The organism is Agromyces seonyuensis (genome assembly GCF_009789225.1).
In the GTDB taxonomy this organism is placed as follows: domain Bacteria; phylum Actinomycetota; class Actinomycetes; order Actinomycetales; family Microbacteriaceae; genus Agromyces; species Agromyces seonyuensis.
In genome coordinates, this window is the sequence record NZ_WSTA01000014.1 from 1 (window position 1) to 56412 (window position 56412).

At 70.7% G+C, this 56412-nt stretch carries 49 protein-coding genes and 3 tRNA genes; 29 read left to right on the plus strand and 23 right to left on the minus strand.

The genetic code is table 11. The annotated features are described in order from the left end of the window. On the plus strand, positions 1–1920 hold a 1920-nt coding region (recQ, locus tag GB864_RS04745; RefSeq protein WP_236778890.1), incomplete at its 5' end, for a DNA helicase RecQ. On the opposite strand, the gene GB864_RS04750 is transcribed toward recQ, so the two are convergent. Then, positions 1907–3175: a TetR/AcrR family transcriptional regulator gene (locus tag GB864_RS04750; protein ID WP_160423203.1), complete on the minus strand. Its 1269-nt coding sequence runs from the start codon at positions 3173–3175 to the stop codon at positions 1907–1909. The two genes, recQ and GB864_RS04750, sit on opposite strands and share 14 nt — an antisense overlap. Positions 3176–3422: 247 nt before the next feature. Here GB864_RS04750 and GB864_RS04755 point away from each other — a divergent pair, with 247 nt between their 5' ends. Together GB864_RS04755 and GB864_RS04760 are read left to right on the plus strand one after the other, a co-directional pair. After that, positions 3423–3854, plus strand: a complete 432-nt coding sequence (locus GB864_RS04755) for a hypothetical protein (protein ID WP_160423204.1) — start codon at positions 3423–3425, stop codon at positions 3852–3854. Positions 3855–4080: 226 nt separating this feature from the next. Next, positions 4081–6210, plus strand: a complete 2130-nt coding sequence (locus GB864_RS04760) for an acyl-CoA dehydrogenase family protein (protein WP_160423205.1) — start codon at positions 4081–4083, stop codon at positions 6208–6210. 140 nt (positions 6211–6350) lie between these two features. On the opposite strand, the gene GB864_RS04765 is transcribed toward GB864_RS04760, so the two are convergent. The 3 genes from GB864_RS04765 to GB864_RS04775 form a co-directional block, all read right to left on the minus strand. Then, positions 6351–6557, minus strand: a complete 207-nt coding sequence (locus GB864_RS04765) for an adenosylcobinamide-GDP ribazoletransferase (protein ID WP_160423206.1) — start codon at positions 6555–6557, stop codon at positions 6351–6353. A gap of 61 nt (positions 6558–6618) precedes the next feature. Next, positions 6619–8232: a sugar transferase gene (locus GB864_RS04770; protein ID WP_160423207.1), complete on the minus strand. Its 1614-nt coding sequence runs from the start codon at positions 8230–8232 to the stop codon at positions 6619–6621. Positions 8233–8607: 375 nt separating this feature from the next. Then, complete coding sequence (locus GB864_RS04775) at positions 8608–9618, minus strand: malate dehydrogenase (RefSeq protein WP_160423208.1); 1011 nt, start codon at positions 9616–9618, stop codon at positions 8608–8610. Positions 9619–9744: 126 nt separating this feature from the next. Between GB864_RS04775 and pip the strand changes: the two genes are divergently transcribed. Further along, positions 9745–10839 carry a prolyl aminopeptidase gene (pip, locus tag GB864_RS04780; protein WP_160423209.1) on the plus strand — a complete coding sequence of 365 codons (1095 nt, stop codon included), beginning with the start codon at positions 9745–9747 and terminating at the stop codon, positions 10837–10839. Between the two features lie 194 nt (positions 10840–11033). On the opposite strand, the gene GB864_RS04785 is transcribed toward pip, so the two are convergent. Beyond that, entirely contained in the window at positions 11034–11750 is a 717-nt protein-coding gene (locus GB864_RS04785; protein ID WP_160423210.1) for an alpha/beta fold hydrolase, read from the minus strand. Positions 11751–11817: 67 nt separating this feature from the next. Next, positions 11818–12774 (minus strand): DMT family transporter, encoded by a 957-nt coding sequence (locus GB864_RS04790; RefSeq protein WP_160423211.1) that lies wholly within the window; start codon positions 12772–12774, stop codon positions 11818–11820. A gap of 198 nt (positions 12775–12972) precedes the next feature. On the opposite strand from GB864_RS04790, the gene GB864_RS04795 reads away from it, so the two are divergent. The 5 genes from GB864_RS04795 (at position 12973) to GB864_RS04815 (ending at position 18762) form a co-directional block, all read left to right on the plus strand. Beyond that, a complete protein-coding gene (locus GB864_RS04795) occupies positions 12973–15387 on the plus strand; it encodes an HAD-IC family P-type ATPase (RefSeq protein WP_336603879.1) in 2415 nt (804 codons plus the stop codon). A 146-nt stretch (positions 15388–15533) separates the two neighbouring features. Continuing rightward, positions 15534–16568 carry an alcohol dehydrogenase catalytic domain-containing protein gene (locus tag GB864_RS04800; RefSeq protein ID WP_336603880.1) on the plus strand — a complete coding sequence of 345 codons (1035 nt, stop codon included), beginning with the start codon at positions 15534–15536 and terminating at the stop codon, positions 16566–16568. Between the two features lie 125 nt (positions 16569–16693). Then, positions 16694–17164, plus strand: a complete 471-nt coding sequence (gene rraA, locus GB864_RS04805) for a ribonuclease E activity regulator RraA (RefSeq protein ID WP_160423214.1) — start codon at positions 16694–16696, stop codon at positions 17162–17164. A gap of 66 nt (positions 17165–17230) precedes the next feature. Next, positions 17231–18130, plus strand: coding sequence for a KPN_02809 family neutral zinc metallopeptidase (gene ypfJ, locus GB864_RS04810; protein WP_160423215.1), 900 nt, complete (start codon positions 17231–17233; stop codon positions 18128–18130). A 26-nt stretch (positions 18131–18156) separates the two neighbouring features. Beyond that, positions 18157–18762, plus strand: a complete 606-nt coding sequence (locus GB864_RS04815; RefSeq protein ID WP_160423216.1) for a GNAT family N-acetyltransferase — start codon at positions 18157–18159, stop codon at positions 18760–18762. A 6-nt stretch (positions 18763–18768) separates the two neighbouring features. Here the strand turns inward: GB864_RS04815 and GB864_RS04820 are convergent, their stop codons facing one another. Beyond that, positions 18769–19404 (minus strand): DJ-1/PfpI family protein, encoded by a 636-nt coding sequence (locus GB864_RS04820; RefSeq protein WP_160423217.1) that lies wholly within the window; start codon positions 19402–19404, stop codon positions 18769–18771. Positions 19405–19569: 165 nt separating this feature from the next. On the opposite strand from GB864_RS04820, the gene GB864_RS04825 reads away from it, so the two are divergent. From GB864_RS04825 to GB864_RS04900, 16 genes are all read left to right on the plus strand, one after another. After that, positions 19570–20277, plus strand: coding sequence for a hypothetical protein (locus GB864_RS04825; protein ID WP_160423218.1), 708 nt, complete (start codon positions 19570–19572; stop codon positions 20275–20277). Between the two features lie 177 nt (positions 20278–20454). After that, on the plus strand, positions 20455–21510 hold the full coding sequence (locus GB864_RS18920; RefSeq protein WP_160423219.1) for a ThuA domain-containing protein: 1056 nt from the start codon (positions 20455–20457) through the stop codon (positions 21508–21510). A 235-nt stretch (positions 21511–21745) separates the two neighbouring features. Next, positions 21746–24490, plus strand: coding sequence for an outer membrane protein assembly factor BamB family protein (locus tag GB864_RS04835; RefSeq protein ID WP_160423220.1), 2745 nt, complete (start codon positions 21746–21748; stop codon positions 24488–24490). A gap of 236 nt (positions 24491–24726) precedes the next feature. After that, complete coding sequence (locus tag GB864_RS04840; protein WP_160423221.1) at positions 24727–25200, plus strand: hypothetical protein; 474 nt, start codon at positions 24727–24729, stop codon at positions 25198–25200. Between the two features lie 4 nt (positions 25201–25204). Next, positions 25205–26980, plus strand: a complete 1776-nt coding sequence (locus GB864_RS04845; protein WP_160423222.1) for a protein kinase domain-containing protein — start codon at positions 25205–25207, stop codon at positions 26978–26980. Positions 26981–27142: 162 nt separating this feature from the next. Then, on the plus strand, positions 27143–28255 hold the full coding sequence (pstC, locus tag GB864_RS04850; protein WP_202106987.1) for a phosphate ABC transporter permease subunit PstC: 1113 nt from the start codon (positions 27143–27145) through the stop codon (positions 28253–28255). Further along, positions 28255–29784, plus strand: a complete 1530-nt coding sequence (gene pstA, locus GB864_RS04855) for a phosphate ABC transporter permease PstA (protein ID WP_160423223.1) — start codon at positions 28255–28257, stop codon at positions 29782–29784. Before pstC ends, pstA begins: the two co-directional genes overlap by 1 nt. Continuing rightward, positions 29781–31403, plus strand: a complete 1623-nt coding sequence (pstS, locus tag GB864_RS04860; RefSeq protein WP_160423224.1) for a phosphate ABC transporter substrate-binding protein PstS — start codon at positions 29781–29783, stop codon at positions 31401–31403. The genes pstA and pstS overlap by 4 nt, the downstream gene beginning before the upstream one ends. A gap of 223 nt (positions 31404–31626) precedes the next feature. Then, complete coding sequence (locus tag GB864_RS04865) at positions 31627–34194, plus strand: hypothetical protein (RefSeq protein WP_160423225.1); 2568 nt, start codon at positions 31627–31629, stop codon at positions 34192–34194. A 55-nt stretch (positions 34195–34249) separates the two neighbouring features. Next, positions 34250–35401: a hypothetical protein gene (locus tag GB864_RS04870; RefSeq protein WP_160423226.1), complete on the plus strand. Its 1152-nt coding sequence runs from the start codon at positions 34250–34252 to the stop codon at positions 35399–35401. A 32-nt stretch (positions 35402–35433) separates the two neighbouring features. Further along, entirely contained in the window at positions 35434–37053 is a 1620-nt protein-coding gene (locus GB864_RS04875) for an immunoglobulin domain-containing protein (protein ID WP_160423227.1), read from the plus strand. Between the two features lie 182 nt (positions 37054–37235). Then, positions 37236–38354, plus strand: a complete 1119-nt coding sequence (locus GB864_RS04880; RefSeq protein WP_202106988.1) for a COG1470 family protein — start codon at positions 37236–37238, stop codon at positions 38352–38354. Next, positions 38351–39151, plus strand: coding sequence for a hypothetical protein (locus tag GB864_RS04885; RefSeq protein ID WP_160423228.1), 801 nt, complete (start codon positions 38351–38353; stop codon positions 39149–39151). The genes GB864_RS04880 and GB864_RS04885 overlap by 4 nt, the downstream gene beginning before the upstream one ends. Beyond that, positions 39148–39819, plus strand: coding sequence for a hypothetical protein (locus GB864_RS04890; protein WP_160423229.1), 672 nt, complete (start codon positions 39148–39150; stop codon positions 39817–39819). The genes GB864_RS04885 and GB864_RS04890 overlap by 4 nt, the downstream gene beginning before the upstream one ends. Before the next feature lie 38 nt (positions 39820–39857). Beyond that, positions 39858–40814, plus strand: a complete 957-nt coding sequence (locus GB864_RS04895; protein WP_160423230.1) for a sortase — start codon at positions 39858–39860, stop codon at positions 40812–40814. A 50-nt stretch (positions 40815–40864) separates the two neighbouring features. Further along, positions 40865–41767, plus strand: a complete 903-nt coding sequence (locus GB864_RS04900) for a phosphate ABC transporter ATP-binding protein (protein WP_160423231.1) — start codon at positions 40865–40867, stop codon at positions 41765–41767. Positions 41768–41818: 51 nt separating this feature from the next. Here GB864_RS04900 and GB864_RS04905 read toward each other — a convergent pair whose 3' ends face one another. From GB864_RS04905 to GB864_RS18405, 9 genes are all read right to left on the minus strand, one after another. Beyond that, positions 41819–42076 carry a DUF1653 domain-containing protein gene (locus tag GB864_RS04905; RefSeq protein ID WP_160423232.1) on the minus strand — a complete coding sequence of 86 codons (258 nt, stop codon included), beginning with the start codon at positions 42074–42076 and terminating at the stop codon, positions 41819–41821. A 120-nt stretch (positions 42077–42196) separates the two neighbouring features. Then, positions 42197–42487, minus strand: coding sequence for a DUF1330 domain-containing protein (locus GB864_RS04910; RefSeq protein ID WP_160423233.1), 291 nt, complete (start codon positions 42485–42487; stop codon positions 42197–42199). Positions 42488–42753: 266 nt separating this feature from the next. After that, positions 42754–43362: a GNAT family N-acetyltransferase gene (locus GB864_RS04915; RefSeq protein WP_160423234.1), complete on the minus strand. Its 609-nt coding sequence runs from the start codon at positions 43360–43362 to the stop codon at positions 42754–42756. Between the two features lie 40 nt (positions 43363–43402). Then, on the minus strand, positions 43403–43954 hold the full coding sequence (locus tag GB864_RS04920; RefSeq protein ID WP_160423235.1) for a GIY-YIG nuclease family protein: 552 nt from the start codon (positions 43952–43954) through the stop codon (positions 43403–43405). Between the two features lie 106 nt (positions 43955–44060). Then, the gene (locus GB864_RS04925) at positions 44061–45311 is read right to left on the minus strand and encodes a type II toxin-antitoxin system HipA family toxin (protein ID WP_160423236.1); all 1251 of its coding nucleotides are present in this window, start codon (positions 45309–45311) and stop codon (positions 44061–44063) included. Continuing rightward, the gene (locus tag GB864_RS04930; RefSeq protein ID WP_160423237.1) at positions 45308–45604 is read right to left on the minus strand and encodes a helix-turn-helix domain-containing protein; all 297 of its coding nucleotides are present in this window, start codon (positions 45602–45604) and stop codon (positions 45308–45310) included. Before GB864_RS04930 ends, GB864_RS04925 begins: the two co-directional genes overlap by 4 nt. A 67-nt stretch (positions 45605–45671) precedes the next feature. Then, on the minus strand, positions 45672–46187 hold the full coding sequence (locus tag GB864_RS18395) for a hypothetical protein (RefSeq protein WP_236778891.1): 516 nt from the start codon (positions 46185–46187) through the stop codon (positions 45672–45674). Between the two features lie 57 nt (positions 46188–46244). Further along, a complete protein-coding gene (locus GB864_RS18400) occupies positions 46245–46748 on the minus strand; it encodes a relaxase domain-containing protein (protein ID WP_236778892.1) in 504 nt (167 codons plus the stop codon). Then, positions 46739–47035, minus strand: coding sequence for a relaxase domain-containing protein (locus tag GB864_RS18405; RefSeq protein WP_236778893.1), 297 nt, complete (start codon positions 47033–47035; stop codon positions 46739–46741). The genes GB864_RS18400 and GB864_RS18405 overlap by 10 nt, the downstream gene beginning before the upstream one ends. Positions 47036–47295: 260 nt before the next feature. On the opposite strand from GB864_RS18405, the gene GB864_RS04940 reads away from it, so the two are divergent. Next, entirely contained in the window at positions 47296–48138 is an 843-nt protein-coding gene (locus tag GB864_RS04940) for a hypothetical protein (protein ID WP_160423238.1), read from the plus strand. Between the two features lie 111 nt (positions 48139–48249). Here GB864_RS04940 and GB864_RS04945 read toward each other — a convergent pair whose 3' ends face one another. The 4 genes from GB864_RS04945 to GB864_RS04960 form a co-directional block, all read right to left on the minus strand. Continuing rightward, positions 48250–50772 carry a toll/interleukin-1 receptor domain-containing protein gene (locus tag GB864_RS04945; RefSeq protein WP_160423239.1) on the minus strand — a complete coding sequence of 841 codons (2523 nt, stop codon included), beginning with the start codon at positions 50770–50772 and terminating at the stop codon, positions 48250–48252. Positions 50773–50915: 143 nt separating this feature from the next. Further along, positions 50916–51815, minus strand: coding sequence for a DUF4231 domain-containing protein (locus GB864_RS04950; protein ID WP_160423240.1), 900 nt, complete (start codon positions 51813–51815; stop codon positions 50916–50918). A gap of 1 nt (position 51816) precedes the next feature. Beyond that, complete coding sequence (locus GB864_RS04955; RefSeq protein ID WP_160423241.1) at positions 51817–52368, minus strand: TIR domain-containing protein; 552 nt, start codon at positions 52366–52368, stop codon at positions 51817–51819. Between the two features lie 314 nt (positions 52369–52682). Next, positions 52683–53396, minus strand: coding sequence for a hypothetical protein (locus GB864_RS04960; protein WP_160423242.1), 714 nt, complete (start codon positions 53394–53396; stop codon positions 52683–52685). A gap of 141 nt (positions 53397–53537) precedes the next feature. Between GB864_RS04960 and GB864_RS04965 the strand changes: the two genes are divergently transcribed. Both GB864_RS04965 and GB864_RS04970 read left to right on the plus strand, forming a co-directional pair. After that, complete coding sequence (locus GB864_RS04965) at positions 53538–53735, plus strand: helix-turn-helix domain-containing protein (protein WP_136710117.1); 198 nt, start codon at positions 53538–53540, stop codon at positions 53733–53735. 227 nt (positions 53736–53962) lie between these two features. Then, the gene (locus tag GB864_RS04970) at positions 53963–54742 is read left to right on the plus strand and encodes a tyrosine-type recombinase/integrase (RefSeq protein ID WP_160423243.1); all 780 of its coding nucleotides are present in this window, start codon (positions 53963–53965) and stop codon (positions 54740–54742) included. Between the two features lie 86 nt (positions 54743–54828). On the opposite strand, the gene GB864_RS04975 is transcribed toward GB864_RS04970, so the two are convergent. The 3 genes from GB864_RS04975 to GB864_RS04985 all read right to left on the minus strand — a co-directional run bounded on the left by GB864_RS04975 (position 54829) and on the right by GB864_RS04985 (position 55149). Continuing rightward, positions 54829–54904, minus strand: a tRNA-Phe gene (locus tag GB864_RS04975). A gap of 65 nt (positions 54905–54969) precedes the next feature. Next, positions 54970–55043 (minus strand) — tRNA-Asp (locus GB864_RS04980). A 33-nt stretch (positions 55044–55076) separates the two neighbouring features. Continuing rightward, a tRNA-Glu gene (locus GB864_RS04985) sits at positions 55077–55149 on the minus strand. A 266-nt stretch (positions 55150–55415) separates the two neighbouring features. Here GB864_RS04985 and GB864_RS04990 point away from each other — a divergent pair. Then, positions 55416–56412, plus strand: a 997-nt coding sequence (locus GB864_RS04990) for a coiled-coil domain-containing protein (protein ID WP_473808261.1), incomplete at its 3' end; no start/stop codon positions are given.

Here is a 56412-nt window from a genome sequence, read left to right on the forward strand (position 1 = left end):
GCCGGGCGCGCTCCGGCATCCTCGGCGCCGAGCCGGGCATCCGCCCCCGCCCCCGCCCGGGCGGCGCGCCGGGCCGCACCCGCCCGTTTCGAGACCGCCCTCGAGGCGCTGCACTCGGTCTACGGGTACGACGCGTTCCGCGGGCACCAGGCGGCCGCCATCGAGCAGGTCGCGGGCGGCGGCGACGCCGTCGTGCTCATGCCCACCGGCGGCGGCAAGAGCCTCTGCTACCAGATCCCCGCGCTCCTGCGCGAGGGCACGGGCGTCGTCGTCTCGCCGCTCATCGCGCTCATGCACGACCAGGTCGACGCCCTCGTGCGCAATGGCGTGCGCGCCGCGTACCTGAACTCCGGGCAGCAGCCGCACGAGCGCGCCGACGTCGAACGCGCGTACCTCGCGGGCGAGCTCGACCTGCTCTACATCGCGCCCGAGCGGCTCTCGAACCCCGCCGTGCAGCGCTTCCTCGAGGGCGGCACGGTCGCGCTCTTCGCGATCGACGAAGCCCACTGCGTCGCCCAGTGGGGCCACGACTTCCGACCCGACTACCTCGCGCTCGGCGACCTCGCCGAGCGCTGGCCCGACGTGCCGCGCATCGCGCTCACCGCGACGGCGACCGAGGCCACCCACCGCGAGATCACAGAGCGGCTGCACCTCGGCGGCGCCGAGCACTACGTCTCGAGCTTCGACCGCCCGAACATCCAGTACCGCATCTCGCCGAAGGCGGAAGTGCGCCGCCAGCTCCTCGAGTTCGTGCGCAGCGAGGGGCGCGACGCCGAGGGCAACCCCGTGCCGGGCATCGTCTACGCGCTCTCGCGGGCGAGCACCGAGAAGTACGCGGCCTACCTCGCCGAGCACGGCATCGACGCGGTGCCGTACCACGCGGGTCTGCCGCCCGAGGTGCGCCGGCGCACGCAGGACCGCTTCCTCCGCGAGGAGGGCGTCGTCGTCGTCGCGACCATCGCGTTCGGCATGGGCATCGACAAGCCCGACGTGCGCTTCGTCGCCCACGTCGACCTGCCCAAGTCCGTCGAGGGCTACTACCAGGAGACGGGGCGTGCGGGCCGCGACGGGCTGCCCGCCACCGCCTGGCTCGCGTACGGGCTGCAGGACGTCGTGCAGCAGCGCCGCATGATCGACGAGTCGCCGGGCGATCTCGCGCACCGGCGCCGGATGCAGTCCCACCTGGATGCCATGCTCGCGCTGTGCGAGACGGTCGACTGCCGTCGGCAGAACCTGCTCGGCTACTTCGGGGAGCGCTCGACGCCGTGCGGCAACTGCGACACGTGCCTCGTGCCGCCGGCGTCGTGGGACGGCACGGTGCCCTCGCAGAAGCTCCTCTCGACGATCGTGCGGCTCCAGCGCGAGCGCGGTCAGCGCTTCGGCGCCGGGCACCTCGTCGACATCCTGCGGGGCAAGCAGACGGCGCGCATGACGCAGTACGGCCACGACCGGCTCGCGACGTTCGGCCTCGGCGCCGACCTGAGCGACGCGCAGTGGCGGGGCGTCGTGCGGCAGCTGCTCGCCCAGGGCATCCTGCAGACGGTCGGCGAGTACGGCGTGATCACGCTCACCGACGAGGCGGCGGCGGTGCTCTCCGGCGACCGCACGGTCTCGTTCCGCGTCGACGCCGATCGACCGGCCCGTTCGCGCGGGTCTTCCAGGTCGGGCAGCGCGGCGACCGCCGGTGCCGACCTCGACCCGGCCGCCGAGGAGCTGTTCCAGGCGCTGCGCGCGTGGCGCGCCGCGGAGGCCAAGGAGCAGGGCGTGCCGGCCTACATCGTCTTCGGCGACGCGACGCTGCGTGCGGTCGCACTGGAACGGCCCGCCTCGCTCGACGCCCTCGCCGGCATCACCGGCATCGGCGAGAAGAAGCGCGACGCCTACGGCGCCAAGCTCATCGAGGTCGTCACGTCGAACTGAGGATGCCCGCTGCGCCCGGCGCCCCGAGCACGACGCCGAGGTGCAGTTCGAGGAGCGCGCCGACGTCGAGGGCGGGGTCGTAGCACCACTGGAGCTGCAGACCCTCCCAGAGCGCGACGAGGCGCAGCGCCTCGAAGTCCGAGTCGAGGTCGAGCCCGTCCTCGGCCGCGACGCGATCGAAGAGGGAGCCGAAGAAGTCGAGGCTGCTCGCGAATCGTCGCTCGAAGTAGGCGTGCGCCGGATGCTCCGCGGAGGTCGACTCCGCGGCCATCAGCACGTAGAGCCGGATGAGACCGCCGCGCTCCTGCTGCGCGTGCTCGGCGCTCGGCCGGATGCGGGCGAACGCCTCGCGCGCCGTCGCCGTCTCGGAACCGGCGTCCTCGACGATGTCGCGGTCGCGGCTCTCGAGCACGGCCGTGAGCAGGGCTTCCTTGCTGCGGAAGTGATGCAGCAGGGTCGACTTCGGGATGCCCGCGTCGGCGGCGAGCTCCCGCAGCGAGGCGCCGTAGTAGCCGGTCCGTGCGAAGCGCGCGGCCGCGTCGGCGACGATCCTCGCCCGCTGCGCGCGGCCCGGTGCGTAGCCGGCGTCGGGCACGAGGATGCTCCGCAGCGGCACGAGCTCGCGCGGGAGACGCGGTGCCGCCGCGGGTGCCGGGCCGTCGAGCGAGGCGACGTGCCGAGCGATCGCCCGCGGGACGTCGAGGCGGCCGGGAGCATGGAGCGCGAGCAGCTGGAATCCGTCCCACACCGCGACCTGGCGTCGCGCCTCGGCGACGGGCTCGAGCCCGGCGGGTGCGTCGGATCGGGCGTAGACCGTCGCGAACACGTCGACGATGCCGCGATACCGTGCGGCGAAGCGCTCGTGCGCGGGGTGGTTCGGGCTCGTGCCCGCGCCGGCGAGGCGGGTGAAGAGCTCGAGATAGCCGGGGACCGCCGCGTTCCGTTCGGCCTGAGCGACGAGGCGCGCGGGGTCGAACCGGCCGACGTCGCCGTCGAAGCGGCTCTCGGCCTCGATGCGATCGACCAGGGCGTCGAGCACGGCGTCCTTGGAGGCGAAATGGCGTTGGAGGCCCGGATGCGAGAGTCCCGCCCGCGCGGCGATGTCGCGGAGGGCGACCGGGCCGACGCCGTGCTGCACGAAGAGCTCATGGGCCGCGTCGAGGATGCGGGCTCGCGTCCGCTCACCGCGGACGCGGCGCAGATCGATCGCCGCGGTGGCCGGCCGACCCGCGGGGGCAGACGTCGCTCCAGGCATTCCGATTCCACTTCCTTCGATCGGGGAGGGAAAGTCACGGCCGCATTCGGGTCCTTGCGGAGAGCCACGTCTGCGCCCGCGTCGGCGCCGCAGACAATGTTACCGAGCGGTCCGCATTGGGCCGCCGATTTCCTGCCGATCGTCCGGCCCGCCCGTCGCGATGCCGCGGGAAGCGGCTTCCGGACCCGATCGCGCACCCGGGCGACCGGGGACGCTAGCATGCGAGGACGCGCGTGAGGGGGAACGCATGACCGATCAGCTCCGACCCGTCCGACCCTTCGGGGTGACGCTCGTCGCGGCGTTCACCTGGCTCACGGCGGCGATGGACATCGTCGCCGCCATCCTGCTGTTCGCCCTGCTCGGGGTCGACTCCGTCGTGGAGGGGTTCGGCGGGGCGGGCACGATCGTCGCGCTCGCCGTCGTGACGCTGCTGGTCGGCATCCTCGCGTTCGTCTTCGCCTTCGGGCTCGTGCGCGGCAACCCGGTCGCCCGACTCGCCGTCACCGCGATCCAGGTGCTCGCCATCGGCGCGTCGATCTGGCGCATCGCCGTCGACCCCGCCGCGATCTGGAGCGAGGGGCTCAGCATCCTGCTCGGCATCGCGATCATCCTGCTGCTCTGGATGGGCGAGGCGAGCCGCTGGTTCGCCGGACTCTCGCCGAACGAGCCCAGTCGCTGACGCCGTGACGCGCGGATGAGCCGACGCACGGACGCGCTGCGGCTTGTGCGGAACCCAACGTCGTCGCACCCCTGAATTGTGCGGCGCCCACAATGGCGATCGGGACGGTCCGAGCGCCCTTTGGAGGGTCGGAACCGACCGTTCCCGCGGGTTCGCACGGCGGACGTAGCGTGCAAGGAGGACTTCACCCCCTTTTCCACCCGCTACGGAAGGCGGATCACCGACGATGGTCGACACTGCTGCACGTCCCGACACCGCGAGCGCCCCCACCCCGGCGGCCCGCCCTGCGATCTCCCACGTCAACCATCCCCGGGCGAGCGGCCCGCGGGTCGACACCGCGTCGCTCGGACGCCAGCTGCTCGGCACCTGGGCCGACCTGCGGCTCGAGGCCCGCGCCCGTGCCGCGCGGCCCGACCTGCAGCGCATCGAGGGTCAGTCGATGGCGGAGCACCGCGAGCGCGTGCTCGGCCAGCTCAAGATCCTCGTCGACGAGGGCGCCGTGCAGCGGGCCTTCCCCGTCGCGCTCGGCGGCAAGGACGACCACGGCGGCAACATCGCCTCCTTCGAGGAGCTCGTCGTCGCCGACCCGAGCCTGCAGATCAAGTCGGGCGTGCAGTGGGGCCTCTTCGGCGCCGCAGTGCTCCACCTCGGCACCGAGAAGCACCACGAGCAGTTCCTGCCCTCGATCATGACGCTCGAGACGCCCGGTGCGTTCGCCATGACCGAGACGGGCCACGGCTCCGACGTCGCCGCCATCGGCACCACCGCGACCTACGACCCCGCGACCGACGAGTTCGTCATCGACACCCCGTTCCGCGGCGCCTGGAAGGACTACCTCGGCAACGCCGCGCTGCACGGCAAGGATGCGACGGTCTTCGCCCAGCTCATCACCAAGGGCGTCAACCACGGCGTGCACTGCTTCTACGTGCCGCTCCGCGACGAGCACGGCGACTTCCTCCCCGGCGTCGGCGGCGAGGACGACGGCCTCAAGGGCGGCCTCAACGGCATCGACAACGGCCGCCTCCACTTCTCGGGCGTCCGCATCCCGCGCGACAACCTCCTCAACCGCTACGGCGACGTCGACGCGAACGGCGACTACACGAGCCCCATCGCGAGCCCCGGCCGTCGCTTCTTCACGATGCTCGGCACGCTCGTGCAGGGCCGCGTCTCCCTCGACGGCGCCTCGACCATGGCCTCGGCGATGGCGCTCGCGATCGCGGTGACCTACGGCAACCAGCGCCGGCAGTTCAACGCGGCGAGCGAGACCGACGAGGAGGTGCTGCTCGACTACGGCCGCCACCAGCGCCGCCTCATCCCGCGGATCGCGACGACGTACGCGCAGATCTTCGCCCACGACGAGTTCCTCGTGAAGTTCGACGGCGTCTTCTCGGGCAAGACCGACACCGAGGCCGACCGCGAGCACCTCGAGACGATCGCCGCGGCACTCAAGCCGCTCTCGACGTGGTTCGCGCTCGACACGCTGCAGGAGGCCCGCGAGGCCCTCGGCGGCTCGGGCTTCCTCGCCGAGAATCGGCTCGTGGGACTCCGGCAGGACCTCGACGTCTACGTCACCTTCGAGGGCGACAACAACGTGCTGCTCCAGCTCGTCGGCAAGCGCCTGCTCACCGACTACGCGAAGCGCTTCAAGTCCGAGGGGCCCGCGAAGATCATCGCCGGGCAGATCGGCTCGAACCTCGTCAACGGCTCGGGCCTCAAGCGTCTCGGCCAGAACGCCGCGGACCTCGGCTCATCGACCCGTGCCGCGTCCTCGTTCGACGCCGCGGCGATCCGCTCGCTCCTCGCCGACCGCGTCGACACCATGGTCGAGGGCATCGCTGGCCGCCTCAACAAGGTGCGCCGGGAGTCGAAGGCCGTGCAGTCCGCCGAGTTCAGCCGCAACCAGAACGAGCTCATCGCCGCCGGTCGCGCCTACGCCGAACTGCTGCAGTTCGACGCGTTCACACGCGGCCTCGCGAACGTGACGGATGCCGGCACGAAGCAGATCGTGGGTCGCCTGCACCGCCTCTTCGGCCTCGGCCTCATCGAGTCGCACCTGGCCTGGTACGCCGTCAACGGCCGACTGTCGACCCGTCGCGGCCGCGCCGTGACCGCCGAGGTCGACCGTCTCATCGCCGGCCTCCGCCCGCACGCCCAGGACCTCGTCGACGCGTTCGGCTACGGCCCCGAGCACCTGCGAGCGGCGAACGCCTCCGGCAACGAGGCCGCCCGCCAGGACGAGGCGCGCGCGTACTACGCCGCGCTCCGCTCCTCGGGCGACGCGCCCCTCGACGAGAAGGTGCTCGTCAAGCAGCGCAAGGCCGCCGAGCGGGCCGCGGCGAAGGCCGCCGGCAAGTAAGCGCGCTCACTCGAACGGGCCCGTCGCCTCGGCGACGGGCCCGTTCGGCGTTCCGGGGGCCGCCGCCGGGGTCGCCGGAGGCGCCGCGATCGTGGTCGGCGGCAGCGCGGCATCCGGAACCGGGCGGATGCCTCGCGGGATCACTCGTCGTCGTCGGGGCGCTTCTTGGCCTCGGCGCGGCCGGTGATGATGCCGTAGGCGACGCCGAGCACGATGCCCGCGACGAACCAGGGCCAGAAGCCGGTCCAGAGCCAGACGCCGGCGCCGACGATGATGCCGACCACGAGGCCGGCGATGAGCTGGCTCCGTACGGGGTTCGGCTGGGAATCGGGGTAACGCGCGGGCATGGGCACAGCCTAGGCCGGACGGCCTTCGAGTCGGCCGAGTGCGCCGCTCGGGCCGTGCGACTCAGTACGCGCCGTCGGCGTCGACCACGACGCGGACGGTGCGCAGCAGCAGCCCGAGGTCGTAGCGGAGCGTCCAGTTCTCGACGTAGTAGAGGTCGAGGGCGATGCTCTCGTCCCAGCCGAGGTCGCTGCGGCCGGAGACCTGCCAGAGGCCGGTCATGCCGGGTCGCACGAGCAGGCGGCGTCGATCCCGGTCGCTGTAGTGGACTGCCTCGTCGGGCAGCGGCGGGCGCGGGCCGACGAGGCTCATGTCGCCGCGCACGACGTTCCAGAGCTGAGGGAGCTCGTCGAGCGAGTGCCGGCGGAGGAACTTGCCGACGCGGGTCACCCGCGGGTCGTCCTTGACCTTGAAGAGCAGACCGGCGGCGTCGTTGCGCTCGACGAGCTCGTGCTTGCGGAGGTGGGCGTCCGGCACCATGGAGCGGAACTTCAGCATGTCGAAGCCGCGGCCGTCGCGGCCGATGCGGTGCTGCCGGTAGAGCACCGGACCGCCGTCGGCGGCGACGAACATCGCGACCGCGACGAGCACCGGAGCGGCGAGGAGGAGCAGGACCGAGGCCGCCATGAGGTCGAGCGTGCGCTTGACGACGTGGAGCGCCCCGCGGTGCTCGGCGACGTCGACGTGCAGCAGGTCGAGGCCCTCGGGGCCGCCGAGGGGGCGCATCCGGATGCGGTGCGGTGCGATCCCGTCGACGCCGCCGACGAGCGCGAAGCGCAGCCCGCTGCCCTCGAGCTGCCACGCCAGCGACCGTGCGTCGGCGAGCCGGGCACCGCCGACCGCGAGGACGGTGTCGGCGCCGATCGATCGGGCCGCGGAGACCAGGCCGGAGGAGCCGCACACGACGGGGACGGTGAGCCCGTCGACCCGGAGTCCGGCGCGGTCGTCGCCGTCGTCGAGCACCGCGCCGAGGACGCGGAAGGCGCCGTGGTCCGCGAGGAGTCGACCGGCGGTCGCGAGGACGTCCGCGCGGTCGCCGACGAGGAGCGCACCGGCGCGGACCGCGCCCGCGTGCGTGCGCCGGAACCAGCTCGCCCAGGCCAAGCGGCCGGTCAGCACCCCGCCGATCGCGAGCGTCGCGGAGACGCCGACGAGCAGACGAGGCGGATCGGCGGGCGTCAGGACGACGACGAACGCCGTGATGCCGAACGCGAGGCCGAGGGCGAGGGCGGCGCCGCGGTACTCGGCGGCGTCGCCGGCCTGCGTGCCACGACGTCCCTGTCGCACCCCGTCGACCGCGAGTGCGGACATCGAGACGACGACGAGGAGCGCGCCGACCTCGATCGAGAGCGGCGTGGTCGCCGCCCCGAACGCGAGTTCGACGAGGATGCCCGCCGCGACCGCCCCCACGATCGCGACGAAGTCGGTGAGCGCGGTGCGCACGCGGTAACCGCGGCGGGTGCGCTGGAGCGCGGAGACGGCGTGCCGGCCGTGTCCGCCGGCGCGCCCGGAACGCGCGGGCTGGTCGAAGGGGATGACCGGCGCGAGGGGCGCCTCGACGGCGGGCTCGGCCACCGGGGCGGCGGCGCTCCTCGGGGGCGCGGCGACGAAGGGCGGCGCGGCGACGAGCGGCGCCACCATGGAGGGTGCGCCGGCGAGGGATTCCGCAGTGCTCATTCCCGACCCTTCCAAGCCCGTACGGCAGCTCGGCCCGGGGCCGCCGGGCAGGCAGCCTGAGCGTCGCCGAGGGCGGCGCGAGGGGTGGGGTGGGGGAGCATGCGTGGTCCAGTCTTCGGAGCGACCTCTGGTCGGCGGAGTCGAAGGCGACTTCGCCGAAGTCGAGGGGTCGACTCCATGCGTGAAACGGTACCGTCGGGTTTCATCCCGGTCTTCCCCCAGAGCGGGGGGCAGCACCGGGCAACCCATGAGCATATCGGTTCGCGGAGGAGCGTCGGGACACGCCCGTCGGTGCCGGTCGGCCGCGCTCGGACGGGGTCCGATTCGCGCCGTTCGTCGCGGATCGCCGCGGCCCGGCGGTCCGCGACCCGCGGCTCAGAGCAGGCCGAGGGCGCGCACTGCGTCGCGTTCGGCGACGAGTTCCGCCGCGGAGGCGTCGATGCGATCGCGCGCGAAGGCGTCCGGCTCGAACCCCTCCTGGACGACCCACTCGCCGTCGATCGCGTGCACCGGGAACGATGCGAACACGCCGGCGGGGATCCCGTAAGCGCCGTCGGAGCGGACGGCCGCGGAGGTCGTGCCCGTGCTCCCGAGGCTCCAGTCGCGGACGTGGTCGATCGTCGCGTTCGCGGCGGAGGCCGCGGACGAGGATCCGCGCGCCTCGATGATCTCGGCGCCGCGGTTCGCGACGCGGGGGATGAACGTGTCGACGAGCCACTCCCGAACGCCGTCCGGTCCGCCGAGCCGAGCGCCGAGGATGCCCGTGACCCGGTCGCCGCGTGCGGTCGTACGGGAGACGTCGGGGAACATCGAGGCGGAGTGATTGCCCCAGACGGCGAACCCGTCGAGCTCGTCGACGCGGGCGTCCACGGCGTTGGCGAGTTGGGCGAGGCCGCGGTTGTGGTCGAGCCGGGTGAGCGCGCTGAAGCGCGAGGCGGGGATGTCGGGGGCGTGGGCGCTCGCGATGAGGGCGTTGGTGTTGGCGGGGTTGCCGACGACGGTGATGCGCACCGCGTCGTCGGCCGCGGCGTTGAGCGCGGCGCCCTGGGCGACGAAGATCGCGGCGTTGTCGCCGAGCAGGTCGGCGCGCGTCATCCCCGGGCCGCGCGGCTTCGCGCCGACGAGCAGGGCGTGCTCGACGCCGTCGAACCCCCGCTCGGCGTCGGTCGTGACGTCGACCGCCTCGAGGAGGGGGAAGGCCCCGTCCTCCAACTCGAGCGCCGTGCCCTCCGCGGCGCGGACGCCCTGCGGGATCTCGAGGAGCCGCAGGCGCACCCGCGTCTCGGGGCCGAGGAGGTCGCCGGCGGCGATGCGGAACGCGAGCGCGTACCCGATCTGTCCGCCGGCACCGGTGATCGCGATGGTGACCGGACGCGTGGCTGCCATGGGCCGAGCCTACGCGTCGGAATCCCGGATCGAGCGGTGTTGCGGGATCCGGTCGACCGGCACATCCGGTTACACGGGTCGGCGCGGCACTCGGAGGCGCGCGCGGCGCGCGGCTAGCGTTCCCCCATGCGAGAGCTGTATCCGGAGATCGAGCCGTTGGAGACGGGAATGCTCGACGTGGGGGACGGACAGCACATCTACTGGGAAGTGTCCGGCAACCGCGAGGGCAAGCCCGTCGTCTTCCTGCACGGCGGCCCCGGGGCGGGCACGAGCCCGGCCCACCGTCGGCTGTTCGACCCCGAGCGGTATCGGATCGTGCTCTTCGACCAGCGCGGGTGCGGCCTCAGCATCCCGCACGCGAGCGAGCCCGAAGCCGACCTCTCGAGCAACACGACGTGGCACCTCATCGCCGACCTCGAGCGGCTGCGCGCGCACCTCGGCATCCACCGATGGCAGGTCTTCGGCGGGTCGTGGGGCTCCGCGCTCGCCCTCGCGTACGCCGAGACGCATCCCGAGCGGGTGACCGAGCTCGTGCTCCGCGGCATCTTCACGCTGCGCCGGGCCGAGCTCGATTGGTTCTACGAGGGCGGAGCCTCGGCGATCTACCCGGATCTCTGGGAGGACTTCCTCGATCCGATCCCGTACGGCGACCGCGCCCACCTCATCGAGGCGTACGGGCGGCTGCTCGACGACCCGAACCCGTCGGTGCACCAGCCCGCGGCGATCGCGTGGTCGCGCTGGGAGTCCTCGACGATCACCCTGCTGCCGCAGGCCGAGACGATCGCGCGGTTCACCTCGCCGGAGTACGCGACGGCGTTCGCCCGCATCGAGAACCACTACTTCCGGCACGGCGGCTGGTGGGACGAGGGGCAGCTCATCCGCGATGCGGATCGCCTGCGCGCGATCCCGGCGGTGATCGTGCAGGGGCGCTACGACCTCTGCACGCCGATGATGACGGCCTGGGACCTGCACACCGCCTGGCCCGAAGCCCAGTTCATCGCCGTGCCCGACGCCGGGCACGCGTTCGACGAGCCGGGCATCCTCGATGCGCTCATCACGGCCACGGATCGGTTCGCGGAGTTCGGTCCGGACCCCGCCGACGCGGGCGGTCCGAAGGCCGCCGGCCCGGCGACGGTCGCGCCGGCGCCGGATTCACGGCATGATCAGGGAACCCCGTCGGTCGAGGCCGACGGTGCGGACGGCACGTCGGAGCAGGCGTGACGACCGGGAACAGCGCGGTGCCCGTTCGCCGGCGGGTGTCGCAGCTCCCCGGAACGATCGGGTCGCTCCGGAGCAGCAGCGGGGCGGCCCGATCGCCGGGGGTCGGCTGACGGGAAGCGATTCGGCCTGACGGCTCGGCGGCTCGGCATTCCAGCCGCAGGCGTCGCGGGCCGGACGGCTCGGATCCGGGCGGCTCAGGCCTGCACGCCGGCGGGGCGGCTCGCCTCCTCGCCGATGATCGCGCCGAGTTCCGCGGGCCGGGTGAACTGCGGCCAGTGCCCCGTGGGCAGGTCGCGGTAGGCGACGTCGCGGAGGTTCGCGAGCTCGGCCGTGAACGGCACGCCCGCCTCGAGCCACTCGAGCAGCTGCGACGTCGGGAACTCGCACGCGATCACCGTCGCCGGCACGTCGAACCGGCGCGCGTCGCGCAGCACGAGCGGGTCGATCGCGACATGCAGCGGCTCGGGGATCGCACGGGCGGCGAACTCGGCGCGGAGGCCCTCGTCGAGGTCGACGAGGTCGTCGTCGAGGAAGAGCGACCAGTCGGGCAGCGGCACCGCGTCGCCGACGACCGGCAGTTCGTCGTTGATGACGCCGCCGTCGACGAGCGGACCGGAGTCGACGAAGATCAGCCGGGCGACGCGGTCGGGCCGGGCATCGGCGACGCCCTGGGCGATCGGTCCGCCGCCGGAGTGGCCGACGAGCACGACCGGGACGTCGAAGCCGTCGACGAGGTCGACGATCGACGCGATCGTCGACGCGAGCGTGACCCCGCTGCGGTCGGCGTCGACCGACTCGAGCCCGGGTCGCGTCACGGGGTGCGCGCGATGCCCGGCTGCCTCGATCGCGGGCACGACCGCGCTCCACGAGTCGCCGTCGAGCCAGAAGCCGGGGATGAGGATGACGTCCATGCGGCGAAGCTAGCGGGGAGCGCCGACATCGCCGCGGGTGCGGCGCCGGTCCACGCCCGGCGGGTCCTCAGAGCGGGTCGGCGATCGCGGTCCGCTCGGCCTCGCTCGGACGCGGCGGTCGCGAGGAGGCGGCCAGGGCGAGCACGACGAGGCCCGCGGCGATCGTCGCGAGGCCCGCCCACTCGAGCGCCGTGAGCTGCTCGTGCAGCAGGAGGAGGCCGAGGAGCGAGGCGGTGAGCGGCTCCGAGAGGGTGAGCGTGGAGACGGTCGCGGGAGCGAGTCCCTTGAGCCCGGCGCCGAACAGCACGTACGCGAGCGTCGTTGTGACGAGCCCGAGCCAGAGGGCGACGGTGAGGCCGTCGGGGGTCGCCAGCCACGAGGCATCCGTCGCGAGGAGGATCGGGAGCGAGCCCGCCGCGGCGAGGCCGAACATGCCGCCCATCGCGCCGTTCGGGCTCCAGCCGCGCTCGATGAGCTCCTTGCTCGCGATCGTGTAGACGGCGTACGAGGCGCCCGCGCCGAGCGAGGCGAGGATGCCGAGCGGGTCGCCGCCCGCGCTGCTGCCGCCCGCGGCGGCGAGCATCCCGACCCCGAGCGTCGCGACGACGGTGGCGATCGCCCACGCCCCGCCGGGCCGCCGGCCGGCGACCGCCCAGTCGAGCAGGCCGGTGATGACGGGCGCGGAACCGAGCGCGATGACCGTGCCGATCGCGACGCCGTTGATCGAGGTGCCGGCGAAGAACGTCGGCTGGTAGGCGATGACGCCGGCGGCGCCGGCGACGAGCAGGAGCCACGTCGGCAACGCCCGGAGGCGGTGCGCCGGGCGGCCGACCCCCGGTGCCGCCTCGCCGCGGCCGCGACGACGGGCGAGGCCGATGCCGGCGATCGCCGCGAGCGCCGCACCGCCGATGAGGATGCGCGCGGCGCCGATCGAGATCGCTCCGGCATCGGGTCCGAGGGCCTGGGCGGTGCCCGTGGTGCCGAAGCAGACGGCGGCGAGGAGCACGGCGAGGATCGAGCGCATGCGCACATCGTTACACAATCTGCACCCCGTCCGTCACTCCGTGACGGACGGCCGCCGCCGTCCGCCGACCCTCGACCGGACGGACGGTCGCATGACAGACTCGGGATCCGAATGCTCCGGGGGGTCGGAGCGGAACGTGGGGGACCGATGGCCGATCGCCTGGCTGAACGCCGAGCGACCGAAGCGCCCGATCCGATCGTGCCGTCGCGGGACGGCCTCGACGACGCCCAGGTCGCCGAGCGCGTGCGACTCGGACTCGTCAACCGCGTCGACGACGCCTCCAGCCGCAGCTTCGGTTCGATCCTGCGGGCGAACGTGCTCACGCTCTTCAACGGCATCGTGCTCGGCGCGTTCGGGCTGCTGCTCGTGCTCGGCCACTGGCAGGACGCGCTGTTCGGCTTCGCCGCCATCTCGAACGCGATCATCGGCGTCGTGCAGGAGTACCACGCGAAGCGCCAGCTCGATCGGCTCGCCCTCATGCACGCGCCGAAGGCGCGGGTGCGCCGGGGCGGCAGACTGCTCGAGCTCGCCACCGCCGACGTCGTACGCGACGACCGGCTCGTGCTGCGCGCCGGCGACCAGGTCACGGCGGACGGCGTCGTGCTGGAGTGCGTGCGGCTCGAGGCCGACGAGTCGCTGCTGACGGGGGAGTCCGACCCGGTCGCCAAGCACGTCGGCGACGGGGTGCTGTCGGGCTCGATCATCGTCGGCGGCGAAGCCGAGATCGTCGTGACGGCCGTCGGCGCCGACGCCTTCGCGAGCAAGCTGTCGGCCGAGGCCAAGCGCTTCTCGCTCGTCTCGAGCGAGCTGCGCAACTCGATCAACCGGATCCTCAAGTGGATCACCTGGATGATCTTCCCGATCATGCTGCTCGTCATCAACTCGAACATGCAGGCCGCCGGCGGCTGGGTCGAGGCGATCGAATCCGGGGCGTGGAACTCCGCGGCCGTCGCCTCGATCGCCGCCGTCATCGCGATGATCCCGCTCGGGCTCGTGCTCATGACGAGCATCGCCTTCGCCGTCGGCGCCATCAAGCTCGGCAGCCACAACGTGCTCGTGCAGGAGCTCGCCGGGGTCGAAGGCCTCGCGCGCGTCGACCTCATCTGCCTCGACAAGACGGGCACCATCACGACGGGCGAGATCGTCTTCGACGCCGCGCACCCCGTCGGCGAACCGCCCGCCGGCTGGGAGGCCGTGCTCGCCAGGCTCGGCGCCGACCCCGCCGCGAACAACACGGCGAAGAGCCTCGCGACGCGATTCACGGATGCCTCGGGGCTCGAGCCTCTCGCCGAGATCGAGTTCTCCTCGGCCCGCAAGTGGTCGGCGCTCACCTTCGGCTCCGGCTCCGCCGCGCCCGGCACCTGGGTGCTCGGCGCGGCCGAGTACGTGCTCGCGCTCGCCGAGGACGGTCGGCCCGGCGGCGACCCGGCACTCGCGGAACTGGGCGAGCGCGCCCAGGCCCTCGCGGCATCCGGCCTGCGGACCCTGCTGCTCTCACGGTCGGCAGAGGTCCTCGACGCGGCGGCCGTGCGCGACGCCCGGCTCCCCGGCGGCGTCGAACCCGTCGCCCTGCTCACGTTGAAGGAGCAGGTGCGCGACGACGCCGCCGAGACCCTCCGCTACTTCGCCGCCGAAGGCGTCGCGGTGCGCATCATCTCGGGCGACAACCCCGCGACCGTCGCCGCGGTGGCCCGCGAGGTCGGCCTCGAGGCGGGCGACGGCGTGGATGCGCGCGACCTGCCCGACGAGCTCTTCGCGCTCGGCGGCATCCTCGAGGAGCAGCTCGTCTTCGGGCGCGTCTCGCCGACGCAGAAGCGCTCGATGGTGCACGCGCTCCAGGCCCGCGGGCGCACCGTCGCGATGACGGGCGACGGCGTCAACGACGCGCTCGCGATCAAGGACGCCGACATCGGCATCGCCATGGAGTCCGGCTCCGACGCGACGAAGGCCGTCGCCCGGCTCGTGCTGCTCGACTCGAAGTTCTCGCACCTGCCCGCGGTCGTGGCCGAAGGACGGCGGGTCATCGCGAACATCGAGCGGGTCTCGATGCTCTTCCTCTCGAAGACGTCCTACGCGATCACGATGGGCATCGTCTTCGGCCTCCTGCTCTGGCCGTTCCCGTTCCTGCCCCGCCAGCTCTCGATCACCGACGGCCTCACGATCGGCCTGCCCGCGTTCCTGCTCGCGCTGCTGCCGAACTCGCGTCGCTACGTGCCGGGATTCCTCAAGCGCTCGCTGTCCTTCGCCATCCCGGCCGGGCTCGTCGTCGCCACCGGGATCGTCGTCGCCTCCGGGCGGGCCCGAGCCGCGGGGGAGAGCGAGGACATCGTGCGCTCGCTCTGCGTCGTCCTCCTCAGCATCCTCGGCCTCTGGATCCTCGTCGTGCTCTCGCGGCCCTTCAGCTGGGTGAAGGCCGGGGTCGTCGCGCTCATGGTGCTCGGCCTCGTCGCCGTCTACACGGTGCCCGCGCTCGTCTGGTTCTTCGAGCTCGTCGCCCTCACCCCGCGCGACTTCCTCGACCTCGCGGTCATCGCACCCATCGGCATCCTGCTGATCGAGCTCATCGCCCTCTGGCATCGTCGCCGCTTCGGCGTGCGCGGCACGAGCACCTGAACCGAGGATGCCTCGGAGCCGCGTCCCTCGGTGCGGCGGAACGCCCGGCCGTGCGCGCCGGCCCTGCCGGAGGCGGCAGAATAGGCGCGGCCCGAAACCCCCACGGGCACCCCGACGCCCGAGGAAGGGAGACGCGTTTGCGCGCCGTGCTGTTCGAGGAGTTCGGGGCCGCGCCCCGCGTCACCGACGTGCCGAAGCCCGCCTGCCCGCCCCGCGGCGCCCTCGTGCGCGTGCGGGCGACCGGGCTCTGCCGCTCCGACTGGCACGCTTGGAGCGGCCACGACGACTCGGTGCGGCTGCCGCACGTGCCCGGCCACGAATTCGCGGGCGACCTCGTCGAGCTCGGCTCCGAGGTGCCGGAGGACGCCGGCTGGAGCGTCGGCGACCGGGTCACCGCCCCCTTCATCTACGCGTGCGGCCGCTGCGACGAGTGCGCCGCCGGCGACAGCCAGGTGTGCCGCAACCAGCGCCAGCCCGGCTTCACCCAGTGGGGCTCCTTCGCCGAGTACGTCGTCGTCGAGGAGGCCTCCCGCAACCTCCTGCGCCTGCCGGAGGGGCTCGACTACGTCGAAGCGGCCTCCCTCGGCTGCCGCTTCGCCACCGCGTACCGCGCGATCGTCACTCGCGGCCGCCTCGAGACCGGCGAGCGCATCGCCGTGCACGGCTGCGGCGGCGTCGGCCTCTCGGCCGTCATGATCGCCGTCGCCGCGGGCGTCGAGGTCTACGCCGTCGACGTCAGCGACGCCGCGCTCGCCGCGGCCGCCGCCCTCGGCGCGATCCCGATCGCCGGCGGCGAGGGCGCGGCCGAACGGGTGCGCGAGGCGTCCGGCGGCGGGGTCGAGCTCTCGGTCGACGCCTTCGGCAGCCCGCAGACGGCCGTCGCGTCCCTGCGCAGCCTCAAGCCGAAGGGGCGCCACGTGCAGATCGGCCTGCTGCTCGGCGACCAGGCATCCGCGGCCCTGCCGATGGACGAGGTCATCGCGCGCGAGCTCGAGGTGCTCGGCTCCCACGGCATGTCGACGGGCGAGTACCCCGTGCTGCTCGGCGCCGTCGCCGACGAGGCGTTCCGCCCGATCGAGCTCGTCGGCCGCACCATCGGCCTCGACGACGTGCCCGACGCGCTCGCGGCGATGGGCACGCCCGGCGCCTCGGGCTCGGGGATGACGGTCGTCGCGCTCTAGCGACCGCGGCGGTTCTTGCCGGGGGCGGAAGACCTCGCCGTCTTCTGCCGACGGCGGCCCCGGGTCCAACCCGATCGCTCGATAGCCTGGGCGGACCCGCACCGCCGTCCCGAAGGGCTTCCCGCATGAGCGCCACCGCCACCGCCGACCTGTACGACGAGCGCCGCGAGGCGGTGCAGACGACCCCGTTGCAGTTCATCTCGGTCGGCGGGCACGTCCGCTTCGACGGCCCGATCCGCACGGTGGCCTGCTTCGAGGACAACGCGCTGCTCAAGGCGACGCTCGGCACCCCGGGCGGGGGCGCCGTGCTCGTCGTCGACGGCGGCGGCTCGCTCGGCACGGCCCTCGTGGGCGACATCATCGGCGGCCTGGCCGTCGAGAACGGCTGGGCGGGAATCGTCGTGCACGGCGCGATCCGCGACCGCGTCGCGCTCGGCGGGCTGTCCATCGGCATCCTCGCGCTCGGCACGAACCCGCGCGGCGGGGCGAAGTCGGGCGAGGGCGAGCTCGACGCGACGCTCGAGTTCGGCGACGTCGTCTTCCGCCCCGGCGCGCACCTCTGGGCCGACGAGGACGGCATCCTCGTCGAGCGCTGACCCCTGTGCGCGGTCGGGCCCCGACGGCCGTCCGCGGCCGTCCGCCGTGGTCGCTAGCGTGAGCGCATGACCTTCGACCCGAACGCCGACATCTCCGGCGGGCGCGCGTCCAAACGCGGGCGCAACATCGGCATCGGTGCGGGCGTCGGCGGCCTCGGCGTCCTCGCGATCATCCTGCTCGGCTCGTTCCTCGGCGTCGACCTCTCGGGCATCGCGGGCGGGATCGGCATCGGGCCCGGCGGGTCGAGCGAGTCCGTGACGTCCGACGAATCGCTCGAGCGCTGCCGGACGGGCGCCGACGCGAACGCCGACGTGACGTGCCGCATGGTCGGCGCGTCCGCGGCGCTCGAGACGTACTGGGCCGAGGCGGCTCCGGCGATCGGCGTCGGCTACCGCCCGCCCGCCGATCTCGTCATGTTCGACGGCGCGACGAGCACGGGCTGCGGGTCGGCGACGAGCGCGACCGGGCCGTTCTACTGCCCGAGCGACGAGACGATCTCCCTCGACACCGCCTTCTACGACGACCTGCGCACGCAGTACGGCGCGAGCGGCGGGCCGCTCGCCGAGCTCTACGTCGTCGCCCACGAGTGGGGCCACCACGTCCAGCAACTCGCGGGCATCCTCGCCGCCTCGCAGGACGGGCGCACCGGGGCCGATTCGAACTCCGTGCGCACCGAGCTCCAGGCAGACTGCTTCGCCGGTGCCTGGGCGGGAGCCGCCGCGACGACCCTCGACGACTCGGGCACGCCCTACCTCGAGCCGCTCACCGAGGCCGACGTCGCCGACGCCCTGAGCGCCGCGGCCGCAGTGGGCGACGACCGCATCCAGGAGCGCGCCCAGGGCCAGGCCGACCCGCACACCTTCACCCACGGCACGGCCGAACAGCGGCAGCGCTGGTTCGAGACCGGCTACGAGCAGGGCGCGGGCTCGTGCGACACGTTCGCCGTGTCGGGAGCCGAGCTGTGACCCCGCCGGCCGCAGTGCGGCCGCCCGTGGATGCCGCCGCTCTCCGGTTCGTGCCCGCGAACGAGGCGACGGCCGCCGACCTGCAGGCCGTCTTCGGCGAACGCGGCGACGCCGCCGGCTGCCAGTGCCAGTGGTACCGGATGCCCGTCACGGCGTTCCACGACACCCCGCGGGAGGTGCTCGCCGAACGGCTCGCCGAGCAGTCGCACTGCGGCGAGCCGCACGCCGACTCGACCACGGGCTTCCTCGCGTTCGAGGGCGACGATCCCATCGGCTGGTGCGCCGTCGCACCGCGCACCGACACCGTGCGGCTCGCCACCATGCGGGTGCCGTGGGTCGGCCGTCCCGACGAAGACCGCAGCGCCGAGGACGTCTGGGCTGTCACGTGCTTCACGGTGCGGGTCGGCCACCGCGGTCGCGGGGTGGCGCAGGCGCTCGCCGTGGCGGCCGTCGAGTTCGCCCGCGAGCGGGGGGCCGCCGCCGTCGAGGGCTATCCGATCGTCACCCGCCCGGGCAAACGGGCGGCCGCGGGCGAACTGTTCGTCGGCGACCGCGACTGGTTCGCCCAGGCGGGCTTCGTCGAGGTCGCGCGGCCGAGCGAGCGCCGCGCGGTCATGCGCGTCGACTTCTGACGCGGCTCAGCCGAGCGGCGCGGCCGGGGCGGCGGGGGCCTCGATCCAGCGGTACTCCATCTGCCGCGCCGTCCCGAGCGCGAGGTCGCGCCCGCCGAGCACCTCGACGAGATGCAGGGCGAGGTCGATGCCGGCCGAGATGCCGCCCGAGGTGAAGACGTCGCCGTCGCGCACCCAGCGCACCCCGGACTCGACGTGCAGGGACGGGAAACGGCGGGCGAGCTCGGCCTGATCCTCCCAGTGGGTCGTCACGCGCTGCCCGCCGAGGATGCCCGCCTCGGCGAGCAGGAACGCGCCCGTGCACACCGACGCCGTCAGCCGGGCCGTCTCCGCGGCGACCGCGAGCCAGTCGAGCAGTGCGGCATCGCGCTCCGCGGCATCCGTCACCCCGCCGGCGACGACCAGCACGTCGGGCGCCGGCGCCTCGCCGAGCACGGCGTGCGCGCGGAGCACGAGCCCGCCGCGCGCGACGACCTCGGGCGTCGTCGCGAGCATCCCGACCTCGAACGGCGCGCGCCGGCCGTGCCGGGCGGCGACGCGGTTCGCGACCGAGAAGACTTCGAACGGGCCGCAGCAGTCGAGCACTTCGACCTCGTCGAAGACGACGATGCCGACGCGGAGCGGGGGAGCGGTTTCAGTCATGCCCCGATCCTCGCGCGTCGCCCCTCGGCCCGGCCCGGCGACGGCTGCCGATCCGCCGCGAGCGACTGCCAGCGCCGATGCGGCCCGTGTTTCAGGCGCGTTGCAGTTCGCGCGGCGGGCCGTCCGAGAGGTGGCGCGGATGAGCATCCCTCGCAATACTCGGGTATGGACTTCGCCGGTCTGACACCCGTCGACGAGCCCGACCCGCGTCTCGAGCGGGCCGAGCAGGCCCGAGCGATGCCCATCCCCGTCTACGGGCTCGTGCCGCAGTCGGCGATCGAGGACTGGGATGCGCTGAGCGTCGAGACGGCCTCGACCGGCGGCTTCGTCGACGAGATCTCCGTCGCCGTGAGCTACACCCTCTGGCGTCATCCGGAGTCGCCCGACGACCCGCGCAATCTCGCGGATCTCGACGAGCCGACGCTCGCCGCGATCGAGTCGGAACCGCCGTGGCCGCGGCCCGAATGGATCCTCGAGCACCTCGACCGGATGCGCCGACCCATGCTGTGGGAGTGCGTGCGCACGAGCTGGCAGCGCGAGCGCCGGCCCTGGTTCGAGGTCGACGAGGTGCTCGTCGCGCACGCGGCGTATGTGCTCGCGAACCGGTTCCGTCAGCAGCTCGGCCTGGCCGGCGGCGCCGGGCATCCGGCCGCGTACCCGCTCATCTCGACCCGCGCGGTGGAGCACGACGTCGAGGTCGAGATCGACGGCGGGGTCCTGCCCGGGGTGCGGCTCGACACCGACCCGTTCGTCGTCGGCTACGGCGCCGAGTTGCCCGGCGGCGGTCTGCTGACGGCCGTGCTGCCGCGCGACGAACTCGACTATCTCCGCCCCGCGTTCGCCCGCCGCCCGCATACCGCCCCCGCGAACTGACCCGCGCCCACCGGCGATTCCGGCGGCGCTCACTGGCTGGAACGCCGATGGCACCCCCTGCGCGGCGGTCTTACATTCACCCTCGAGCGGGGGACACGGGACGGGTTCGCATCGCATCCCGGGATCCACGGACGGTCGCCCGCGCTTCGAATCGCACGAACGATCAAAGGGGATCAGGTGAAATCACTACTCCGGTCCGGGCTCGCCCTCGCGGCGGCGGTCTCGCTCAGCGCGGGCCTGTTCGCGGCGGGCGTGTCGACGGGCAACGGGCAGGGCAACGGGTACGGCGGCGGGTCCTCGTACGGCCACGGCGACGACGGCAAGGGCAACGGCCGCGGCGACGACCGCGGCAGGGGCAACGGCGATCGCAAGGACGACAAGGTCGTCGACACGATCTACCAGGACAACGTCAAGGACTACGGCGTCTGCCGCGGCACCGATCCCGTGTGCTACCACGAGTGGGGCAACGGCTGGAGCGAGGGCGAGGCCAAGCGCATCTTCGTGTGGAGCCGCACCGCGGGTCCGCGCCACGCGCACCTCGGCACGCCGCTCGCGCCGGGCCTCAACCCGCCGCTGAACGCCGACAACGTCGCGCAGGCCGCGATCATCGCGTGGGCCGCGGAGCGGGGCATCCAGGTCGACTACACCGAGGACCTCACCCGGTTCTCGAACCTGAACAACTACCAGGCCGTCGTGTTCCTCGGCTCGAACCGCGACACCCTGGATGACACGGCGCAGACGAACCTGCTGCAGTACGTGCGCCGCGGCGGCGGCTTCGTCGGCGTCCACAACGCCTTCGGCGCCGAGTACCACTGGGACTGGTACGAGGGCCTGCTCGGCGGTGCGAACTTCTACGACCACGCCCCGAACCGGGCCGGCACGGTCGAGACGGTCAACGACGACGACGTCTCGACCGCGTTCATGCCGAAGACGTGGGCGTTCACCGACGAGTGGTACAACCTCGAGCCGTACCCGAGCTACGTCAACGTGCTGCTCGAGGTCGACAAGGCGACGAGCCTCAACGGGCGCGCCACCGGCCACCCCGGCCACGGCGAGCACCACCCGGTCAGCTGGTGCCACTACTACGACGGCGGCAAGGCGTTCCTGACGACCCTCGGCCACGACGTGGCGCTCTACACGGACGCGCCGCTCGCGGGCGAGGACCTGTTCAAGCAGCACCTGATGTCGGGCATCGAATCGGCGATGGGCATCACGCCCTTCTGCGAGGTCTGACCGGGAGCGCGCGACCGCACTGCGAGCGCACGCACCGCACGAGAACGCACCACCCACGGCCCGGGCTCCGGAATGCTCCGGGGTCCGGGCCGTGCCATGCCCGCGGACGTCCGCCGCCATCCCGGCGCGGCTCGGCACCGCGGAATCCGATCGACGACGATCAAGGAGCGAAGCAATGCAGAGACAACGCAGGATGCCCGGAGGCCGGCCCCGCCGCCTCATGACGAGACTGGGGTTGGCGGGAGCCGTCGGACTCCTCGCGGCCGGCCTCGTCGCCACCCCGGCGCTCGGCGTCGGCGGCCCGAACCACGGCGGCGGCCCGGGGCACGGGGGCGGGCACGGCCCGAAGCCCGACCCCGTCCCGAGCGCCGAACTGACGGGGCTCGAGCCGACCGGCGCCGACATGCCGACGGTCGGCGGCAATCTCGGCAACCAGCACTATTCGGGGCTCACGCAGATCACGAAGCGCAATCTCGATCGGCTCGCGCCCGAGTGGGAGACGCACGTCTCCGCGGTCGCCCCGGCCTCCGACGACACCGGCCAGCAGACGACGCCCATCGTCGTCGACGGGGTCATCTACGTCGACACCCCCTCCGGCGGCGTCATCGCGGTCGACGGCAAGACCGGCGCCGCGGTGTGGAAGTGGGAGCCGACCGAGTTCGCCGCCTCCGGCACGCGCCGCGGCGTCGCGGCCGGCGAGGGCAAGATCTTCACGCTCGCCGACGGGGACCGGGTCGTCGCGCTCGACCAGGCGACCGGGCAGCAGGCCTGGGTCGTGCAGCCGACGGGACCGAACGGCGAGTTCCTCGGCAACTTCGACCGGGTCGCGACCGTGTACTGGGACGGCATCGTGTACGCCCACGCCGCCAACGGCGACCGCGCGGCAGTCGTGGCGCTCGATGCCTCCGACGGTTCGTATCTCTGGCACTTCTTCGGCGGCCCGCAGCGGGGCGTCGTCTACACCGACGTCAACGGGAACTCGGTGGATGCGGGCGGCACGTGGGGCGAGCTGCTGCCGGACGGCACGGACTGCGCCCTCGTCGGCGGGTCGACGCCGTGGATGCACGGCGCCGTCGACCCCGAGCTCGGCATGTACTACATGACCTTCGGCAATGCGCGCAGCTGCACCTCCTCGCAGAACGGCTCGCTGCGCCCGGGCGACAACCTGTTCTCGTCCACCCTCGTCGCCGTCGACATGACGACGGGCGACTACAAATGGCACTACCAGTCGATCCGGCACGACGTGTGGGACATGGACAACGTCCACCCGCCGACGCTCGCCGACATCCGTGTGCCCGTCGCCGCCGACGGGAACGGGAAGGGCAAGGGCAAGCCGAAGACGGAGGAGCGCAAGGTGCTCTTCTACGGCTCGAAGTCGGGCCACCAGTTCGTGCTCGACCGCACGAACGGCACGCCGGTGCTGCCCGTCGTCGACAAGCCGATGATCACCGACTCGCGGCAGGCGCACGCCGAGACGCAGCCCTTCCCGGTGAACCGCCTGCTGCCCGAGTGCATCGTCTACGAGCCGCTCGACCCGGAGAACATCCCCGGCGACCCGTGGCGCGCGGTGCCGAACTACAACGGCTACCAGCCCGATGCCGAGGGGAACCTCGTGTTCAACCCGGAGAGCTACGTCAAGGCGGACGAGCCGTTCCTGACGTACCCCGAGGGGTCGTCGGGCCACCGCGAAGGCTGCATGTACGACCCGCAGTTCGACCTGCCGATCCTCTCGACGACGAGCCAGAACGGCGGCGCCGACTGGTCGAACAACGCCTACAGCCACGAGACGAACCTCGTGTACTACCCGTACGGCACGAACCCGGTGGCGCACTACAACGGGGCCGCCTCCAACGGGCTGCGGGCCATCGGCCAGTACCAGACGGGCGGCATCCTCGCCTACGACGCCTCGACCGGCGAGGTCGCCTGGCAGAACCACCTCGGCACCGACATGTCGCACGGCCAGGGTCCCCTCGTGACGGCGACCGACCTCCTGTTCGTCGGGCAGATCGACGGCCGGGTCCTGGCCATGGATGCCTCGGACGGCGACGTGCTCTGGGACTTCCAGACCGGGTCCGGCATCGCCGGGGCGCCGATCACCTACGAGATCGACGGCGAGCAGTACGTCGCCGTGATCGCGGCGGGATCGACGAACCCGTACGGCGGCTCGATCACGGCCGGCGACTCGCTCTGGGCGTTCAAGCTCGGCGGCGACTACCGCACCGCCTCGGGCAGCCAGGAGGGTCCGGACACGTCGCCGCTGACGATCCGGCGGCCGGTGAGCGGGGCCGCGGTCGACGGTGCGGGCGTCGCGAACACCGTGCTGCTCGCCCGCACGAGCCGCACCGCCGACACGGCGGCCGCGCGCGACAGCGTCGCGACGAACGCCATGCAGCCGACGCACCTGCGCGTGCCCGTCGGCACCACGGTGACGTTCACGAACCCGGGCGCGGAGACGTTCCCGAACTTCCCGAACGCGAAGGAGCACTGCGCCACCCAGTTCTTCGAGGGGGAGTTCGCCTTCCGGCTGCAGCCGGGGGAGTCCGCGACCCACACGTTCGACCGGGCCGGGGAGTACTTCTTCAACGACTGCACCGACCCGCGGCCGACCGGCAAGATCGAGGTCGTGCTGACGCCGACGGACGTGCCGGGCGCACTGACGTTCTCGCGATCGAGTCTCGACCTCATGGCCCGTTCGGGGCTCTTCACCGGGGTGCGCGGCACGGCCACGGCCGAGTTCGCGATCCCGGCCGGGCATCGCTACGAGAGCGGGGCGGTGCTCGTCACGCCGCTCGGCCGCACACCGGTCGAGGCGGAGTCCGTGAAGACGCGGGGCGGCAAGTTGTTCGTCGAGTTCGACAAGGCCGACCTCGACCAGAACGTGCCGACCGGGTCGACGCAACTCACGCTCCGGGCGAACTTCCTGGTCGGAGGCGAGCAGGTGCAGTTGACCTCGACCGCGACGGTGACGGTCGTCAAGTAGGAGCGGCGACTGCCGGTCGGCCGGGTCCGGATCCGCGAGGGTCCGGGCCCGGCCGCCGTCGTGCTCGGCCGGAGCACTCCACTACCCCCGTTCGCGGGGCAAATGCTGCGAAACGACCACTTCCACATCCGCCGGACACTCGCTCTTCATGTTCCGTACGGCCCCGGCACACCGGCCGACCTGACGCTGACCCAGGTCGCGACAGGCGCGACCGCTCGACTCCAGTGCGGGAGCCCATGTCGTCGTCACGTGTCACCTTCTCGCGGTTCTCCGGTCCGAACGATCCGATGCTCGAGGCCTGGCGTCGGTTCCGCGGCCGCTTCGGCATCATCGACCCGGGGCCGCAGCCCGACGCGGCCGAACTCGTCGTGTGGCGCCTGTACGCCTCGAACAACCGCGAGCTCGCCCGGGGAGCGCGGCTGCACGGCTCTGCCGACGAGGCGCGGGACGCCGTCGCGGAGCTCCGCGCGAGTCGCTCGCAGCTCGGGATCCAGCTCGTGCGGGGGCCGGAGGCCGGGATGTTCGGCTGGCTCGCGGAGCTCGGCGGGGTGCCCGTCGTCACCGGCGCCCGGTGGTATCCGGCCTCCGTCTGCGCGGACGCCGCTGCGCTCGCCGTGGCGCTCCTGCCGGCCGCGGAGCCGGCCGAGGGGTGGCAGCCGCTCGGCCGCGGCGTCCGCGCGCGCGTCGTCGAACCGGCCGTGTGGCGCTGAGGGCGTGACGGGTGACGAGGGCGACCTCGTCGGCGGTCGCTACCGGCTCCGTCGGCGCCTCGGATCCGGCGGCACTGCGACCGTGCACGAGGCGTTCGACGAACGGATGCAGCAGCTCGTCGCGTTGAAGGTGCTGCATCCGCACCTCTCGAACTCGGATGCCCGTCGCGCCGCGTTCCTCGCCGAGGCGGAGCGCATCGCCGGGCTCCGGCACCCGAACCTCGCCGCCGCGTTCGGCACCGGCACGGAGGTGCAGGCCGACGGGGCGGTCCGGGCGTGGATCGTGCTGGAACGGGCGCCCGGCCGCCCGCTCTCCGAACTCGTCGCGGAGCAGGGCGGGCTTCCCCTCGGCACGGCGATCGCGGTCCTCGAAGGGACACTGCGGGGACTCGAGGCGGTGCACCTCACGGGGCTCGTGCATCGCGATGTGTCGCCGTCGAACGTGATCGTCGAGCTCGGCGGCGACGACGTCGTCGTGGGCGTCCGGCTCGTCGACTTCGGGCTCTCGGGTTCGGCGGGCGAGGCCGCACGTGGCCGGGACGTGCTGCGCGCGGCGACGAGCGAGGACGCCGGCGTGGTCGGCAACGCCGGCTACGTCTCGCCGGAGCAGGCGCGCGGACTTCCCGTCGATGAACGCGGCGACGTCTACCAGGCGGGCGGCGTGCTCTGCTTCGCCCTCACGGGCGCCGGGCCGTTCCCCCGGGAGAGCGCCGCCGCGACCCTCGAGGCGCATCGGGCCGAGCAACCGCCGACGCTCGCCGACCGGGTGCCCGGGGCGACGCGGGAGCTCGACCGGGTGCTGCGCCGCGCACTCGCGAAGCGACCCGACGACCGTTTCCCGACCGCGGAGGCGTTCCGCGCAGCGTTGGCCGCGCTCGCCGTGCCGGCCGTCGAGGCGACCGAGCGCGGCGACGACCGCCCGGATGGCGCCGATCCCGGCGACCCCGGCAACGCGCCCGGAGCCGGCGCCCTCGATCGCACGCGCGTGCTCGGCAGGACCCGCGTGCACCTCGCGGCGCCGGAGGAGTCGATCGTCCTGCCCGTCGGCGTGAACCGGACCCGACAGCGACGCGTCCGTCGTGCGCGTCGGCGTGGAGCGGAGACGGCGGTCGTCCTCGCGGCCGTCGCCGCGGTCGGCGCGCTCGTCGTCGGCGCCTCGCTCGCGACGCCGTCCGACGTCGTTTCCCCGCAGCCAGCGGCGGCGCCCGTGGAACGGCCGTCGCCGTCGCCGTCCGCTTCCCCCTCGCCGTCCCCGAGCGTCCGTTCGACCAGGGCCCCGGCGCTCGCATCGATCCCCGTCCCGGAACTCGCCGGCCTCGCGCTGGCGGAGGCGCGGAGCATCCTCGTCGGGCTCGGACTCTCGGTCGGGACGGTCTCGGTCGAGCACACGGAGGCGTCCGGCGACACCGTCCTCGCCTCGTCGCCCGGCGTCGATGCGCGACTCCCCGTCGGGGCGACGGTCGATCTCGTCGTCGCCTCCGGCTCGAACCGGGTGCCCGAGGTCCGCGGAATGTCCGTCGCCGCGGCCCGCGCCGTGCTCGAGGATGCCGGCTTCGGCGTCGAGGCGACGTCCGCCGCGGCCGGCGCCGTCGTGGGCGCCTCCCGACCGTCTGCGGGCGAGGTGCTGCGCCTGGGGTCGGTCGTCACGCTGCTGATCGCCGAGCCGACCCCGAGCGCTCCGCCCGTGACGACCTCGGCGCCGGTGCCGACCTCGACCGCCGCGCCGACCGCCGCGCCGACCGGACCGCCTGCCACAGCACCCCCCGAACGCGGGCCGTGACGCGGATGGGCCCTCGATCGCCACGCCGCTGACGACCGTCCTTCCGGATCCGTCCCGCTGCTGTTCACCGTTCGCTCCGAAAGTTTCCCGGGGTCTCGCCGGACCCCATCGCCAGACCCACCGAGGTGACATGATCCGCCTGCCGATCGATCGGCCGATGCAATGACCGATCCCCGCGACGAGGGAGCGGAGCGCGACGCCACGACCGAGCTCCTCGTCGAGCGCGTGCTGACCGCGCCCGGCCTCCGCGACGAACTCGCGACCGAGGTGCTGCCGCTCGCGGGCGGCGACCCGGAAGCGCGCCCGGAGCCCCGGACGCTGCGCTCGCGGCCGTCGGGTCCCGACCGACTGTTCCGGCTCACGGGGTTCGCGGCGGGCGGCACGACGGTCGCGATCATGCTCGCGGTCGGCGTGTTCCTCTCGTTCAACGCGGCCGATGCGATCTCCGTCGCGGGCCTCTCGTTCTTCACGACCACCGAGTGGTCGCCCGAGACGCAGGACTTCGGCATCGCGGCGGTGCTGTTCGGCACCGTCTCCATCGCGATCGTCGCGATGTGCGTCGCGGTGCCGCTCGCGCTCGGCACGGCGCTGCTCATCTCGGAGGTCGCTCCGGGCCGGTTCAAGTCGTTCCTCATCACGCTCGTCGACCTCATGGCCGCGGTGCCGAGCGTCGTCTTCGGCCTGTGGGGCGTGTTCTTCCTGCAGGAGAGCGTGATCCCGGTCTCGCAGTGGATCTCGAAGTACTTCGGGTGGATCCCCGTCTTCGCCGTCACCGACGCCGACGGCGTCCGGCTCACGGACGCGAGCGCGTTCACGTCGTCGGCGTTCATCGCGGGCATCGTGGTCGCGCTCATGGTCGTGCCCACGCAGACGTCGGTCATGCGCGAGGCGTTCTCGCAGGCGCCGATCGGCGAGCGGGAGGGCGCGCTCGCGCTCGGTTCGACGCGCTGGGGCATGATCCAGACGGTCGTGCTGCCGTTCGGCCGCGGCGGCATCATCGGCGGCACGATGCTCGGGCTCGGCCGCGCGCTCGGCGAGACCATCGCGGTCTACATGATCATCTCGCCGATCTTCGTCATCAACTGGCAGGTGCTGAAGACGGGCTCGAACTCGGTCAGCGCCCTCATCGCCCTGCGCTACGGCGAGGCGAGCGAGTTCGGCCTCTCGGCGCTCATGGCGGCGGGCCTCGTGCTCTTCTTCATCACCCTGGTGATCAATTTCGTCGCGTCCTCGATCGTGGCCCGCAGCCGCTCGGGCGCCCAGAGCGAGGCATGATGACGACCGAGACGCAGACGGAACTCCGCGAGGACGAGCTCCTCATCGAGCCGGCCGAACCGACGCAGCCCCGCACGCGGCCCCGCACGAGGCGGCCCGACCCGGGGACGACCGAGACCGGCCCGAAGCGCCTCGTCCGCAGTGCGACCGTCTCGGACCGCTTCAACCTGCTCGGCGCCGGCGCCGCGGCGATCGCGGTGTCGACGCTGCTGTTCTTCTTCCTGACGCCGATGACCGGCTACGTCGGCTGGATCGTCGTGTCGTTCCTCGGGTTCCTCCTGATCTACGCTCTGCTCGTCTCGTTGAGCGGCAACCGGCAGGAGGTCTCCGACCGCATCCTGACCTGCCTGCTCGTCAGCGCGGGCGTCATCCTGATCTTCGCGCTCGTGTTCGTCGTGGCGTTCGCCCTGCTCCGCGGGCTCCCGGCGCTGGCGCACCTGAACTTCTTCACCGAGACGATGAAGCTCGCGGGGCCGCTCGACCCGCTCAGCATGGGCGGCATCCTGCACGCGATCGTCGGCACGCTCATCCAGATCTCGATCGCGCTCGCGATCACGATCCCGCTCGGCATCGCGACGGCGGTCTTCCTGAACGAGATCGGCGGGAAGTTCGCGCGGTTCGTGCGCACGATCTCGGACGCGATGACCGCGCTCCCGTCGATCGTCGCCGGCCTGTTCGTCTATGCCGCGGTCATCCAGTTCATCACCCACGAGCGCTCGGGCTTCGCCGCATCGCTCGCGATCAGCGTCATGATGCTGCCGATCATCATCCGCGCCTCGGACGTCGTGCTGCGGCTCGTGCCCGGCAACCTCCGCGAGGCCTCGTACGCGCTCGGCACCACCAGGTGGCGCACGGTGTGGCACGTCGTGCTGCCGACGGCTCGGTCGGGCCTCGTCACGGCGGTCATCCTCGGCACGGCCCGCGGCATCGGCGAGACGTCCCCGGTGCTGCTGACCTCGGGCGTCACCGCGGTGCTCAACTTCAACCCCTTCGAGGGGCCGATGATCTCCCTGCCGCTGCAGGTCTTCGACTTCGTCAAATCGCCCGAGCCGAACATGATCGCGCGGGGTTTCGGCACGGCGGCGACCCTCGTGCTGCTCGTGCTGCTGCTCTTCCTCATCGCCCGGGCGATCGGCGGTCGCGCGCCCGGCGTGCTGAGCAGCCGCCAGCAGCGCTCGGCGGCCATGCGCAGCGCGGCGGATGCCTCGCGCATCACGCTCCGCCACATGCAGCGGGAGGCGGCGGCGCACCCGATCGAGTACGCGGTCGAGACGCCGGTCGAGGATGCTCCGGTCGCGCCGGATCCAGGGGAGACGAAGCCGGTCGCGGATGCCTCGCCCGAGACGGCCCCGGAAGGGGCGCCGGACCCGCCGGTTCGGCGGCGCATCCTCCCGCCGCGGCTCGACTGGGGCCGGCTGCGGCACTCGCTGACGACCGGCCGGGCAGACCCCGAGACCCCCGTCGACCCCGACCCCGACCCCGATCCCGACTCCGATTCCGACCCCCAGACCGAGGAGCGCTCGTCGTGACCATCCGAATCCGCCGACTGGTCCGCGCTGCGACCGGTTCCGCACTCGTGCTGCTGCTCGCGGCCGGGTTGTCGCAGCAGGGAGCATCCCTCGCCCGTGCCGAGTCGTACGTGAACATCGCGGGGACGGGCTCGACGTGGTCGCAGAACGCGCTCGACCAATGGCGCAAGAACGTGCAGGCCAACTACGGCATGACGATCAACTACTCCGGCACCGGCTCGTCGGCGGGCCGACGCGACTTCATCGACGGCAGCGTCGACTTCGCCGTGTCGGAGATCCCGTTCCAGACGGCGCCGGAGGACGGCTCGGCGCCCGAGGTGCCGCGCACCGGCTACGCCTACATGCCCATCGTCGCCGGCGGCACGTCGTTCATGTACAACCTCAAGATCGGCGGCAAGCGGGTGACGAACCTGCGCCTGTCGGGCGACGTCATCACGAAGATGTTCACGGGCGCGATCTCGAAGTGGAACGACCCGGCGATCCAGGCCGACAACCCGGGCCTCGCCATGCCCGACCGGGCGATCGTGCCGGTCGTGCGCTCCGACGGCTCCGGCTCGAGCGCGCAGTTCTCGCTCTGGATGTCGAAGCAGTACCCGAGCCTGTGGACTGCGGGCATGCGCTCGCAGTTCCCGACGCCGGCGAACGGGAAGGCGCAGAACGGCTCGCTCGGCGTCGCCGGCTACGTCAGCCAGGACTACGGCGAGGGTGCGATCACCTACGTCGAGTACTCGTACGCACTGAAGTCCGGCTTCCCCGTCGCGAAAGTGCTCAACGCGGCCGGGTACTACATCGAGCCGACGGCGAACTCCGTCGCGGTCGCGCTCCTCAAGGCGGGCATCAACTCCGACCTCACGCAGAACCTCGACGGCGTCTACAACAACGCCGATCCGCGCACCTACCCGCTCTCGAGCTACTCGTACATGATCGTGCCGACGGAGGTCGCGGCCGGCAGCATCTTCACCGAGGCGAAGGGAAAGACCCTCGGCGCGTTCGCGACGTACTTCCTCTGCGAGGGCCAGCAGCAGGCCTCCGCGCTCGGCTACTCGCCGCTGCCGATGAACCTCGTGCGCGCCGGGTCGGAGGTCATCAAGCGGATTCCGGGCGCGAACACGGGCGGCATCGACTTCAACGCGTGCAACAACCCGACCTTCAAGGCCGGCGAGAGCGAAGCCGACAACCAGCTCGCGAAGACGGCGCCGCAGCCGGCCGCGTGCGACAAGAAAGGGCCGGACCAGTGCACGACCGGCACGGCCGGCGCGTTGACCGAGACGCCCGTCACCGGCACCGGCGGCGGTGGGTCGTCGGCCGACGGCGGGTCGTCGACGGAGGGCGCTGCGACGGGTGGCGGCGGATCGGCGGACAACGCGACCGCCGACACCGGCGGGGCGGATGCCTCCGGCGCGGAGGCGATCTACGACGCGAACGGCAATCTCGTGTCGGGAAGTTCGTCGGTCGTCGGTTCCGCGGTGTCGTCGCCCTTCACCCTGCCCGAGGACGAGTGGGAGACGCCGCAGTACCTGATGCTCGCCGCTGTCGTGCTGTTCGCGCTGGCGATCCTCGTCCCGCCGCTCGTCTCGCCGCGGATGCGACGCAGCCGCGGCGGCGGCGGCTCGAGCTGACCGGCGCCTCGCCGACGCTTCCGGCCGGGGGTCGCGACCTCGCGACCCCCGGCCGTTGCCCGCGCGTCTGAAAACTGCACTGATCGGGGATTTTGCAGCGACCCCGAGTGTTCCGACGGGGTCCCCCCTTGTTGCGGATCCGTTCATCCACGGGCCACGCACCGCCCATACCTTCACTTCCGGCCGGCAGGAAACCTGCCCGAAATCCTCATGGAGGACCCCTGTGCAGCTCGCACGCTCAACCCGACGCCCGACCTGGATCGCTTCCGGATCCGTCGGTCTGCTCACCGGCGCGCTCGTCTTCGGACTGGTCGCGCTGACGGGCATCGTCGTGGAGTCGGCGCCGGCCAACGCCGCCGATTCCTCGGCCGTGACGCTCACGGCCGCGGAGCAGGACCACGACCTCGAGCACGCCCCGTTCCCCGACCTCGCGGTGACGGTGTCGCAGACCCAGGACCTGGTCGCGCAGGGCATCCGCGTCAGCTGGACGGGCGGCAAGAAGTCGACGGCGCCGACCGCCGGCAGCAACGGCGGCACGAACTTCCTCCAGATCTTCATGTGCTGGGGCGAGGACGAGCAGAACCCGGGCCGACCCGATCGCACGACGTGCATGTACGGCGGCGCGAACTCTCCCGGTTCGACGCGCGACGCCTACCGCAACATGTCGCTCGACGCGATCCCGGCCGAGGATCAGGCGTTCTCGGCGCCGTCGGCCGTGTCGTTCCTCCCGCCGTACACCGGCATCCCGTTCGTCGCTCGCGACGGTTCGCGCGTCGACGGCGTCACGACCGATCCGACGACCGGCGCCAAGTCCATCGACGGCACCGTCAACCTCAACATCAACCCGTACTTCACGGCCAACACGACGAACGAGATCCCGTGGGTCGGCTCGGGCAATGACGGCAAGGGCTCGGTCTCGTTCGAGGTGCAGACCGCCTCGCAGGCTCCGGCGCTCGGCTGCGGCGAGGCCGCGACGAGCGGCGGCGTGACCACCGGGGCGAGCTGCTGGCTTGTGATCCTGCCCCGCGGAGTCTCCGACAACGGCGCCGCCAACATCACGCAGTCCGGTCTCTTCATCGAGTCCTGGAAGCACGCGCTGGCCGTCGAGCTCGACTTCGAACCGGTCGGCAGCCGCTGCCCGGTCGGCGCGGCCGAACGCCAGCTCGCCGGCAGCGAACTCGCGGCGCTCGCCGTCAACTCGTGGCAACCGGCGGTCTGCAACCAGGAGGGCGGGTCCGTCTACTCCCTCCTCACCATGCCGGAATCGGACGCCGTCACGGCGGCGGCGACGACCGTCGACGCGCCGCTCGCGCTGACGAGCAATCCGCTGGACCTCGAGGGCAGCGACGATCCCCTGAAGTACGCACCGATCGCCCTCACCGGCGTGACGATCTCGGTGGCGATCGACCGACGCCCGAACCCGTTCCTCGAGCTTCCGGATGCGTACACGGACGCGGCGCGATCACCGTTCACGACCGTCAACCTGACGCCGCGCCTCTTGGCGAAGCTGTTGAGCTACTCGTACCTCTCGGCGTTGCCGAACGGCACGGACACGAGCTACCTCGACGGCACGAACCTCGACACCATCACGAAGGACCCCGACTTCCTCGCCGTCAACGACGTGGAGTGGGCGGCGCAGGATCTCGCGGGGCCGGCGATCGCCGATGTGATCGTGCCGCAGGGCCGCTCCGACGCGGCACGGGCGGTCTGGGCATACATCGCCGCCGACGAGGATGCGCGGGACTTCATGGCGGGCGAGCCCGACCCGTGGGGCATGGTCGTGAACCCGTACTACTCGACGGACGCCGCGAAGAATCCCAGCGGCTACGCCTTCGACCTCGACCGCGACGACTTCCCGAAGGCCGACCCGGTCGAGGCGACGCCCGCGAACCAGGGCCCCATCAACCTCGTCACCTGGCGACCGTATGCGAACGACCTCGGCACCGTCGCCTATCTCAGCTTGCGCGGCGACGGCCTCCTCCTCGGCGGCTGGGACCCCTACTCGTTCCCCGCGAAGTACACGAAGGGCGCCCGGATGCTTCCCGGCAACCAGGCTCTGCTCGGGCTCACCAGCACCGCCGACGCCGCCCGCTACCAGGTCGTCACGGCGTCGCTGCAGAACCCGTCGGGCAAGTTCGTCGATCCGACGAACAGGTCGATGCTCGCCGCGGCGGAAGCGATGACGGCGAACGGCGAGTCGACGACGGTGCTGGAGTTCGATCCGGAATCGACGACCGCGCAGACGGCCGGCGGGGCGTATCCGCTCACCCTGCCGGTCTACGCGGCGGCCAACCCGTATGGTGCGGGCCCGGAGCTGCGCACGGCGTACGCCAAGTTCATCCGGTACGCCGCGGGCACCGACGGCCAGACGCCCGGCGTCGAGACCGGCCGGCTTCCCGCGGGATACGCACCGATCCCGGCGGCATGGGCCCAGGCTGCCGACGCGGCGGCCGACGCGATCGAAAAGGGTCCGGTCTCGACGCAGCAGCCGAGCACGGGCACCGGCACGAACACCGGCACTTCGTCCTCGGGCTCGCCGCTCGGCGGCTCGACCGCCTCATCGGGCTCGAACGGCATCACGCCGACGGTCGGCGGCGGCGGCGCAGCGGAGCAGCAGCCGGTGGCGAGCGGCGCTGTCAGCCCGTCCCTGAACGGCTCGACGACGCCGGTCGACCCGACGACGGCGACGAGCTACGTCGTCCCGATCAGCCTCCTCGCCGGCACCGCCAGCGCGATCGTCACGTTGATCGTGGCGCGACGCCGGCCCATCAGAACTTGGGTGCGCCGCTAGGCGTGCTCGGGCCGGGCGGCGTCGTCGTCCGGAACTTGCTTCGAAAGGTCACGGAATGAAGTCCAAGAAGGTTCTCGCCCTCGGGGCGGCGACTGCGGTCGCCCTCGTGGGTGCGTTCGCGGCTGCTCCTGCATACGCGGACCCGATCACCGACGGCTACTCGATCGTCGGCTCCGACACGTTGCAGGACGCCGTCGGCGCGCTCGCAAACGGCACGACGATCACCGGATCGTCGGTCAAGCTCAAGGGCGCCGGCAAGTCGCTCGGCTCGTGGGACGCCTTCACGCTCGGCGTCTCCGGCGGCGTCGGCAAGATCCAGGCCAAGGCCTACGGCCCGGTCTTCGACCGTCCGAACGGTTCCGGCGCGGGCCGCACGTCGCTGCTCCGTTCGATCGGCTACAGCGGCAGCACCGTCTACAACGGCGTCGACGTCGCCGGCCAGGTCGACTTCGCCCGCACCTCGTCGAAGGGCACGTCGGTCTCCGGCGGCGTGCTCACCTACGTCCCCTTCGGTCAGGACGCCATCTCGTTCATCTCCGAAGTCGGCGCCGACTCCGACGGCGACGGCGACGCCGCGGCCGCGGCAGCCTGGGTCGCGAGCCTCACCAAGGCGGAGCTCACGTCGATCTACCAATCGACGTCGGCCGCGCCGGTCGCGGTGCCCGGCACCGACTACGTCGTCAAGCCGCTCGGCCTGCAGTCCTCGTCGGGCACGTGGACGACGTTCCTCACCAAGATCGGCGTCACGACGATCGGCACCGGCGTCGACACCCGCAGCAACTCGATCCCCGAGAACGACGGCGCGCAGCTCACGGCCGGCGCGAACGAGATCCAGATCGTCCCGGTCTCGGCGGCGAACTACGTCGGCCAGGTCAACGGCGCCGCGCGCATCAACACGATGGCCGGCGTCACGCTCGGCTCGATCGACGGCGTCGCACCGGCGACGGGCTCGGCGCCGAACCTCGTGCCGAACCCGACGTTCTACAACAGCGCCGACTGGGGCCGCACGGTCTTCATCGTCGTGCCGACGGCGAAGATCACGCCCGGCGCGTCGTTCGACCAGGGCACCTCCGACCTGGTCAACACGAACTCCACGGTCAGCCTCACCTACTGGGGCACCTCGAACGCCCCGGGCACGTCCAAGGCCGTGAAGCTCAAGTTCGGCTTCGCCCAGCCCGTCGACGCAGCATTCACCGCGAACAACTGATCCACCGATTCGGAAAGGGAAGTAGCGCAACAATGAACAGCTTCATCCGGCGCGGCCGCAACGGCCTCCTCGCCGCCGCCACCGCTGCGGTGCTCGTCATCGCTCCGACGATGTCCGCCAACGCGGCCACCGCCGTCGAACCCACTGTCGGCTCCGACAAGCCGCTCTACCTCGTCAGCCCCGAGGACGGCTCCCTCTACCCAGAGGGCACGTCGATCCTCTGGGGTGCGGCGGTGGCTGCGGCCCCGACGCCCGGTGACGAGGAGTACGACTCGCCGTGGATCCGCCCGGCCGGCGCGGACCAGATGCGTCAGTTCATCTCGCCGCGCGGCCAGGAGCGCAACATCAACGCCTGGAACGCCTACGCATCGCTGGGCAACCCCGCGACGAACCTCATCCCCGACGTCTCCGGCTTCGGCAACACGACCGCGGGACTCGGCACGCCGTCGGGCGCCGCCGCGGTGGCCATCGCCGGTGGCAAGTACTCCCTCGGTGTGGCGTACATCCACCAGGACACCACCACGGTCGTCGAGGTGAACTACACCTACATCGAGGTGACGGCGAACTCGAACCCGAGCCTCGCGACCTACACGTGGGACGTCCCGGAGGTCCAGGTCCCGGACTCCGCTCCGGCGATCACGACGCAGCCGGCGAGCGCCACGGTCAACCCGGGCGCCTCGGCGACCTTCACCGCGGCGGCGGACGGCAAGCCCGTCCCGTCGGTGCAGTGGCAGTCGAACGCCGGCTCCGGCTGGGCCGACGTCGCCGGCGCGACCAACGCGTCGCTGACGGTCTCGAACACGACGCTCGCCCAGTCGGGCACGCAGTACCGCGCCGTCTTCACCAACACCCTCGGCTCGGTCACCACCGACGCCGCGACCCTGACCGTCGCCCCGGTCGCCCCGTCGAAGCCCACCACCGGTGAGTCCGACATCGCCGACCCGGCCAAGGGCGCCCAGTCCGTCACGATCCCGGCCGGTGTCGCCGCGGCCCAGACGGTCCAGGTCTGGAACTGGGCCGGCGCCGCCGCCCAGCCCGCCAACCTCGGCCAGGCCGTCGTCGACGCCGACGGCAACGTGGTCGTGGACATCCACGACCTCGCGAAGTTCCCGGCGGGTCTCAACACCGTCGCGTTCACCCTCGCGGGCGACTCGTCGTTCACGGTCACCTCGTGGACGTCCTTCACGAAGCTGTCGGGCACGGGCGACCCCCTCACCGACACCGCCGACGTCGTCGCCACCGTCACCGCGAGCGACCTCTGGGCGCTCGAGGCGACGGAGTCCGTCATCGACTTCGGCAACGTCGCGCGCAACGCCACGGCGACCGCCTCGCTCGGCAAGGTCACCGTCATCGACGACCGCAACGAGCTCAAGGGCTGGAACCTGGACGCCACGTGGGGCGACTTCGTCAAGGCCGGCACGACTGACACGATCGCCGCGTCGAACCTGACCGTCGCGCCGAAGTTCTTCGCGGGCTACAACGCCATCGCCGGCATCACCGTCGGCTCGGGCGCCCACATCGCGGAGAGCACGCCGGTCTCGACGCTGCCCTCGGGTGCGCTCTTCGACGCCGCCCTGGCGTTCAAGGCCCCGGTCACCGCGCAGGCCGGCGAGTACCACTCGACGCTGACCCTCACGCTCACCACCAAGTGAGCTGAGGCGCTCCGCGCCGCGCTTCTCGCAACTGCACTACCGCCCGGTGGGGAGGCCGTTCGCGGCCTTCCCACCGGGTGCGTTCCACCCGGCCGACGCGTGATGCCCGTTCGACACGCCGCGCATACGCGTCGTTCATGATGGCGACGCGCGTACGTCGCCCATTCCTGCGGAGATACATCGTGCTCAATCCTCCCGCCCGAAAGCGCACTCGCGTCCTCCGATCGCTCGGCGCGATCGCCCTCGTCCTGGCCGCCGGCGCCGGGATGCTCGGCTCGGCGCTCCCGGCGACGGCGGCCGACGACGACAACACGGTCGGCGTCGCGACGCGTCCTGCCGGCGCCGACGGCCTCCCCGACAGCCGCACGCGCTTCAGCTACACCGGCGACCCCGGCCAGAGCGTCACCGACCAGGTGCTCGTCGGCAACACGGGCTCCGAGCGGCAGGAGTTCACCGTTTACGCGACCGACGGGTTCAACGCCGCCGACGGCGCGTTCTCGCTGCTCGAGACCGCGGAGACGCCGACGTCGATCGGCACGTGGGTGACCTTCGCCGACGGCGGCGATCGGGTGACCTTCTCGCTCGAGCCCGACGAGGTGCGACTCCTCACCTTCACGCTCGCCTTCCCGGCCGACGCGACCCCGGGCGACCACATCGGCGGCCTCGTCGCGTCCGTCGTCGAGCAGGGCACGCAGGTCAGCCTCGACCGCCGCGTCGCGACCTCGATCTACGCGCGCGTCTCGGGGGAGCTTCAGCCGAGCGTGACCGTCACGAGTATGGACGCCGCGCACCACGGCGACTGGTGGAACCCGTTCGCCGGCTCGGTGACGGTGCGCTACTCCGTCACCAACGCCGGCAACGTCGCGCTCGCCGCCAACCTCACGCTCGGCGTGCGCACGTGGTTCGGCATCGCCGCCGCGAGCGACCAGGGCGCCACCGTGCCGGTGCTGCTGCCGGGCAACTCGGCGACGTACGAGTACGAGGTCGAGGGCGTCGGCCAGTGGCTCTATCTGAACCCGTACGTGCGCTTGAACCCGTTCGTCGATTCGTCCGACGCCGAGGCGCAGCTGCTGCCCGTCGCACTCACCCACCGCGACACCGTCACGTGGGCGGTCCCGTGGTCGCTGCTCATCCTCCTCGCGCTCGTCGCGCTCGCCCTGCTGTTCGTGCGCTGGCGTCGTCGACAGGATGCTGCGCGTGCGCAGGCCTGGATGGAGTACACGGAGCAGGAGGCGACGCGCAAGGCCGAGGCCCAGCGCGACGCCGACCTCGTCGACGCTGGCAAGGCGAACGCTCCGTGAACCAGCGATCTCCTCGCCGCCTCGGGGCTGCGGCGGCGATGGGCGCGATCGCGCTCATCGCACTCCTGGGGGCCCAGCCGCTCGAGGGGGCGCGCGCCGATGACGAGGCCGGCACCGGGAACGTGTCGGTGACGATCGTCGACCCGACGACGCCGTCGCCCACCGCCACGCCATCGCCGAGCCCGTCGTCGACCGCTGCGCCATCGGGAACGACCGGCGTGGGATCGAGCACCGGCGGGGGCGGCTCCGGCTCCGGAGCATCCACCGGTTCGGGCAGCACCACGACCCCGGATGGCGCGAGCCCCGGGGGCGATCAGCCCGCCGATGAACTCTCGCTCGGCGGCGTGCTCTACATCGGCGGGCTCGGTGCGGAGTACACGCCGTCGACCGACCCGCTCGCCGGCTCCGTCGACCTCGTCTTCACGGTGCGCAATGCGTCGGAGACGACGTTCGACGCGGAGGTCGTCGCCTGGACCGAGACCCCGCTCGGCACGCGCATCGACACGGCGTCGGCCGAGATCGCCGGCCTCGCCGGCGACGAGGTGCGCACGATCCGGTTGCGGACGAGCGGCGTCGGCCAGTGGCCGATCGTGAACGCGTTCGTCACCGTGACGCCGCCGAACCAGGTCGAGGGCACCACACTCACCCCCGTCACTCGGGAGGCCTCCGTCTTCACGTTCCCGTGGGCCTTCGGCCTGCTCGCGCTGGTCGTCGCCGCGACGATCGCGATCACCCGATTCGTTCGAGCCAGGCGGGCGGCCGTGCCGATCCGCGAACCGCAAGGAGTCACCGCATGACGACCGACACCGGTCGAACCCGTTCCGCCGACTCGCCGACGACCGAGAAGGCTCCGGCATCCGCCGAGTCCTCGGTCCTGTCGCGATCCGGCAGGTCGCGCACCCGCGTCGGGATCATCATCGGCGCCGCCGTGCTCGTCGCGACGGCCGTCGGCGTCGGCATCGGCGTCGCGGTCACCTCCGACGGCACCCCGGTCGCCGGGCCGTCCGACGGGCCGGTCCATCTCTGGAACGTCGACACCGAGCAGCTCGCCGAGGCGCCGGGAGCCGAGTTCGCGTTCGACCAGGTGCTGCACTGGGCCGCGAGCGACACCGACGAGCTCGCTCCGATCGTCTGCCCCGCCGAGTCGACAGGTGCGTGGACGTTCGTGAGCGAACCGGGCTCCGAGCACGCCGGCATCACCGGCTGGAAGGCATACTCCATGTCGGGCTTCGACCCGGAGCCCGCCGAGCCCGGCCGCCTCGAAGTGCTGCTTCCCGTCGCGAGCCTCGACTACCAGAGCGACGGTTCGGCCGGCGCCTACGAAGACGTGCGCGTCTCGGGCGGCACCCTCAGCACCGGCGTCGCCTGCGTCGCGCAGGACGGCGCCGTCACCGCCGCGCACTTCCGCACCGTCCACGTGACGGCCGGCACCGGCGCGTTCACGATCGACCCGATCGGCGGGTGAACGTGACGACCGAACTCGACCGGGGTCCGACTCCGCCGATGGATGCTCCGCGGACGGCGCCTTCGTACACCCACCCCGCGCCGAACTCCCCGAAGGCGCCCAAGCCCCCGCGCCGCCCCCCGGCCCCGCCGGTGCAGTACGCGCTGCTCACGCCCGTGCAGGCGTTCTGGCGGGCGCTCCTCGCCCTCATCGCCGCGCTGGCGCTGTCCTTCGGCGCCTACCTCTTTCTCTTCAGCCACCTCCAGCACTTCGCCGCGCAGCAGCGCCTCGCCGACTCGTACCGCGTACAGCTCGCCGACGGCACCGCCCCGGTCAGCGAGGGCGACTTCGAGGACGTGCTGCTCGAGGACGGCGACCCGGTCGGCATCATCGACATCCCGCAGCTCGGCGTGCACGAGGTGATCTCCGAGGGCACGTCCGCGCCCGTCCTCGCCGGCGGTCCCGGCCACCTGCGCTCGACGGTGCTGCCCGGCCAGGCCGGCGTCAGCATCCTGATGGGCCGCGCCGCCGCCTACGGCGGCCCGTTCAGCCGCATCCAGGAGCTCGCCCCGGGGGACCGCTTCACGGTGCGCACCGGTCAGGGCGAGATCGAGTTCGAGACCATCGGCCTGCGCTACGCGGGCGACGCGACGCCGCCCGCGCCGGTGCGCGGGGAGAGCCGGCTCATCCTGCAGACCGCGCGCGGCATGCCGTACGCCCCGACGGGCATCGCGTACGTGGATGCCCGTTCCGTCGAGGACGCGCTACCCGCGGGCGCGCGGCAGACCACGACGCTGAGCCTGGCGCCGGAGGACAAGGCTCTCGCCACCGACACGACGACGGTGTGGGCCCTCGTGTTCGCGCTCCAGTTCCTGATCGTCGCCGAGATCGCGGCGGTCTGGGCGTTCCGCCGGATCGGCGCCCAGCGCACCTGGATCGTGTTCGTCCCCGTCCTGCTGATCGGCGGGCTCTTCGCCGCCGACCAGGTCGTCCGACTCCTGCCGAACCTGCTCTGACGCGACTCGCCTCCGAGCCACCACCCCCGCACCACGAGGAATCCCAGATCATGACCGAGTCGACCACCACCGCCTCCGAGGTGCTGCCCGAATCCCGCGCCCGCGGTCGGGGCGGCGTCCTGCCGAGCTTCGGCGCCCGCCGCCGCGCCGCCGCGGCGAGCATCCTCGAGCCGCAACCGCTCGCGAGCCTCGACGCCCGCAACATCTCCGCGTGGTTCGGCGAGCGCCAGGTGCTCGACCGTGTTTCGCTGACAATGCCCGCCGGCGTCATCACGTCGCTCATCGGACCATCCGGATGCGGTAAGTCGACGTTCCTGCGCATCCTCAACCGCATGCACGAGCTCGTGCCCTCCGCGTCGCTCGCGGGGGAGGTCCGGCTCGACGGCGAGGACATCTACGACGTCGGCCGACCGCTCACCGAGGCGCGCAAGCACATCGGCATGGTCTTCCAGAAACCCAACCCGTTCCCGGCCATGTCGATCTACGACAACGTCGTGTCGGGGCTCAAGCTCACGGGCACCCGCGTCGACCGGCAGACGAAGGACGAACTGGTCGAGTCGTGCCTGCGCCGCGCCGGTCTCTGGACCGAGGTCAAGGACCGTCTCCGCGCTCCGGGCGGCGGCCTCTCGGGCGGCCAGCAGCAGCGCCTCTGCATCGCCCGCTCGCTCGCCGTGAAGCCGCGCGTGCTCCTCATGGACGAGCCGTGCTCCGCCCTCGACCCGACCTCGACGCGCGTCATCGAGGAGACGATGCTCGAGCTCGTGCAGGAGGTGACGATCGTCATCGTGACCCACAACATGCAGCAGGCGCAGCGCGTCTCGCAGCAGTGCGCGTTCTTCCTCGCCGCGCACGGCACGCCTGGCGCGATCGTCGAGCACGGCGACACCGACGCGATGTTCGCCGACCCCCTCGACCCGCGCACCTTCGACTACGTCAACGGCCGCTTCGGCTGATCCGGGCCGCGACGAGTCCGAGCCGAGGATGTCCGTGCGGGCGGCCGCGCCTCAGGCCTCCCGCGCGAACCGCGGCCCCGAGTACCCGTCGCGCTCGACGTGCTCGCTCCACATGGATGCCGGTCGCACCCAGAGCCCCGAGGCCCCCGGCCGTCCGTCGGCGTCGATCGGCCGGTACACGACGTGCGGCTCCTCGGTCTCGCTGTGCCGGGCGACCCCGAGCACCTCGTAGCGGTTGCCCTTGAAGTGCCGGTACACGCCGGCCTCGATCCCCGTGCCTGCGGTATCCGCCGCGCCCGCGTCATCCATCACGCCCTCGACCCCACCACCCGCGCCGAACGGGCGCAAGTCGTCGCTTCGGAGCATTCGAAGCGGCGATCTGCGACCGTTCGGCGCGGAGCCCGGCTGACCGCGCTCAGGTCGCCGGTCTCAGACGATCGTCTCGACCCGCAGGAGCTCGGTGCGCGCAATGGCCCGCGCATGCACCTCGGCCAGCGCGAGCCGCGCGGGGTCCTGCATATAGGCGGCGAGCGCCGCGTCGTCGGGCATGCGGATGACCTGCACCTCGAGCGGCCCGTCCCCATCGTCGGTGCGGCGCACGCGGCTCACGACCCGCCCGCCGTGCTTCGGCACCAGGGCGAGCACGGCATCCTCGTACTCCGACAGCGCCCGCTCCTGACCTTCGGCCGCCCACAGCAGCACGCAGAGTTCCAACGTCACCGCCGCACCCTACCGCCGGCCGCCGTCCCCGCCCGAACGCGCCCGCGCCACGGGCCGGCAGCGTCGTCCCGCGGTAGCAAGAAAACCCCCGCACGTTAGGCGGCGGTTCCGGTGTCTGGCTCACCGCACCGATCCGGTGACCTTTCGATTTTCAGTGAGCCTGGGCGGTTTTCGCTCAATTCCTATGAGCGCGATATCGCGCTGATCAGGGATTCTTCGAAACGGTCACGTTGGTTTCAGATGGTTTTCGCGCATTTAATGGCACATTAATGGCACAGATCTCGTCCGTGACCGGCTGCGGGGGCCTTTGAGTTTGCTCTCGGTGGCGGCGTTCTGTGTTCGCTCGGCGTCGCTGAGAGCGCCTTGGTGAAGAGGAGGTTGGTCTCGTCGTAGTAGGCCTTCGTGACGCCGCGTTCCTGCATCCCGAGGCGCCGGCAGACGCGCTGCGAGGCAGCGTTGCGGGGGTCGGTGACGGCGATGGCGAGGAGGAGCCCCCGAGTGCTTGCGTCGGCCAGAACCGCCTGCGCCGCTTCGGTGGCGTAGCCGGCGCCCTGGGCGTTGGGATGGAGGTGCCAGCCGATCTCGACGGGGGCATCGCCACCGGTTCCTGTCGAGAGGGGGATGGGCTTGAGCAGGAGGTTTCCGACGAGATCCCCGGTGGCCTTGACGGTGACGGCCCAGATGCCGTGGACGTGGTGGTCGAGCGCGCGGCGACGGTGAATGGAAGCGATCGCTTCGGAGCGCTCGGTCATCGGCTTCGCGTGGGGGCCGAGGTAGCGAACCGTTTCCGGGCGAGATTCGAGGTCAAAGAGGAAGTCGGCATCCGTCTCCTCCCAGGGTCGAAGGCAGAGGCGATCGCTGACGATGGTGCGCACGCGCCCATTCTTCCGGCAGCTGCGGCCGGCGATCGCCGGGTCAGTCGACGGTGAGCGTGGCTGCGGCGCGGAGAGCGGCACGTCGGGCGGCGAGGATCCGCCGGAAGGGCGAGCCGGTCGCGTAGGTGTGGTTCAGCGGCGGGAGGAGCTCAGCAACGAGTTGGCGCTCGTGGGGACCGGGGTGCGGTTCGGGCACCCACGTGACCTGCAGGTTGGCGAGCACCCACGTGGTGAGGCGCGCCTCACCGGCGGCGGTCAGGGCGTACTTGCCGGCTCGGGGATGTCGGATCACCAGATCCTGCAGCTCGAGCTCGTCGACGAGCACGGCGGCGAGGCTGCGGCGGAGGCCGGATGCGCGGGTCGAGCGGAGGTGATTGCTCGCGGCGCGCTGCCCGAGGGTTTGTCGGTCGGCGATGCCGACGTAGAGCGGCAGGCGCTCGTCGACAGGCGGGAAATCGCGCGGGAACGGGAGGCTACCCCACCACGCGTAGACGCCGGTGCTGTCGATCTCGGCCAGCTCCGCGGCGCCGGTCGGCACGGACGCGAGGAGCTGGGTGCGGAGCGCGGTTGCGACCGCGGAGTCGACAGGCATGGATGGCAGCGTAGCGGCGCGCCGGCCGGGACTCGGATCTGCTCGGTGCCTCGGTCAGCACGGAAGTGTCGGCGACCTGACCGCCGGTGACGAAGAACGCCAGGCCTCAGGCTTCGCGGAGTGTGCGGAGCCCGGCGGCGAATGAGTCCTCGAAGCGCGCGAGCTGCGACTGCGGTACGTCGTTGCCGGTCGCGACGTCGCGCCACAGAGCGAGTGTGTCGGCCACGTCGGCGAGTACGGCCCGTGCTTCGGCTGGGGACAGCCGACAGGCGCGGGCGAGTTCGATCAGCCCGTCGGCTTCGTCGTCGGGGAGGTCGGCGCCGGCGATCGTGGTCTGGCGCAGTTCTGGGCCGGGGTTCGGGTTCACGTCGAAGGCCGGGCTCAGCGTCCAGCCTCCTCGGGCGCGGAGGAAGCCGTGGTTGCGGAGGTGGTCGTCGGTGTTGTTCAGTCCGACGCTGACGGCGACCCTGCGGAAGAGTTGGTGCGCGTCATCCGTCGCTCGAGCGCTGATCTCTGCGAGTCGTTCGGCGATGTCGACGTAGTCGGCGTGTTCGCCGTCGCGGTGCTCGAGCATCGTCATCGCGCTGACATAGCCGATGCGGTGGTCGTGCTCGTCACGGTCGAACCGGTCGAGCAAGAGCGCATGTCGGTGATCGACCCGTACGAGACGATGGTGCGCGACCCGGACACCGGCGGCGGCCGCGAGGTCGAGCGCCGTCGACTCCCAGGCCATGACGTCCCAAGCATCCTCGTGGTGCGGGAACTTCGCGATCAATTGACGGTCGTTCTCGTCGAGCACGGTCGCTTTCGGCCTGGCTCCGCCGAGCGAGCCGGTTCCCGCGGCGAGGAGCATCTTCACTGCTTCGAAGTCGTCATCGTCGTCGCTCGCTGCTGCGTCTGCCGCGCGCAGGAGCTCGGGCAGGCGGAGCAGTCGCGGTACATCGTGGCCGGGGTCGAGGAACGGGGCTGCCGGGTCGTCAATGGGCCGATATCTGATTGCGCCTTGGCGAGTAATGTCGCTGACGCCGGCGAGGTAGTCCGCGTCGTCGAAGTCGCGTGGTCGTCGTGATTCCTGGCGGGCGAGGGTGCGCTCGCGTTTCTTGATGAGGTTGCGTCCCCAGCGGTCGGGCGCCGAGTCTGCGAATGCCCCGGGCAATCCGGTCGTCTGCTGTGTGCCGGAGACCAGTGGGAGCGCGGGATCGAGCTGATACGCCTTCGTGCGCTCGAGGTACGCCCGGTCGTACTGGAAGGTTGTGGAGGTGAGGCTGCCACGGCTGCGATGGAACTGCGCGCGGCCGGCGAGCACGGTTGCTCCTTCGAGTTCGACGTGGACTTCGAGATCGTCGTAGAGCGTCATCGGATGCGCTTTCGCTCGAGCTGGCCCGCTCGGGCTCGGCCGAGGTCGGTGTCGAGCGGGTCCAGCGCGGCCGTCAGCGTGTCGAGGATGCCGAGGGCGCGGGCTACGCGAAGCACGACGTGGAAGCTCACGCTCGGATCGCCATGTTCGAGTTTCCGAAGGGTGGCCCGAGTGACGTCGGCCCGGTCCGCGACCTGGGCGGCGGTGAGGCCCAGAATCTTTCGCCAGCCGACGAAGTCCTGCCCGATCTCGCGGGCGGATCTGAGAATCACAGCGGGGAGCTCGGAAACCATGAGACCGTCCTCTCGTAACGGCGAACAGAGTAGCCAGTATATGGCGTAATGGTCACTAAAGATGCCCTTAATTCGGAGCTAGCGATGCAGGCCTGTGAAGTAGCCGTGCAATGTGCGACACGACCGGCGTGTGTTGTTGCGGCCGCTCGGCGCGGACCGCGAGCAGATCGCGCAGTCGGGTCTCGACATCGATGACGTGCACGCTCGTCAAGTGCGCGACGTGCTCGGGATGCGGCACGTCGGGCGGCAGCACTGACAGGCAGTTCGCCCTGGCCAGGTGCGTGGCGAGAATGGTGAGCTCGCGCAGCGGCGTCGGATCGGCACGCACGCCGGCCTCGGTGACGAGGTGCGACACGTGCTCCTGGATGTCGTGCACCGTCCACGTCGACGTGGCGGCCGCGCAGCGATCGAGCGCGCGGGACGCGACGTCCTGCACGCTCAGCTCATCGAGCGCGACGGCCCGTTGAGTCGGCATCCTTTCGAGATCAGGTCGATAGCCGAATGCCTCGAGCTCGCGTCGCCACGCTTCATCGCTGCCGAGCTGGGTCGGCTTCTTGTGCGGTCGCTCGTGATCCCATGCCATCGCGGTCAGTCGCGACGTCGCGGCGGGCCCGGGTTCCTGGTCCGGATGCTCCGCACGTCAGTTCTTCTCGAAGCGTGCCAGGTTGCGCGCAACCTGCTCGGCACGCTTGCTCATCGCCGCGTTGAACGGCTGCAGTTCGGTGACCTCGGCTGTCACCGGATCGAGCGTGAGACCATGCGCGTCGAGCGCGGCCGCGAGGTTCGGGTGCGCCGCGATCACGGCTGTGCCGAGCGTGCGGTTCGCGCCTTGCTGCCGAAACAGTGCCGCGGTGTCGAGACCGCGCCACGCGGCATCCGCCCACACGCGTGTGCCGATCTGGAAGTGGATGTGCCGGTGCGGGTCGCCGGCCCGCGACGTCTTGTGCGAGACCGCGACCGTCTCGAGTTGCTCGACCGGTACCACGCGCTGCGCGCCGCGCGGGCCAACGGTCGTGACCGAGTGCTGGCCGAGCCAGATCCGGACCTCGGCGACCGCGTCGCGCTGCGCCGCATCGAGGGCATCGGATACCTCGAGGTGAAGCGCCGCGGCGATCGACAGCGATTTCGGCGCGTTCACCACCATCTCGGCGATCCGCGGCGATCCGCGGCGATCCGCGGCGATCCGCGGCGGGCGTCGCCGGCGTCGCGGGGCGTGCCCATCGACTCGCCGGTGAGCGGGTTGATCCAGTCGACCCACTGGGCGTACTGGTCGGTGGTGAGGGCGCCCTCGCCGATCAGGTCGCCGTTGCCGTCGACGACGGAGAACTCGGCGAGTGCCGTGCCGCCTTCGAGGTAATAGTCGTCAGCGCGGGAGCGATCGGACTCGAGGTATCGGCGCGCGTCGGCCCCAGAACCTCGGTACAGGATCACTCCACCACGCATCGCCTTCCTCCGGGCTAGCTCAGGTTCTTGCAACTACCTACGGCAGCATACGTCCATTCGTGAAGCCAGGAGGGTTGACGGGAGTTATTGGACCGGTAGCCACGTTGGGAGATGACGGTGGGCCTTGATGGAATGGCGCTTCGTCACCCCGCTTCTCGGAACGGGTTACGATGCCCGTTCAGCTGGCGATGACCACTTGCGAAGCATCACTAGAGTTTCGTAGACAGGTCGGGCATGAGAGGCGATGGATGTACAGCTTGCAGGTTGGCTTGAATGACGGATCGGTCCCTGCCGGAAGGTTGTTCGAATACACGGATGATGCCCTTCGGAGTACGCTCCTAGCCGACTTCAATGCACTGCAAGGGCTGCCCGTGCTCGCGATGCCGGAAGTCGGCGACGACAGGTTCGAGCAGGTTGCGTACATTGGTACGGCTATTTCGGTCAGGCAGGATGGGCGAGGACACCGATTTACGTTCGTACGTAATCCGAGGTTCCTTCCGATCTCGCTTGCTGTGATTGAAGAACTTGCGGGAGAACTCGCCATCGGAGACTGGGAGCTCCGCCGTACGCACTGGGCGGTCAAGAATGTGGACCTGTTTGAGGTGCTCCTCTCCCACCAGCCGAGCGCCAAGGAACCGTCCATAGACGACCCTTCCGCCCCAGTCCAGTTTCCGATCACCACCACACGCGATCCCAAGCTCGTAGGGGTCATGATGCCCTTCGACGCCAGCTTCGACATCGTCTACGAAACGATCCAAGAGGCCGTGGCCGATGCTGGCCTTGCGTGCGTGCGGGCCGACAACATTTGGGAGCACCAGCACGTCATGGGCGATGTCTTGTCGATCCTGTGGCGATCTCAGATCGTCATAGCCGACCTGACCGGGAAGAATGCAAACGTATTCTACGAGGCCGGGCTCGCCCATGCCCTACCTCGGCCCACAATTCTCTTAACGCAGGACCCCGCCGATGTGCCATTCGACCTGCAGGCGATTCGCTACCTTCGGTACGGCTTGGGCACCGCCGACCGTGCGATGTTGCGGAAGCAACTAACCGAACGTCTGACTGTTCTCGCCAAACAAGCGTCTGCGTAATCGTTAGCGAGGGCTGCTGCACGGATAGGTCACGTTGTCACCTACGCATGCAGCAGGCCTATGCGTTCGCGTGTGGCTGGCCACCGTAGCCGAAGACTTGGGCAGCCGAGGTCACGCGCCGAAGTACTCTGGAAACTGTCGACTTAGTTCGAGTACCGACTGGAGTTCTCCCAGGTCGTCCAATTCGCTAGAGAGGACTTTCACCTGTGCGCGTGCCTGGCCCTTTCCGACTTTGCCCATCTCTGCTCGCATGATCCATACCTGAACCGCCAATGCGAGGTTGGCCGCGTCGCGACGATCCTTGAGCGCAACCGATATTGCATCGTGAGCTGCTTCAACATCACCTTGGAGCAGCCGGATCTTGGCTTGAACATTCTGTGACACGCCAGCGGGAACCCCGGGTGAAACCGTTGCCGCATCGAGCTCGCGCTGCGCCTCATCCAGACTCCCGGCATCGGCGTGCATGCTTGCCAGCGACAAACGTGATTGAAAGTGATTCGGGTCGAGCGCGCCACTCCGTGTGAACTGTTCGATTGCGAGCTTGTGATTACCGCGTCGCTGAGCAATTCTCCCCAACCGGTGTCGATAGTTGGCGTTTGTGGGCTCACGTTCCACGGCTCGAGTGATAATCAGTTCGGCTTCTTCGAGGTCCCCAAGCTTCTCGAGGGACTCGGCGTACAAGTCCAACGTCCAGGGTGTGTCGCCACCTTGATCGATGGCTGTGCGCGCAGCGGCTGCTGCGCCGCTCCAATTTCCGGCTCGCATCCGCGCCTGGGCGATATCCGACCAGAGTTGGGCCGGCCGGTGGCGATGAGGAATTGCGCGCTGATAGAACTCGATAGCGCCGTCCCAATCGCGCTCGATGTACGCTACGCGCCCGCGGTCCCTCAGGACGGCGGCATCTTGAGAGTAACGCGCCACGAGTCGATCACCCAGCGCTCTCGCCTCGTCAACCTGCCCGAGGTATGCGAGCGTCTTGACTTTCAGCTGTAGCGCCTCCTTGTCGACTTCTTCGACCCCGGTGATGGCCTCGTCGATAAAAGGGAGGGCTTCTGCGTAGCGCTTCTCGTGGTAAAGCTCGGTTGCTGTCTGCAGCAGCGTCCCAGTGAGACCGCGCCGCAGCTCCCTAGCTTCATCGAATCGCCCTGCGAGGCCGAGCACCTTTACAGCCGCCAACAGTGTCGGTGCGTACTGTGCGTCACCGGGCTCGAGCGAAGCAACCACTGAACTCATTACGTTAGCCACGCGTGACGTTCGCTCCTGATGATCATCACGCGCTCGGAAGGACCTGAAGAAGTAATCGCGGACTAGCGGGTGCAGCGAAAGGTGGCCGTTTGGGTCATACATGACGAGCGCGTAGTGGCTGGCTTCCGCGATCGCCTCTCGGAGTTCCTCCGGGTCGATTTCGAGCAGGTCGGCGATGTTTTGGCCGCTGAGCGGACCGTCTGCTAGGGCGAGTATCTCAAGCAGTTGCCATGTGTTCGGGGCGATAGCGGCAGGATCGACCAAGTCGGTGGCGATTGCATGGCGCTGCTCGATTAATGCAGTTGGTGACATCGGTAGGCGCGGTGCGATGACCTCAAGCGCCAGCGGGTGGCCGTCTAGTTGCTTCGCTACCTCGGCCAGTGTCGGCTCTTCACCGATGGCATCGAGATTTCGCAGCAATACAACCGCGTGTGCGGGTCGGAGCCCGTCGATGAAGATCGAATCAACATGACGCTGTGCGGGATCGAGTCGAGGGCGGCGTCTTGAGGTGAACAACAGGAGCTTGCTATATCCATCACGGCTTAGAGAGTCATCGATGATAGGGCGCAGTATTCGACCAAGGTGGCCCTCTTCCGTAAGCAAGTGCTCCGCTCCTTCGAAAACCCAGATGCCGCCGCTGTTCGCGAAGTCCCGGATGCGCTCGAGAGTGTTGCTCATTACGCTCTCGAACTCGGCACCTTCGGGCGCTGCGGGTACACCAAGGGCACTGGCTACTAGAAGGTTGAGCTCGCTCTCAGCAGTCCCGGGTCCGAGCGCGACCGTGTGGCTTGCGTTTGTGCCGACGGTAAGTCGGAGTAGTGACTCGCGCGCAAGGCTTCGCTTTCCAATTCCGGGGAGCCCGCAAACGAATAGGGCCCTGATTCTCTCGCTGTAGAGCGCCTCTTCGATCTGTTCGATCTCTTTGTTCCGATTGAGGAAGGTTCTGCGCGCTCGCGGAGCTGGAGCACCACGAACGAGCGACGCCGCTATCGTGCTGGCGTCGTTCGCTCCGCGTGCTTGCAAGAAGGGGCGAAGGTAGAGTGGGACGGGTGTCTCATCGAGTCGGATTACCCGTATAGCGATCGCGCTATCCTCCATCCAGCGAATGAACGCCATGTGGAGTTCGAACTGGACCCATCGAGATTGAGCGGAGGCCGCGCTCCACAAGAGGGCGAAATCGGTGGCGTTTTCGATGCCGCTGCTGATCTGCTCCAGGAGTAGATCACCAACGTCGATCTCGTGGAGGTCGACCCAGGCGTCGTCGTCAAGGTGACTCTTCAGCTCGAGAGCCAACGCCTTGTCGGCCGACGAATGTGAGACAAAGAAGCGCTTCAGTTCTACCCACCCCTGTTCGACGCCGCCCGCGATCGTCGAACGGACGATCGTCAACCATTCAAGGGTGACAGTAACGCATCAGGCAGACAGGTGCGTAGCTGCCCGTCCTAAGCCTCGTTGTCCTGCTCAAGCGGGCCGGTTCCGCCAGCGGCTATCGATCCTTCAATCACGCGGTCACGCTCCGAGCCCTGAGCGTCCTAACTCCCACCCACGTCCTCGTTGACTTCTCCACGAGAAGCGAGCCACATGGTGTGCTCGCGGCTAATGGCTTCCTCCGCATCGGCGACTGATTCTGCCCAGGTCGCCGCAGTCGCCGACCGAACCGAAACCATCTGCTTCTCTAGTTCGGCGGCCGTCAGCGAGTATGCGGCTCTGAGGGTGGAGTGCTGCTTCACCGCGAGCCAGGCAGCGCCCGCGGCGATCACCGCTGAGAGTACGCCTGCGGCATCGATGTTCCATCCTCCGAACACCCGCCCGGCAGCGAGTGTCACGGCCACAATTTCCGCCGCGATGAGTGACACTCTCCACACGGTTGCCCGGCCCTGGTTGTACTTCGCTTTATCCGTGTACCAGTCCCGTTGCTTCTCCGTTCTATCGCGGAGATACGCGGTGCGTCGTATATCCAAGGATGATTCACGAAGAGCAGACATTGCTTGTGTCGGCGCACTGGCGTCACCTTTCGGCAATGGCACTGCGTCACTAACTTGCCGCGCCACCTGGGCGATACGATGACGGAATAGTGCGTCCGCGTCGGTGTCCGACAGACTAAGGAAAAAGGGATCAGCGCCGACGGCGAATCGCCAACTCAGAGTCTTCGCGGATTCCGCACCTGCGCGAGCCTGATACCAATGTCTTTCTGGCGTTGCCAATGCCAGGTAGAGCTCAGCCACGAGTGCAACTGTGAAGCCGACGAGAGCAATCCATGCCCATACGTCGATGGTCCACAGCGTAAGTGTGAATGCACCGCCAACCGCCGCTGCGACTGCGCCTATTAGGCGGCATCGTGTGGCACTCAACGTTGCGCGTTGCGCTCTAACTGAGGTGGCGTCCGCTTCGTGAAAGAAATTGGGAAGGTCCGTGTCGGGCAGCCCGCTCATCTCAGGCCGACCGATTGCGTGATGAAAGGGGCCGGGAATTGTCGACTGAAAGCGTGTGGGTAGATCGCCGCATGTACGCTTCCTCGATCATCTGCGCGAGCGCTGCCGCTGACTGTGGATACTTCATCCACCGTGCGTAGCCCTTGTCTCCGTCGAGGTTGTCGTTGATTCGGTCGGGTACCCGCTTGCCGGCGTAGTCCGCGGCCGATGGAAGCGTGATCGCGAGCAGTCCGTTGCGGCTGCTCGTAGAGGTGTTTCGGAGTGACGCAGCGATCTCCCAGTCCACGAATCGCCTAGTCCATGTGTGGCGACCGACAAGGACGAGGGTCACGGTGCTGTCTCGAAGGTAGAGCGTTCTGATCCGCTGTTTGATGTAGTCGGCATCGGTGCTGTCTATCACGTCGCCGGCCATCGAAGCACCGATCCCTCGAGAAATCAGGATGTCGTGGTCGTGATCGAAGTGATCGATGAACGAGCACACCTCTGCTTCGTCGTCATGGTGATAGGAGATGAATGTCTTGTGGCGCGTGTACGGAAGGATAAGGCTCGGCATGGGGTCCGTTTCGTATTGGCGTTGACTGCCACCAACGTATCGGTTACGACCTTCTAAACACGCCGAACTGGTCCGAACCTCGGATTGGGCGAGGTGCGGCGGATTTGCTGTCCAGCCGGGCGACTCGCGTTGACTGCCGGGGCCGGGCGCGCGTGCAACGCGTGGGCTTGGCAACCCGTGGACGGTGCACGGGGCAGAAGTCTAGGTGGTCCCATTCAATCTCGTATGCCACGCCAAAGAAGTGCTTCAAGACCGTGCCATTCGCCGAGCTGGTTGCGATCTCGCGAGAGAATGTGAGACGGCGCAGGCAGAAGCTACCCAGCTCGGCCCCGCCGGCCCGGCGGCAGCAGCCCGCGCTCGCGCGCCTTCGTGACCCATCCCTGAGCGGTGGAGAGCGCGACGCTGTTGATCTCCGCCATCGTCGCGCTCGGGTTCGCGTCGCCTTGCTGCGTCAGCCGGCCGTGCTGCAGTGCGACCAGCTCGTAGAAGTCGGGCACCTTCTTCGGGTCGCCGAGGGGCTTGAGCAGGTCGCGTTCGCTGACCTTGCGGCCTGAGGGGAGCACGATCTTGCCGCCGGTGATCGTCTCGGTGCGCTTCATCGCGAAGAGGCGCTTGTTGATCGCGGCCTCGATGCGGGCGGTCGGCAGCTCGCGGAGGAGCTGGCTCGTGATCGGATCGCCCGGGCGCCACGGGAGGTAGATGACGCCGGTGATGCGGATCTCCTCGGGCACAGCCAGGAGCTGTCGCTGTAGTCGGATCATCACGCGGGTGTGGGTGGCCTCGTGCTCGAGGTAGCGCCAGCGGCCGTCGATCGTCTCGTTCTGGTCGGACTCCTGCTGGCCGTGAATCTGGTCGTCGGTGCCGGCATGGTCGTTGTATCCGAGGAGCTCGTCGATCTGGGCGCTCGCGTCGTCGCTCCGCTCGCCGGGGAAGCGGTTCGGCAGGCACCACCCGTCGGGGAGGTCGGTCGCGTCGAGCAGTCCGTCGTGCGACTGGTTCGCCCATGGGGACGGTTCGGGAAGGCCCATGGGTCGAGTCTAGGCGCAGAACTCAGATACTTGCCGAAATCTGCGTCATGATGCTATTCTCAGATACTTGCAAATAGCCGCGCGTGGCTCGGCATGCACGAGAGATGCCAGCCGGCGGCCGATGGGTCGAGGGGGAGCGTCATGGTCGACACCGCTTGGAGAGTCGAGTATCTGAGTCGAGTCGAGGCGGCCGAGCGGTGTCGCATCCCGGTTTCGAGTTTCGACAAGCTGCGCCACGACGGGCTCATCCCTGAGCCGGACGCACGCATGGGCAAGCACCTGCTCTGGAGCGCCGACACCATCGACGAGCTGCTCGCCCGGGGTGGAACGGAACACTGATGGCTGGGCGGCCGACGAAGGACACCCCGTCGCGGGTCGATCCGCGCACGGGTCGGCCGCTGCCCGAAGGCATCCGGTGGCGCGCCGATCGCCAGCGCTACCAGATCCGTGTTGTCGGGCCGAGCGTCGAAGGCGGCGCAGCCGAGCGATCCCGCACCTTCCTCACCCTCGCCGAGGCCAAGCGCGAACTCGCCAAGATGGTCGCCGGCCGAAACCCGAACGGGTCGATGACGCTCGACCAGTGGTACGACAAGTACTGGCCCGCGATCGAATCGTCCATCCGCCCGGCGACGGCCCGCAGCTACGGCGTCGCCTGGCGGCTCCGTGTAAAGCCGAGCCTCGGCCGGCATCGACTCGACGAGATCACCGCGCCGATGATCGAGTCGGCGATGGTCGCGTGGTCGGGCGGGGCATCCGCCAAGAACGACGCGCTCGCAGTGCTCTCCCGCCTGCTCGACGGCGCCCGCCGCTCGCGGTTCATCGACTACAACCCGGCCCGCGAGGTGAAACGGCCGAGCATGCGGGAGTCGATCTCGCCGGTGTCGCGGGCGCTCAGGCTCGAGCAGATCAGCACGCTGCTCGACCTCATTCCCGATGGCGCCTACCGCCGCTACTTCGCCGCCCACGACTACACGGGCATGCGCGGGAGAGGCGACTGCGCTGCGCGTTGGCGACGTCGACTTCGGGCGCGGCGTCATCCGCGTCAGCCGCTCGTTGAGCCCGGGCATGCGCGGCGAGCTCATCGAGCAGTCGCCCAAGAGGCACAAGTCGCGGATGTCCCGCTGATCGACGCGCTGCGTCCGTATGCCGAAGCGGCGGCACGAGGCAAGCGGGGGAGCGACGTGCTCTTCGACGGACCAGACGGCGGGCGCCTCACGAATCACAACGTACGTCGCGCGGTGAACTGGCAGGAGCTGCGCGAGGCGATCGGTCGACCCGACCTGGGCATCCACGACCTTCAGCGCAGAACCGGAAATGTCACAACGCCGAACCAGGCGAAGCCTTAATGGCACATTAATGGCACAGCCTCACCGGCGCCCTCGCGGAATCACCCGCTGAAACAAGAAAACCCCCGGCAAGCCGGGGGTTTTGCTGGTGGCTCCGACGGGCGTCGATCCCGTGACCTCACGATTTTCAGTCGTGCGCTCTACCAACTGAGCTACAGAGCCGTGGGCAACTCGTGCCCGATATGGAGAAGGCCCCATCCTGGTGGGGAAAGGGCCTGTCGCCAGAGCGACCCTGACGGGACTTGAACCCGCGACCTCCGCCGTGACAGGGCGGCACGCTAACCAACTGCGCTACAGGGCCTCGTAAGAGGTATTCAATTATATGGCATCGCCGTGACCCCAACGGGATTCGAACCCGTGCTGCCGCCGTGAAAGGGCGGTGTCCTAGGCCGCTAAACGATGGGGCCGGGCTGCCGTCTCCGGCGTGCCTGCCGAGAAGCAAGCATACGTGGTGTTCGCCGAGATTCCAAAACGAGGCCGCCGATCGCCCGAGATCCGCGTGATTCCGCGGGAGTTCGGCGCGCGGCGTCCGTGCATCCCGGGCGTGTCCCGAGGTTCCGGATACCGGCGGGCCACGCGCCACGCCGGGCGATGTGCCCCGACGCCGCGCTCGCGGATGGTTACGTAGGCCGGGCCCGGGGGCGGAGTTCGGTCCGGCCGCGGGGTGAGACACATGCAGCGAGACGACCGGGTTGAGAACGCGGCCGCCGGGACCCCGGCGTCCGCCGTGCGGCGTGCCCGCGGCGAAGTCGTCGACCGGCGCCTCCGCATCGCGCACCGCGTGGTCGTCGCGATCGTCGCCCTGTCGGTGGCGTTGGCGACGCCGCTCATCGCACCGGCAGAGCCGCCGAACGCCGCCGATGCCGCCGAGGGGACGGCGGTGCGCACGGCGTACGACCCGAACGACTACCCCTCGTGGGCCGACGTGCAGGCCGCGAAGGCGAACACCACGGCCGCGCAGCAGCAGGTGACGGCGATCACCGCGCTCATCGCCAAGCTCGCGACCGATGTCGAGGCCGCCCAGGAGTTCGCCGCGCAGAAGATGGACGAGTACGTCGCCGCGCAGGAGGCGTACGAGGAAGCGGTGCGCCGCGCCGACGCGCTCCGCGCGCAGGCCGATGAGGCGTCCGCGACCGCCGATACGGCGGAGCGCAACGCCGGCCAGGTCGCGGCGCAGCTCTACCGCTCGGGCGGCAGCGACATCGGCATCGAGGCGATCGTGGCCGAGGCGGGCGACGACGCCGAAGAGCTGCTCAGTCGGCTCGGCAGCATGGAGAAGATGATCGAGCGCACCTCGGCCGTCTACGACGCCGCCGCGGAGCAGCGCAACAACGCGGCCTCCCTCGCCGGCCAGGCCGATGTCGCCGAGGGCGAGCGGGAGCAGCTCCGCGCCGCGGCGGAGGAGGCCTGGAACGCAGCGGTCGAGGCGCAGGCGGCGGCAGAGGCGGCGCTCGCAGCATCCGAGGCTCAGAAGATCACCCTCGAGGCGCAGGTCGCCTTCCTCCAGGACGCGCAGGCGAAGACGACGGCGGCCTACGAAGAAGGCGAGCGCAAGCGCAAAGAGGAAGAGGAACGCAAGCGCCGCGAGGAGGAGGCCCGTCAGCGCGCGGCGGCTGCAGCGGCGGCCGCGGCTGCGGCGGCGGCCGCAGCGGCCAACGGCGGCGGCAGCG

Coding starts and splice junctions, on each gene's coding strand:
- GB864_RS04875 (WP_160423227.1), top strand. CDS start 35,434: ATGAACAGCTTCATCCGGCGCGGCCGCAACGGCCTCCTCGCCGCCGCC.
- GB864_RS04820 (WP_160423217.1), bottom strand. CDS start 19,404: ATGACTGAAACCGCTCCCCCGCTCCGCGTCGGCATCGTCGTCTTCGAC.
- GB864_RS04900 (WP_160423231.1), top strand. CDS start 40,865: ATGACCGAGTCGACCACCACCGCCTCCGAGGTGCTGCCCGAATCCCGC.
- GB864_RS04950 (WP_160423240.1), bottom strand. CDS start 51,815: ATGAGCGGGCTGCCCGACACGGACCTTCCCAATTTCTTTCACGAAGCG.
- GB864_RS04770 (WP_160423207.1), bottom strand. CDS start 8,232: ATGAGCACTGCGGAATCCCTCGCCGGCGCACCCTCCATGGTGGCGCCG.
- GB864_RS04930 (WP_160423237.1), bottom strand. CDS start 45,604: ATGGTTTCCGAGCTCCCCGCTGTGATTCTCAGATCCGCCCGCGAGATC.
- GB864_RS04905 (WP_160423232.1), bottom strand. CDS start 42,076: ATGGATGACGCGGGCGCGGCGGATACCGCAGGCACGGGGATCGAGGCC.
- GB864_RS04960 (WP_160423242.1), bottom strand. CDS start 53,396: ATGGGCCTTCCCGAACCGTCCCCATGGGCGAACCAGTCGCACGACGGA.
- GB864_RS04940 (WP_160423238.1), top strand. CDS start 47,296: ATGTACAGCTTGCAGGTTGGCTTGAATGACGGATCGGTCCCTGCCGGA.
- GB864_RS04970 (WP_160423243.1), top strand. CDS start 53,963: ATGACGCTCGACCAGTGGTACGACAAGTACTGGCCCGCGATCGAATCG.
- GB864_RS04790 (WP_160423211.1), bottom strand. CDS start 12,774: ATGCGCTCGATCCTCGCCGTGCTCCTCGCCGCCGTCTGCTTCGGCACC.
- GB864_RS04760 (WP_160423205.1), top strand. CDS start 4,081: ATGGTCGACACTGCTGCACGTCCCGACACCGCGAGCGCCCCCACCCCG.
- GB864_RS04895 (WP_160423230.1), top strand. CDS start 39,858: ATGGATGCTCCGCGGACGGCGCCTTCGTACACCCACCCCGCGCCGAAC.
- pip (WP_160423209.1), top strand. CDS start 9,745: ATGCGAGAGCTGTATCCGGAGATCGAGCCGTTGGAGACGGGAATGCTC.
- GB864_RS04755 (WP_160423204.1), top strand. CDS start 3,423: ATGACCGATCAGCTCCGACCCGTCCGACCCTTCGGGGTGACGCTCGTC.
- GB864_RS04840 (WP_160423221.1), top strand. CDS start 24,727: ATGTCGTCGTCACGTGTCACCTTCTCGCGGTTCTCCGGTCCGAACGAT.
- rraA (WP_160423214.1), top strand. CDS start 16,694: ATGAGCGCCACCGCCACCGCCGACCTGTACGACGAGCGCCGCGAGGCG.
- GB864_RS04870 (WP_160423226.1), top strand. CDS start 34,250: ATGAAGTCCAAGAAGGTTCTCGCCCTCGGGGCGGCGACTGCGGTCGCC.
- GB864_RS04925 (WP_160423236.1), bottom strand. CDS start 45,311: ATGACGCTCTACGACGATCTCGAAGTCCACGTCGAACTCGAAGGAGCA.
- GB864_RS04750 (WP_160423203.1), bottom strand. CDS start 3,175: ATGCCTGGAGCGACGTCTGCCCCCGCGGGTCGGCCGGCCACCGCGGCG.
- pstA (WP_160423223.1), top strand. CDS start 28,255: ATGACGACCGAGACGCAGACGGAACTCCGCGAGGACGAGCTCCTCATC.
- GB864_RS18400 (WP_236778892.1), bottom strand. CDS start 46,748: ATGGTGGTGAACGCGCCGAAATCGCTGTCGATCGCCGCGGCGCTTCAC.
- ypfJ (WP_160423215.1), top strand. CDS start 17,231: ATGACCTTCGACCCGAACGCCGACATCTCCGGCGGGCGCGCGTCCAAA.
- GB864_RS04955 (WP_160423241.1), bottom strand. CDS start 52,368: ATGCCGAGCCTTATCCTTCCGTACACGCGCCACAAGACATTCATCTCC.
- GB864_RS18395 (WP_236778891.1), bottom strand. CDS start 46,187: ATGGCATGGGATCACGAGCGACCGCACAAGAAGCCGACCCAGCTCGGC.
- GB864_RS04825 (WP_160423218.1), top strand. CDS start 19,570: ATGGACTTCGCCGGTCTGACACCCGTCGACGAGCCCGACCCGCGTCTC.
- GB864_RS04765 (WP_160423206.1), bottom strand. CDS start 6,557: ATGCCCGCGCGTTACCCCGATTCCCAGCCGAACCCCGTACGGAGCCAG.
- GB864_RS04920 (WP_160423235.1), bottom strand. CDS start 43,954: ATGCCTGTCGACTCCGCGGTCGCAACCGCGCTCCGCACCCAGCTCCTC.
- GB864_RS04775 (WP_160423208.1), bottom strand. CDS start 9,618: ATGGCAGCCACGCGTCCGGTCACCATCGCGATCACCGGTGCCGGCGGA.
- pstC (WP_202106987.1), top strand. CDS start 27,143: ATGACCGATCCCCGCGACGAGGGAGCGGAGCGCGACGCCACGACCGAG.
- GB864_RS04890 (WP_160423229.1), top strand. CDS start 39,148: ATGACGACCGACACCGGTCGAACCCGTTCCGCCGACTCGCCGACGACC.
- GB864_RS04965 (WP_136710117.1), top strand. CDS start 53,538: ATGGTCGACACCGCTTGGAGAGTCGAGTATCTGAGTCGAGTCGAGGCG.
- GB864_RS04785 (WP_160423210.1), bottom strand. CDS start 11,750: ATGGACGTCATCCTCATCCCCGGCTTCTGGCTCGACGGCGACTCGTGG.